Annotated in this window: 57 protein-coding genes (2 of these 57 running past the window's edge); 31 read left to right on the plus strand and 26 right to left on the minus strand. The window is 60.2% G+C overall.

Features of this window, described 5'->3' with window-relative positions; translation table 11 throughout:
* Positions 1 to 523: the end of an arginine-ornithine antiporter gene (arcD, locus tag AACU78_RS25500; protein ID WP_106578407.1), read on the plus strand. 905 nt of this gene lie to the left of the window's left edge; the window shows 523 of its 1428 coding nt (coding positions 906-1428); its start codon lies off the left edge, out of view; the stop codon is at positions 521 to 523.
* Complete coding sequence (locus AACU78_RS25505) at positions 520 to 1383, plus strand: DNA-3-methyladenine glycosylase family protein (RefSeq protein WP_106578408.1); 864 nt, start codon at positions 520 to 522, stop codon at positions 1381 to 1383. The genes arcD and AACU78_RS25505 overlap by 4 nt, the downstream gene beginning before the upstream one ends.
* A gap of 682 nt (positions 1384 to 2065) precedes the next feature.
* On the opposite strand, the gene AACU78_RS25510 is transcribed toward AACU78_RS25505, so the two are convergent.
* The 7 genes from AACU78_RS25510 to AACU78_RS25540 all read right to left on the minus strand — a co-directional run bounded on the left by AACU78_RS25510 (position 2066) and on the right by AACU78_RS25540 (position 8650).
* Complete coding sequence (locus AACU78_RS25510) at positions 2066 to 3415, minus strand: CoA transferase (protein WP_106578409.1); 1350 nt, start codon at positions 3413 to 3415, stop codon at positions 2066 to 2068.
* Positions 3416 to 3455: 40 nt separating this feature from the next.
* The gene (locus tag AACU78_RS25515; protein ID WP_106578410.1) at positions 3456 to 4799 is read right to left on the minus strand and encodes a sensor histidine kinase; all 1344 of its coding nucleotides are present in this window, start codon (positions 4797 to 4799) and stop codon (positions 3456 to 3458) included.
* A gap of 67 nt (positions 4800 to 4866) precedes the next feature.
* Positions 4867 to 5331: an LTXXQ domain protein gene (locus AACU78_RS25520; protein WP_106578411.1), complete on the minus strand. Its 465-nt coding sequence runs from the start codon at positions 5329 to 5331 to the stop codon at positions 4867 to 4869.
* Between the two features lie 1209 nt (positions 5332 to 6540).
* Entirely contained in the window at positions 6541 to 7218 is a 678-nt protein-coding gene (locus tag AACU78_RS25525; RefSeq protein WP_106578413.1) for a response regulator transcription factor, read from the minus strand.
* Positions 7219 to 7225: 7 nt separating this feature from the next.
* Positions 7226 to 7633 (minus strand): translation initiation factor 2, encoded by a 408-nt coding sequence (locus AACU78_RS25530; protein WP_106578414.1) that lies wholly within the window; start codon positions 7631 to 7633, stop codon positions 7226 to 7228.
* A gap of 119 nt (positions 7634 to 7752) precedes the next feature.
* Positions 7753 to 8052: a YciI family protein gene (locus AACU78_RS25535; protein ID WP_015885584.1), complete on the minus strand. Its 300-nt coding sequence runs from the start codon at positions 8050 to 8052 to the stop codon at positions 7753 to 7755.
* Between the two features lies 1 nt (position 8053).
* Positions 8054 to 8650: a septation protein A gene (locus AACU78_RS25540; protein WP_106578415.1), complete on the minus strand. Its 597-nt coding sequence runs from the start codon at positions 8648 to 8650 to the stop codon at positions 8054 to 8056.
* An 87-nt stretch (positions 8651 to 8737) separates the two neighbouring features.
* On the opposite strand from AACU78_RS25540, the gene AACU78_RS25545 reads away from it, so the two are divergent.
* From AACU78_RS25545 to rluB, 6 genes are all read left to right on the plus strand, one after another.
* The gene (locus tag AACU78_RS25545; protein WP_106578416.1) at positions 8738 to 9601 is read left to right on the plus strand and encodes a PHP domain-containing protein; all 864 of its coding nucleotides are present in this window, start codon (positions 8738 to 8740) and stop codon (positions 9599 to 9601) included.
* Positions 9602 to 9614: 13 nt separating this feature from the next.
* Positions 9615 to 10244: an L-threonylcarbamoyladenylate synthase gene (locus AACU78_RS25550; RefSeq protein ID WP_106578417.1), complete on the plus strand. Its 630-nt coding sequence runs from the start codon at positions 9615 to 9617 to the stop codon at positions 10242 to 10244.
* Between the two features lie 120 nt (positions 10245 to 10364).
* The gene (locus tag AACU78_RS25555) at positions 10365 to 11063 is read left to right on the plus strand and encodes a segregation and condensation protein A (protein ID WP_177410104.1); all 699 of its coding nucleotides are present in this window, start codon (positions 10365 to 10367) and stop codon (positions 11061 to 11063) included.
* A 12-nt stretch (positions 11064 to 11075) separates the two neighbouring features.
* Positions 11076 to 12050: an SMC-Scp complex subunit ScpB gene (scpB, locus tag AACU78_RS25560; RefSeq protein WP_106578419.1), complete on the plus strand. Its 975-nt coding sequence runs from the start codon at positions 11076 to 11078 to the stop codon at positions 12048 to 12050.
* Positions 12051 to 12185: 135 nt separating this feature from the next.
* Positions 12186 to 12377: a DUF1289 domain-containing protein gene (locus tag AACU78_RS25565; protein ID WP_005790815.1), complete on the plus strand. Its 192-nt coding sequence runs from the start codon at positions 12186 to 12188 to the stop codon at positions 12375 to 12377.
* 144 nt (positions 12378 to 12521) lie between these two features.
* Positions 12522 to 13766: a 23S rRNA pseudouridine(2605) synthase RluB gene (gene rluB, locus AACU78_RS25570; RefSeq protein ID WP_106578420.1), complete on the plus strand. Its 1245-nt coding sequence runs from the start codon at positions 12522 to 12524 to the stop codon at positions 13764 to 13766.
* A gap of 192 nt (positions 13767 to 13958) precedes the next feature.
* Here rluB and AACU78_RS25575 read toward each other — a convergent pair whose 3' ends face one another.
* Positions 13959 to 14918, minus strand: coding sequence for a leucyl aminopeptidase (locus tag AACU78_RS25575; protein WP_106578421.1), 960 nt, complete (start codon positions 14916 to 14918; stop codon positions 13959 to 13961).
* A 73-nt stretch (positions 14919 to 14991) separates the two neighbouring features.
* On the minus strand, positions 14992 to 15129 hold the full coding sequence (locus tag AACU78_RS25580; protein WP_003175756.1) for a hypothetical protein: 138 nt from the start codon (positions 15127 to 15129) through the stop codon (positions 14992 to 14994).
* Positions 15130 to 15776: 647 nt separating this feature from the next.
* On the opposite strand from AACU78_RS25580, the gene AACU78_RS25585 reads away from it, so the two are divergent.
* The 3 genes from AACU78_RS25585 (at position 15777) to arfB (ending at position 18413) form a co-directional block, all read left to right on the plus strand.
* Positions 15777 to 17198, plus strand: coding sequence for an amino acid permease (locus AACU78_RS25585; RefSeq protein WP_106578423.1), 1422 nt, complete (start codon positions 15777 to 15779; stop codon positions 17196 to 17198).
* Positions 17199 to 17303: 105 nt separating this feature from the next.
* On the plus strand, positions 17304 to 17987 hold the full coding sequence (locus AACU78_RS25590; RefSeq protein WP_106578424.1) for a pentapeptide repeat-containing protein: 684 nt from the start codon (positions 17304 to 17306) through the stop codon (positions 17985 to 17987).
* Positions 17988 to 17999: 12 nt separating this feature from the next.
* Entirely contained in the window at positions 18000 to 18413 is a 414-nt protein-coding gene (gene arfB / locus AACU78_RS25595) for an alternative ribosome rescue aminoacyl-tRNA hydrolase ArfB (protein WP_034109044.1), read from the plus strand.
* On the opposite strand, the gene AACU78_RS25600 is transcribed toward arfB, so the two are convergent.
* The 3 genes from AACU78_RS25600 to AACU78_RS25610 form a co-directional block, all read right to left on the minus strand.
* Positions 18410 to 19606 carry an MFS transporter gene (locus AACU78_RS25600; RefSeq protein ID WP_106578425.1) on the minus strand — a complete coding sequence of 399 codons (1197 nt, stop codon included), beginning with the start codon at positions 19604 to 19606 and terminating at the stop codon, positions 18410 to 18412. The two genes, arfB and AACU78_RS25600, sit on opposite strands and share 4 nt — an antisense overlap.
* 103 nt (positions 19607 to 19709) lie before the next feature.
* Positions 19710 to 19883, minus strand: coding sequence for a hypothetical protein (locus AACU78_RS25605; RefSeq protein WP_177410100.1), 174 nt, complete (start codon positions 19881 to 19883; stop codon positions 19710 to 19712).
* Positions 19884 to 20275: 392 nt separating this feature from the next.
* Positions 20276 to 20587 (minus strand): DUF962 domain-containing protein, encoded by a 312-nt coding sequence (locus AACU78_RS25610; RefSeq protein ID WP_106578427.1) that lies wholly within the window; start codon positions 20585 to 20587, stop codon positions 20276 to 20278.
* 159 nt (positions 20588 to 20746) lie between these two features.
* Between AACU78_RS25610 and AACU78_RS25615 the strand changes: the two genes are divergently transcribed.
* Positions 20747 to 21805 (plus strand): AraC family transcriptional regulator, encoded by a 1059-nt coding sequence (locus AACU78_RS25615; protein WP_106578428.1) that lies wholly within the window; start codon positions 20747 to 20749, stop codon positions 21803 to 21805.
* On the opposite strand, the gene AACU78_RS25620 is transcribed toward AACU78_RS25615, so the two are convergent.
* The 7 genes from AACU78_RS25620 to AACU78_RS25650 all read right to left on the minus strand — a co-directional run bounded on the left by AACU78_RS25620 (position 21762) and on the right by AACU78_RS25650 (position 29285).
* A complete protein-coding gene (locus tag AACU78_RS25620; protein WP_106578429.1) occupies positions 21762 to 23216 on the minus strand; it encodes a TrkH family potassium uptake protein in 1455 nt (484 codons plus the stop codon). The two genes, AACU78_RS25615 and AACU78_RS25620, sit on opposite strands and share 44 nt — an antisense overlap.
* Positions 23217 to 23391: 175 nt before the next feature.
* Complete coding sequence (locus tag AACU78_RS25625; RefSeq protein ID WP_106578430.1) at positions 23392 to 24735, minus strand: imelysin family protein; 1344 nt, start codon at positions 24733 to 24735, stop codon at positions 23392 to 23394.
* Positions 24736 to 24862: 127 nt separating this feature from the next.
* A complete protein-coding gene (locus tag AACU78_RS25630) occupies positions 24863 to 26914 on the minus strand; it encodes a putative bifunctional diguanylate cyclase/phosphodiesterase (RefSeq protein WP_106578431.1) in 2052 nt (683 codons plus the stop codon).
* 200 nt (positions 26915 to 27114) lie between these two features.
* Positions 27115 to 27354, minus strand: a complete 240-nt coding sequence (locus AACU78_RS25635) for a hypothetical protein (protein WP_124418340.1) — start codon at positions 27352 to 27354, stop codon at positions 27115 to 27117.
* A gap of 149 nt (positions 27355 to 27503) precedes the next feature.
* Complete coding sequence (locus AACU78_RS25640; protein ID WP_003212997.1) at positions 27504 to 28100, minus strand: superoxide dismutase; 597 nt, start codon at positions 28098 to 28100, stop codon at positions 27504 to 27506.
* Between the two features lie 178 nt (positions 28101 to 28278).
* Positions 28279 to 28878 (minus strand): LysE/ArgO family amino acid transporter, encoded by a 600-nt coding sequence (locus AACU78_RS25645; RefSeq protein ID WP_106578433.1) that lies wholly within the window; start codon positions 28876 to 28878, stop codon positions 28279 to 28281.
* Between the two features lie 5 nt (positions 28879 to 28883).
* On the minus strand, positions 28884 to 29285 hold the full coding sequence (locus AACU78_RS25650) for an ACT domain-containing protein (protein WP_106578434.1): 402 nt from the start codon (positions 29283 to 29285) through the stop codon (positions 28884 to 28886).
* 100 nt (positions 29286 to 29385) lie between these two features.
* Here AACU78_RS25650 and AACU78_RS25655 point away from each other — a divergent pair, with 100 nt between their 5' ends.
* From AACU78_RS25655 to AACU78_RS25700, 10 genes are all read left to right on the plus strand, one after another.
* Complete coding sequence (locus tag AACU78_RS25655) at positions 29386 to 30282, plus strand: LysR family transcriptional regulator ArgP (RefSeq protein WP_106578435.1); 897 nt, start codon at positions 29386 to 29388, stop codon at positions 30280 to 30282.
* Between the two features lie 98 nt (positions 30283 to 30380).
* Positions 30381 to 31379: an NAD-dependent epimerase/dehydratase family protein gene (locus tag AACU78_RS25660; RefSeq protein WP_106578436.1), complete on the plus strand. Its 999-nt coding sequence runs from the start codon at positions 30381 to 30383 to the stop codon at positions 31377 to 31379.
* Between the two features lie 127 nt (positions 31380 to 31506).
* Positions 31507 to 32334: an ATPase gene (locus tag AACU78_RS25665; protein WP_106578437.1), complete on the plus strand. Its 828-nt coding sequence runs from the start codon at positions 31507 to 31509 to the stop codon at positions 32332 to 32334.
* 256 nt (positions 32335 to 32590) lie between these two features.
* The gene (locus tag AACU78_RS25670; protein ID WP_106578438.1) at positions 32591 to 33850 is read left to right on the plus strand and encodes a D-mannose isomerase; all 1260 of its coding nucleotides are present in this window, start codon (positions 32591 to 32593) and stop codon (positions 33848 to 33850) included.
* Between the two features lie 104 nt (positions 33851 to 33954).
* On the plus strand, positions 33955 to 35241 hold the full coding sequence (locus AACU78_RS25675; RefSeq protein ID WP_106578439.1) for an ABC transporter substrate-binding protein: 1287 nt from the start codon (positions 33955 to 33957) through the stop codon (positions 35239 to 35241).
* Between the two features lie 92 nt (positions 35242 to 35333).
* A complete protein-coding gene (locus AACU78_RS25680; RefSeq protein WP_017253695.1) occupies positions 35334 to 36242 on the plus strand; it encodes a carbohydrate ABC transporter permease in 909 nt (302 codons plus the stop codon).
* Positions 36235 to 37080 (plus strand): carbohydrate ABC transporter permease, encoded by an 846-nt coding sequence (locus AACU78_RS25685; protein ID WP_106578440.1) that lies wholly within the window; start codon positions 36235 to 36237, stop codon positions 37078 to 37080. Before AACU78_RS25680 ends, AACU78_RS25685 begins: the two co-directional genes overlap by 8 nt.
* Positions 37081 to 37082: 2 nt before the next feature.
* On the plus strand, positions 37083 to 38243 hold the full coding sequence (locus AACU78_RS25690) for an ABC transporter ATP-binding protein (RefSeq protein ID WP_106578441.1): 1161 nt from the start codon (positions 37083 to 37085) through the stop codon (positions 38241 to 38243).
* Between the two features lie 97 nt (positions 38244 to 38340).
* The gene (locus AACU78_RS25695; protein WP_106578442.1) at positions 38341 to 39687 is read left to right on the plus strand and encodes a carbohydrate porin; all 1347 of its coding nucleotides are present in this window, start codon (positions 38341 to 38343) and stop codon (positions 39685 to 39687) included.
* A 221-nt stretch (positions 39688 to 39908) separates the two neighbouring features.
* The gene (locus AACU78_RS25700; RefSeq protein ID WP_106578443.1) at positions 39909 to 40754 is read left to right on the plus strand and encodes a D-hexose-6-phosphate mutarotase; all 846 of its coding nucleotides are present in this window, start codon (positions 39909 to 39911) and stop codon (positions 40752 to 40754) included.
* A 121-nt stretch (positions 40755 to 40875) separates the two neighbouring features.
* On the opposite strand, the gene AACU78_RS25705 is transcribed toward AACU78_RS25700, so the two are convergent.
* Positions 40876 to 41736 (minus strand): MurR/RpiR family transcriptional regulator, encoded by an 861-nt coding sequence (locus AACU78_RS25705; RefSeq protein ID WP_170039859.1) that lies wholly within the window; start codon positions 41734 to 41736, stop codon positions 40876 to 40878.
* A gap of 219 nt (positions 41737 to 41955) precedes the next feature.
* Here AACU78_RS25705 and zwf point away from each other — a divergent pair, with 219 nt between their 5' ends.
* From zwf to AACU78_RS25720, 3 genes are read left to right on the plus strand one after another with little or no spacing between them, the layout of a single operon-like run.
* Positions 41956 to 43422, plus strand: coding sequence for a glucose-6-phosphate dehydrogenase (gene zwf, locus AACU78_RS25710; RefSeq protein ID WP_106578444.1), 1467 nt, complete (start codon positions 41956 to 41958; stop codon positions 43420 to 43422).
* On the plus strand, positions 43409 to 44122 hold the full coding sequence (gene pgl / locus AACU78_RS25715) for a 6-phosphogluconolactonase (RefSeq protein ID WP_106578445.1): 714 nt from the start codon (positions 43409 to 43411) through the stop codon (positions 44120 to 44122). The genes zwf and pgl overlap by 14 nt, the downstream gene beginning before the upstream one ends.
* A gap of 17 nt (positions 44123 to 44139) precedes the next feature.
* The gene (locus AACU78_RS25720; RefSeq protein ID WP_106578446.1) at positions 44140 to 44805 is read left to right on the plus strand and encodes a bifunctional 4-hydroxy-2-oxoglutarate aldolase/2-dehydro-3-deoxy-phosphogluconate aldolase; all 666 of its coding nucleotides are present in this window, start codon (positions 44140 to 44142) and stop codon (positions 44803 to 44805) included.
* A gap of 218 nt (positions 44806 to 45023) precedes the next feature.
* On the opposite strand, the gene AACU78_RS25725 is transcribed toward AACU78_RS25720, so the two are convergent.
* The gene (locus tag AACU78_RS25725) at positions 45024 to 46199 is read right to left on the minus strand and encodes an aminotransferase class V-fold PLP-dependent enzyme (protein WP_106578447.1); all 1176 of its coding nucleotides are present in this window, start codon (positions 46197 to 46199) and stop codon (positions 45024 to 45026) included.
* 10 nt (positions 46200 to 46209) lie between these two features.
* Entirely contained in the window at positions 46210 to 46446 is a 237-nt protein-coding gene (locus tag AACU78_RS25730) for a DUF3820 family protein (RefSeq protein ID WP_017139191.1), read from the minus strand.
* 204 nt (positions 46447 to 46650) lie between these two features.
* On the opposite strand from AACU78_RS25730, the gene AACU78_RS25735 reads away from it, so the two are divergent.
* On the plus strand, positions 46651 to 47118 hold the full coding sequence (locus tag AACU78_RS25735; RefSeq protein WP_106578448.1) for a ferritin-like domain-containing protein: 468 nt from the start codon (positions 46651 to 46653) through the stop codon (positions 47116 to 47118).
* A gap of 69 nt (positions 47119 to 47187) precedes the next feature.
* Here AACU78_RS25735 and AACU78_RS25740 read toward each other — a convergent pair whose 3' ends face one another.
* Positions 47188 to 47658: a MaoC family dehydratase gene (locus tag AACU78_RS25740; RefSeq protein WP_003175719.1), complete on the minus strand. Its 471-nt coding sequence runs from the start codon at positions 47656 to 47658 to the stop codon at positions 47188 to 47190.
* 71 nt (positions 47659 to 47729) lie between these two features.
* On the minus strand, positions 47730 to 48674 hold the full coding sequence (locus AACU78_RS25745; RefSeq protein WP_106578449.1) for an alpha/beta hydrolase: 945 nt from the start codon (positions 48672 to 48674) through the stop codon (positions 47730 to 47732).
* Positions 48675 to 48895: 221 nt separating this feature from the next.
* Between AACU78_RS25745 and fadD2 the strand changes: the two genes are divergently transcribed.
* Positions 48896 to 50584 carry a long-chain-fatty-acid--CoA ligase FadD2 gene (gene fadD2, locus AACU78_RS25750; protein ID WP_106578450.1) on the plus strand — a complete coding sequence of 563 codons (1689 nt, stop codon included), beginning with the start codon at positions 48896 to 48898 and terminating at the stop codon, positions 50582 to 50584.
* A 389-nt stretch (positions 50585 to 50973) separates the two neighbouring features.
* Complete coding sequence (gene fadD1 / locus AACU78_RS25755) at positions 50974 to 52665, plus strand: long-chain-fatty-acid--CoA ligase FadD1 (RefSeq protein WP_106578451.1); 1692 nt, start codon at positions 50974 to 50976, stop codon at positions 52663 to 52665.
* 166 nt (positions 52666 to 52831) lie between these two features.
* Here fadD1 and AACU78_RS25760 read toward each other — a convergent pair whose 3' ends face one another.
* On the minus strand, positions 52832 to 53209 hold the full coding sequence (locus AACU78_RS25760) for a hypothetical protein (RefSeq protein ID WP_106578452.1): 378 nt from the start codon (positions 53207 to 53209) through the stop codon (positions 52832 to 52834).
* A 198-nt stretch (positions 53210 to 53407) separates the two neighbouring features.
* On the opposite strand from AACU78_RS25760, the gene AACU78_RS25765 reads away from it, so the two are divergent.
* The 3 genes from AACU78_RS25765 (at position 53408) to def (ending at position 55279) form a co-directional block, all read left to right on the plus strand.
* A complete protein-coding gene (locus AACU78_RS25765; RefSeq protein WP_076015848.1) occupies positions 53408 to 53593 on the plus strand; it encodes a CsbD family protein in 186 nt (61 codons plus the stop codon).
* Positions 53594 to 53774: 181 nt separating this feature from the next.
* Positions 53775 to 54743, plus strand: a complete 969-nt coding sequence (locus AACU78_RS25770; protein WP_106578453.1) for a YihY/virulence factor BrkB family protein — start codon at positions 53775 to 53777, stop codon at positions 54741 to 54743.
* Positions 54740 to 55279 carry a peptide deformylase gene (def, locus tag AACU78_RS25775; RefSeq protein ID WP_106578454.1) on the plus strand — a complete coding sequence of 180 codons (540 nt, stop codon included), beginning with the start codon at positions 54740 to 54742 and terminating at the stop codon, positions 55277 to 55279. Before AACU78_RS25770 ends, def begins: the two co-directional genes overlap by 4 nt.
* A 136-nt stretch (positions 55280 to 55415) precedes the next feature.
* Here the strand turns inward: def and AACU78_RS25780 are convergent, their stop codons facing one another.
* A protein-coding gene (locus tag AACU78_RS25780; protein ID WP_106578455.1) for a class I SAM-dependent methyltransferase crosses the window boundary here: on the minus strand, positions 55416 to 55657 show its 3' portion. The gene runs 577 nt beyond the window's last position; the window shows 242 of its 819 coding nt (coding positions 578-819); its start codon lies off the right edge, out of view; its stop codon occupies positions 55416 to 55418.

Here is a 55657-nt window from a genome sequence, read left to right on the forward strand (position 1 = left end):
GCTGTGCGCGGAAATTCTGTATGCCACTGCCCATGACAAGACCATGCCGGCCTTCCTGAAAAAGGAAAACGCCAACCAGGTGCCGGTCAACGCGCTGTGGCTGACCAATGTGATGATCCAGGTCTTTCTGGTGATCACGCTGTTTTCCCACAGCACCTACACCACACTGATCTACCTGGCGTCTTCGATGATTCTGGTGCCGTACCTGTGGTCGGCGGCCTATGCGGTGCTGTTGAGTGCGCGTGGCGAAACCTACGAAGGCGCCCGCCGCCAGCGCATGCAAGATTTGCTGGTGGGCCTGATTGCCCTGGCGTATGCCGTGTGGCTGCTTTATGCCGGCGGCTTGAAATACCTGCTGCTGTCGGCGCTGCTGTATGCGCCCGGTGTGATTCTGTTCGCCCTGGCCAAGCGCGAGCAGGGCCAGCCCTTGTTCACCCCTGTGGAAAAAGGCATTTTCAGCTGCGTTGTCGCCGGCGCGGGGTTGGCGGCATATGGCTTGTATGGCGGGGTATTGTCGTTGTGAGACTGGCGTATCAGCCGCCCTATGACTGGGCGGCGATGCTGGGCTTTTTGTCCCTGCGTGCGATCACTGGGCTGGAAAGTGTCGAGGCGGGTGTGTATCGGCGCAGCATCCATGTTGACGGTTGCCACGGCTGGATCAGCGTTGCGCCGGGCGCGGGCGATTGGTTGGAAGTAGGCGTCGAGGTTTCTGACGCGGCGGCGCTTGCTGAGGTCGAGCGGCGTTTGAGAGCCATGTTCGACCTGGACGCCCAGCCCGGGTTGATCAATGCGCAATTGGCCGCCGACCCGTTGATGGCGCAACTGGTGGCGGCGCGTCCGGGCCTTCGCGTGCCGGGCGCGTGGGACGGTCTGGAACTGGCGATTCGCGCAGTATTGGGCCAGCAGATCACGGTGGTGGCAGCCATTCGCCTGGCGGGCAAGCTGGTCGCGCAGTATGGCCAGCCACTGGCAACCCCACATGCGGGTATCACCCATCTGTTCCCGACGCCGCAGGTGTTGGCGCAGGCGGATCTGGCGACGTTGGGCATGCCCAAAGCGCGGGGCCGCACGATGTCCGGTGTGGCTCAGGCGTTGCTGGATGACCCGCCGTTGTTTGAGCCCAAAGCCAGTCTCAACGACGGCGTGGCCCGGCTGGTGGCCTTGCCGGGGATTGGCGACTGGACCGCGCAGTACATCGCCATGCGTCAAATGCGTGAGCCGGATGCATTTGCGTCGGGGGATGTTGGGTTGATCAATGCATTGGCGGCATTGGAAGGCGGGCCGGTTTCGGCGCGCCAGTTATTGGTGCGGGCTGAGGCGTGGCGGCCGTTGAGGGCGTATGCGGCGCAGCATTTGTGGGCGTCGCTGCAACGGGCGGATTGATGGCGTCTGTTAGGGCCTCTTCGCGGGCAAGCCCGCTCCCACAGATTGACTGCATTTCAAAGGATGTACTCGGTAAAGTCTCTTCGCGGGCAAGCCCGCTCCCACAGGTTGACTGCATTTCAAAGGATGTACTCGGTAAAGTCTCTTTGCGGGCGAGCCCGCTCTCACAGGTTGACCGCATTCCAAAGGATGTACTCGGTAAAGCGTCTTCGCGGGCGAGCCCGCTCCCACAGGTTGGCCGCGTTCCAAAGGATGTACTCGGTAAAGCGTCTTCGCGGGCAAGCCCGCTCTCACAGGTTGACCGCGTTCCAAAGGATGTACTCGGAAAAGTGTCTTCGCGGGCAAGCCCGCTGCCACAGGTTGACCGCACTCCAAAGGATGTACTCGGTAAAGCGTCTTCGCGGGCAAGCCCGCTCCCACAGGTTGACCGCGTTCCAAAGGATGTACTCGGTAAAGTGTCTTCGCGGGCAAGCCCGCTCCCACAGGTTGACCGCATTTCAAAGGATGTACTCGGTAAAGCCTCTTCGCGGGCAAGCCCGCTCCCACAGGTTGACCGCATTTCAAAGGATGTACTCGGTAAAGCGTCTTCGCGGGCGAGCCCGCTCCCACAGGTTGGCCGCGTTCCAAAGGATGTACCCGGTAAAGTGTGGGAGCGGGCTTGCCCGCGAAGGCGGTCTTCAGGTCACCACTGAGCCCGGTGCGAGCCCAATTCCCCCGCCGGCAAATCCCACTGCAGCGGCGTGCCGCTGAGGGTGACCGGTGCCAGCAACCGATGGGCCTGACCCCACGCCGTCTGCTCCACCACCAACCCCTGGTCACTCGGCTCTTCGGCCCGTAACGCCGGTTGCTGCGGCACCTGTCCGGCTTCCACCAGCAACTTCGCCGTGCGCGCCAGTGACAACCGCGCCGAGCCGCCACGCCCGGATTTAAAGCGTTCGCTTAGCGCCTGGATCGCGCTGGCTGCCATCAAATACCCGGTGGCGTGATCCAGCGCCTGCACCGGCAGCGGCACCGGTTTATCCGACTGCTTCCAGGCCATGCCCGCGTCGGCAATCCCGCTGCTCATCTGCACCAGGCTGTCGAAGCCGCGGCGATTGCGCCAGGGGCCGCTCCAGCCATAGGCATTGAGGCTCACGTCGATCAGCCCGGGGGCGAGGGTCTGCAGTTCTGCGGCGGTGTAGCCCAGTTGCTCAAGGGCGTCGGCGCGGTAACCGTGAAACAGGATGTCGGCGTCCTTGAGCAGCGCTTCAAACACCTGTCGGCCTTCGGGGCTCTTCAAGTCCAGACGTGCGCAGCGTTTGCCCAAGGTCATTTCCGGCACCACGCCGGGTTCGTTCCAGTCAGGCGAGTCGATGCGCAGCACGTCGGCGCCGAGCCCGGCGAGGAAGCGACTGGCCACGGGGCCGGCCAATACGCGCGTCAGGTCCAGTACCTTGATGCCCGCCAGCGGGCGCGCCACCGAGCCGAGCCAGGGTTTGTCGGTGGGGGTGTCGAAGGTCTGGCGCTGCACCAATTTCTCGGCATTCACCGCCAACCCTTGGGGATGGGTTTGCCAGGCCTGCCACGCGCGCATCTGCGCTGCGCAGCCGTTGACATCGACAATCGCCTGCTCCAGCTCGGCGGCGTTCCACTTAGCAACGTTTGCGGCCATTTCGGTGCGGTCATTGACTTTGCCCAAGACCCGTTCGGCGGCGGCGCGGTGATGCGGGGCGTTGGTGTGCAGGCGAATCCAGCCATCGGCGCAGGCATAATCGCCGGCCACCGGGTCCCACAGCGGCGGTGTTTCCCAACCCACGGGGCGAATCGAGGACGAAAACCAGAAGGAGGCGAGGCGCCGGTCCACGCTGACGCTGGGCAAACGCCCAGTCTGTTGGTGGATAAGGTGAGCCACGGCCTGGCCGGCTGCGCCAATGCTGGCGCTGGCCAGTTCGGTGACGGCGAAGGTCGAGGGCAGGGCGCCAGCCTCGGTGAAAGTCAGCGAGGATTGCGGTAGATCGAGTGCGGCTTGGATGGGAGTCAGCAGGTCAGTCATCAAAGGCCCTCCGTTAGAGAAGGGCCACTATAGAAGATCCTCACACCGGTGTGACAACTCCCGGTTCCAACGGCAGGTCGATGCTGGCGATGAAACCTCCGTCGGGGTGATTGGCCAGGATCAGGCTGCCGCCATGGCGTTCCGCTGCGCGCCGGGCAATCGCCAGACCCAGGCCGTGGCCTTGTGCAGCCTGGCCGGGCGCGCGGTAAAACGGTTCGCCCAATTGGCTGAGGTGTTCGGCTTCGACGCCGGGGCCGTGGTCGCGCACGCTGATCAGAATGCGCTCGCCGTGGCGCCGAGCGTGCAACTCGATCGGTTGACCCTGTGGGTTGAAGCGCTGGGCGTTGCGCAGCAGGTTATCCACGGCGCGCTCGATCATGGTCGGCCAGCCCTTGAGCGCCAGCTCGGGGTCGGCGGTGAGTTGCACCACCTGGTCGGGAGCGCCGAGCTGGGCGTCCTTTTGCAGGCTCTTGAGCAGTGGGTTGAGGTCGACCTCTTCGGCACTCGCGTTGTCGGCATCGACGCGGGCCAAGACCAGGATTTCGCTGATCAGCGCTTCCAGGCGATCGCACTCGCGGGTCAGGCGTGGCCAGAGTCTTTCGCGTTCTTCAGGGCTTGCGCGTTCGGCCAACGCCAGGGCGATGCGCAAACGGGCCAGGGGCGAGCGCAGTTCGTGGGACACGTCGCGCAGCAACTGGCGCTGGCTGCCGATCAGGCTTTGCAGGCGGGCGCCCATGCGGTTGAAGTCGGTGGCCAATACGCCGAATTCATCGCGTCGGTTGGCCAGGCGCGCCAGGCTGTTTTGTTGGTAGGTGGCCTGGCCCAGGTCATGCACCGCGCCGCGCAGACGGCTGAGCGGGCGGGTAATGGACAGCGTCACCAGCAGGCTGAACAGGGTCAGCACCACCAGCGCAATCGCCAGCGCACTCAGTGGCCAGAGCAGGCTGCTGCGGTGCCAGGCGTCGAGTTCCGGGTGCGGGATGCGGTAGATCAGCAGGTAGGTGTCGCCGGTTTTTTCACTGGTGTACTCGGCGGTCAGGCGGCGCCACGGCAGGTGGCCGTCCTGGCTGTCATTTTGCCGGGCCTCGAAGGCGGCGGCGCGGCGGGGGAACGTACCGCGCACCACCGGCTCGCCGCTTTCATTGAGCACCTGCACGTCGATGTGGTACTGGCGTTTGCGTTGTTGCAGCAAATCCTGAGCGGCGTCCTCGCCCTGGGTTTCGTAGAGTTGCGTCCACTCCTGCGCCAGGTTGTTGAGGCCGGGATGACGGCTGAGAATCCAGGCGTCCTGGTTGAGCATGTGCCCAAGCAGAATCGACAGCCCGGCAACCAAGGCGATGGCCAGCCAGAAACTGGCCAGGATGCGCCAGAACAATGAACGCACAGGAAACCCTCAAGCAGGAAAAGCCCAGCGGCGCGAGCCACTGGGCTGGGGTGGTAAAGCTAGAGCATTATTGCGCTTTTTGCGGCTGCTGGGCTTTCCAGGCCTGGAATTCCTTCCACTCGGCGCGGCGTTCGGCTTGTTTCTTGACGATCTCGTCGAATTTCTTCTGTTGATCGGGCTTGAGCACGGCGCGGATGTCAGCCTGGGTTTTTTGCTTGGCGGCGGCCATTTCGTTTTTCATGGCTTGCTGGTCAGCGGCTGGGAGTTTGTCCAGGTACTTGCGCACGATCTCTTTGCGGCCGTGCCATTGTTCACCCATCAGCTTGCCGATTTGCTCGCGCTGTTCGCGGCTCAGGTCGAGTTGGCTCAGCGGGCCGCCTTTGCCACGCGGACCGTGTTCACCGCCGTGGCCCGGGCCACCCATCATGTGGCCTTCAGGTCCGCCCATCGGGCCTGGGCCTTCTGGCGCGGCGGCCATGGCAACGGTCGGCAGGGCAGCGGCGAACATCAAAGCGATAAGGGTCTTGCGCATGGTGATTCTCCTGTCTCTATTCCGGTGAGTCCGGATGTGAGTAGGTTACTCAGATCAAGGTCAACGGCGGTCAGGTGTGGGTAAAGCTTGGGTAAAGAGGGGGTTGGTGGGGGCTGACAAAACTTGGGGCGGGGTTGGGGTGGGGTGGGGGTTGGGTACATATCCGTTGCTGCGGTCACGGCGGCTGGCGGTTCCGCTCTTACATCGGGTCACTTTTGGCAAACGCCCGGAATGCCGGCCCAGCCAAAAGTAACCAAAAGGTCTTTGCCCCACCACTCGGTGCCTCGCCTAGGCTCGGCATTCCCTCACTCCGGCTTGAATCCGTGGGCCGCCGCGACGGGCCATCCATGGCCCAACGCGGCTAACCCGGCGTCCTGCCGGGTTACCCACGGATTCAAGCCTGCGTTCGGCCAGCGTGGTTGACGGGGCCTGTCAGATCAAGATCAAAAGCAGAGCACGGCGGCCTAGTAGCCGACCTGAGTGGTTGAAGCAAAAGCAGGGCAACAGCACAGCAACACATCTCTATCTGATGCACAGCGTTCTAAATGTGGGAGCGGGCTTGCTCGCGAAGGCGGTGGGTCAGTTAGCTCATGTGTAGCTGACACACCGCCTTCGTGAGCAAGCCCGCTCCCACAAGTTGACCGAGTTCAGCCGCCAGCACTGCACCGCACTGCTTTGCTTTTCTGTGGGAGCTGGCTTGCCTGCGATGCAGACACCTCGGTCTATCAGGCACAACCAGTTGATGCCATCGCAGGCAAGCCAGCTCCCACATTTGATTGAGTTCAGCTTCCAAGATCAGGTCGGCTGTCAGGCCGCCTCGCGTCCGCTTTTGATCTAACCACTCAGGTCGGCTACCAGGCCGCCGTGCCCTGCTTTTGATCTTGATCTGCTTTTGACTTTGATCTTAGGCGCCCCGTTAAACCACGCTGGCCGAACGCAGGCTTGAATCCGTGGGTAACCCGGCAGGACGCCGGGTTAGCCGTGTTGGGCCATGGATGGCCCGTCACGGCGGCCCACGGATTCAAGCCTTCGTTCGGGCACACCGAAGCGTGAGCGAGGTGCCGAGTGGTGGGGCAAGAGCCCTTTGGTTACTTTGGGGCTTTTCCAAAGTGACCCGCCGTAAGGGCGGAACCCAAAGCGGCCATCACCCAAACAACGGATATACACCCACCCCAAAAGCTCGCCCCCAAGGCCCAACCCCCGCAATCCTCAGAGGCTGTAATAATACCCGCGACTACGCAACGCCACGATCCGTGGTCGGCCATCCGAGTGTGGGCCGATCTTTTTACGCAGGTTGCTCACGTGCATATCCAAGCTGCGATCGTAAAGGGTCAACTTACGCCCCAGGGCAATCTGCGCCAGTTCCTGCTTATCCAGCGGTTCACCCGGCTGGCGCAGCAAGGCCTCAAGCAGGCGACTCTCCGAAACGGTGAGGGCAAATTCCTGCTCATCGATGGTCACCACCCCACGCACCGGGCTGAAGCACAGGTCGCCCAGTTCCAGCTGAGTAGACACCGCCGCCGGATGACTGCGGCGCAATACGGCGCGCAAGCGGGCAGTCAGTTCGCGCGGGTCGCAGGGCTTGGCCAGGTAATCGTCGGCGCCCAGCTCCAGGCCGAGGATGCGATCCAGCGGCTCGCCCCGTGCCGAAAGCATCAGCACCGGCAATTCCGGATGGTCGTTGCGCAATTGCTTGAGCAGCTCCAGGCCGCTGCCGTCGGGCAGCATCACATCAAGCACCACTGCTGCAGGGGCGCTGTCGGCCAGGGCTTTGCGCGCGCTCAAGCCGTCGTGGCAGGCGCGCACCTGGAAACCTTCCTGGCTCAGCCAGCTGGTCAGCAGCTCACAGAGCTCCTGGTCATCATCTATCAGTAACAGCTCGCTCATGACTCACTCAATTTAGCCATTGTCGACGGCGACGGTGCCCACCGCTGGCGAAGATACCGCACAGCAGGGCGATCAGGGCGACGGCCCCTCCGGTGACAAACCACTGTTGTTGCTCGGTCAGCCAGCGGGTCAAGGCGCCGCCTTGTGATGCTTTGAGTTGCTGGGCCAGGCGTTGGTTCTCTTGGCGCAAGCGACTCAGTTGGGCACTTTCGCGGGCAGTGTCTGCGCTTTGCAATTGCTTGCTCAGTTCTTCACGCAGCTGTTCGCTTTCTTTCAAACGTTGCTGCAACTCGGTGATCTGGCTGCCGGCACTCAGGGACAGGGGCGTGGAACTGCCGGTGTTCGAGGTTTCTTCAGCGTGGGCGGTAGCCCCGATCGTTAACACGGCCAACAGACACAACTGACGTAAGCGCATCGGAACTCCTGATTCCACACGAATATTCAGAACGTTGTCGGCAGGTCACCGAGAATAATGAGCAATTAGGAGCGCGCCGAACCGAATAGGTTCGGCCCGGCTTTATTAAAGAAAGCGGTTCAAGGCAGGACTTGCTTGAACGGCTTGATCACCACATCAGCGTAGACGCCTGCTGCTACATACGGGTCGGCTTTGGCCCAGGCTTGGGCGTCTGCCAACGACGCAAACTCGGCGACGATCAGGCTGCCGGTGAAGCCGGCGTCGCCCGGGTCGTTGCTGTCCACGGCCGGGTGTGGGCCGGCCAGCACGATGCGGCCTTCGGCTTGCAGCTGTTTGAGGCGTTCAACGTGGGCCGGGCGCACGGACAGGCGTTTTTCCAGCGAGTTGGCAACGTCGGTAGCAATGATGGCGTAGAGCATGTCAGTCCTCGGTTTTCGGCGTGGTAGGGGCGGTGTCATGCAGATGGCGCGACAGGTAGATACCCTGGCCGATCAGGAACAATACGGTCATGCCCAGGCTGCCGAAGACCTTGAAGTCGACCCAGTAGGCCTGGAAGGTAAAGGCCACGAACAGGTTAGCGGCGCCGCAGAACAGGAAAAACACGATCCAGGCCACGTTCAAGCGTGTCCACACCGGGTCCGGCAGGGTCAGTGCATGGCCCATGATGCGCTTGATCAGCAGGCGATCACCGATGAAGTGGCTGCCGATGAAGACCAGGGCGAACAGCCAGTTCACCACGGGGGCTTTCCATTTAAGGAAGGTTTCGCTGTGGAAGGCCAGGGTCAGGCCACCGAATACCAGGCAGGCAATCAGGGTCAGCCATTGGCTTTTTTCCAGCTTGCGCTGGGAGATGAAGATGGCGCCGTAGACCACGATCGAGCTGATGATCAGCACGGCGGTAGCGCTGTAGATGCCCCCGAATGTCAGCTCGTGACCGGCGATATCAATGACCCTGGGGTCGAGTTTGGTAACGATGAAAAACAGCAACAGCGGGATGAAGTCGATGAATTGTTTCACAGTAAGAGCCAGAAGCTGGATGTGGCGGCATAATAACAAACATCCTTGGTTGCGATAGCGCCAGCTGACTTGAGGTTACACACCCCCGTGAATGTTGATTTGCACTGCCACAGCACGGCCTCCGACGGCGCCCTGGCGCCCGCGGTACTGGTTGCGCGTGCGTTTGAAAAAGGCGTGCGAGTCCTGTCTTTGACCGACCACGACACCCTCGAAGGCCTCGATGAAGCCCGTACGGCCGCGCATGCGTTGGGCATGCAGCTGGTCAACGGCGTGGAATTGTCCTGTACCTGGGGCGGCGCCACCATTCATGTGCTCGGTTACGGTTTTGATCAGAACGCCGCGCCGTTGGTCGAGGCCATTGCCCAATTGCACGATGGCCGCTGGCTGCGGTCCGAAGAAATAAGCCGCAAGCTCAGCCTTAAAGGCATGCCCAATGCCCTGGAGGGCGCCCGCGCCATCCAGCAGGAACTGGGCGACAGCGGCAACGCACCAGCCCGTCCGCACTTTGCCGACTGGATGGTGCGTGAAGGTTTTGTAAAAGATCGCGCCGAGGCCTTTCGCAAATGGCTGGGCGCCGGCAAGTTGGGTGACGTCAAGCAACACTGGCCGACCCTGGAAGACACCGTCGCCACTCTGCGGGCCGCTGGGGCCTGGGTCAGCCTGGCGCATCCGTGGCATTACGATTTCACCCGCAGCAAGCGCCGCAAGTTGATTGCCGACTATATTGGAGCGGGCGGCCACGCTATCGAAGTGGTCAACGGGCACCAACCCGCCGATCAGGTGGGCAGCCTGGCGATACTTGCTCGCGAATTTGGTCTGCTGGTCAGCGCCGGCAGTGACTTTCATGGCCCAGGCGGCTGGTCCGAGATTGGCGAGTATCGCCAGGTACCGGAAGATCTGCCGCTGTTGTGGGGGCGATTCAAGCATGACCCCATTATTGCCACCGTCTGAACAGGTAGAACACGTGAGTCAATTCTTCCAGATTCATCCGGAAAACCCTCAAGCACGCCTGATTAAACAGGCCGTGGAGATCATCCGCGCCGGCGGCGTGGTGATCTACCCGACCGACTCGTCCTACGCCATTGGTTGCCAGATCGGCGACAAGAACGCGGTTGAACGGGTCAGACGCCTGCGTGACCTGGACAAGAATCACAACTTCGCACTGATTTGCAGCGATCTGTCCCAGCTTGGGCTGTTTGCCAAGGTCGACACGGGCACCTTCCGCCTGCTCAAGGCCCATACGCCGGGGCCTTACACCTTTATCCTCAACGCCACCCGCGAAGTACCGCGCCTGTTGCTGCACCCGAAAAAGCGCACCATCGGCCTGCGTGTGCCGGAGCATCCGATTGCCCTGGCGTTGCTGGCTGAACTGGGCGAGCCGCTGATGAGTGTGTCGTTGATCCTGCCCGGTGAAGAAGAGCCGCTGTACGACCCGTACGAAATGCGCCGCCTGCTGGAAAAACACGTCGACTTGATCATCGACGGCGGCTACGGCGGCAACAAGGCCTCCACCGTGATCAACCTGGCCGACGGCGAGCCGGAAGTGGTGCGTGTGGGTTGCGGCGATCCGACGCCGTTCATGGTCGAGGCCTGAATGTCGGTCGTCGAAACCGTCGACAGCCAGGCCGGCGCCCAGCAGGAACTGCCGTTTGCCATGGTCTATGGCCAGGCGGTCCTGGAAATGCCGCTGGACCTGTACATCCCGCCGGACGCCCTGGAAGTGTTCCTTGAAGCCTTCGAAGGCCCGCTGGACTTGCTGCTGTACCTGATCCGCAAGCAGAACATCAATATCCTCGACATCCCGGTGGCGGAAATCACCCGCCAGTACATGGGGTATGTCGAGCTGATGCAGACCGTGCGCCTGGAGCTGGCCGCCGAGTACCTGGTGATGGCCGCGATGCTCGCCGAGATCAAGTCGCGCATGCTGTTGCCGCGCTCGGAGACCATCGAAGCCGAAGAGGACGACCCGCGCGCCGAACTGATCCGTCGTCTGCAAGAGTACGAACGTTTCAAGGCCGCCGCCGAAGGCATCGACGGTCTGAGCCGCGTTGGCCGTGACGTGGTCGTGCCCAAGCTCGACGCCCCGGAAGCTCGGGCGCGCAAGCTGTTGCCGGATGTGAGCCTGGAAGAATTGCTGATGTCCATGGCCGAAGTGCTGCGCCGGGGCGACATGTTTGAAAGCCACCAGGTCAGTCGCGAGGCGCTGTCGACCCGCGAGCGCATGAGCGATGTGCTCGAACGCCTCAAGGGCGGCGGGTTTGTACCCTTTGTCGAGTTGTTCACCAAAGAAGAAGGGCGCCTGGGGGTGGTGGTGACCTTTATGGCGATCCTTGAGCTGGTCAAGGAATCCTTGGTCGAGCTGGTCCAGAATGAGCCTTTTGCGGCTATCCACGTGCGGGCGCGAGCCGAATAACGAGCTGAATCGATGAATTTGACTGAACCCCGCGAACTGGCGCCGCTGCTGGAAGCCTTTCTCCTGGCCTCGGGTAAACCGCAATCCCTTGAGCGCCTGTTCGAACTCTTTGAAGAGGCCGAGCGCCCTGAGCCACCGGTGTTCAAGAAGGCATTGGAGATCCTGCGCAAGTCCTGCGATGGTCGCGCCTTTGAGCTGCGCGAAGTGGCGTCGGGTTATCGCCTGCAGATCCGTGAGAAGTTTTCCCCCTGGGTCGGCCGTCTGTGGGAAGAGCGCCCACAGCGTTATTCGCGGGCGATGCTTGAGACCATGGCGCTGATCGCCTATCGCCAGCCGATCACCCGGGGCGAAATCGAGGACGTGCGCGGTGTGGCGGTCAACAGCCATATCGTCAAGACATTGCTGGAGCGTGAGTGGATCCGCATCGTCGGCTACCGCGATGTGCCCGGCAAACCGGCGATGTTTGCCACCACCAAGGTGTTCCTCGACCACTTCAACCTGAAAAACCTGGATGACCTGCCGCCGCTCGCCGAACTGCGCGAGATGGAGGCCGAACCGGTATTGGATTTCGACGACGCACCGGTTCCTGCCAGCCTGCAGGAACTCGCCGACGCCACGGCCGAGCCGGAAGAGCCGAAGGACGAGACCAGCTTCCATACCTTGTTGCTCGAATTGGACGACATGGAGCAGGGGATCAAGACCGACTTCGACGACTTGCTGCGTGACGGTGCGAGTGAACCGCAAACCCAGGTGAACGGTGAAACCGCGCCCGAGGTCGAAGTTGAACCGGAACCGGAACCGGAACCGGAGCCAGAACCGGAGCCAGAACCGGAGCCCGAGGAAGACATCCTTGGCGTGGCTCAAGCCCGCGAGAAACTCCTGGCTGCCGTCGCCGCCCTCGAACAACCGCCGTTGAGCGACGAGGAAGACGAAGCCCGGGCGCTGGCCGAGGCCATCGAAAACGAACGCCGCCAACTCGAAGACTGACGCACTTCGATGTGGGAGGGGGCTTGCCCCCGATAGCAGTCCCCCAGTGACAAAAATGCAGGCTCACACACTGCATCGGGGGCAAGCCCCCTTGCCACATTGGATCTCCATTGTCTGGATTGTCTGGGAGAAAACATGAGTTCCACCAAAGACCCGTGCATCAGCATCTGCAAATTCAGCGACGATATCTGCGTCGGCTGTGGCCGCAGCAAGCGCGAAATCCGCGCCTGGAAGAAGCTCGACAAGGTCGACAAGCGCACAGTATTGGCCGAAGCCGAGCTGCGCCTGTTGGCGTTGGGCGCCACCGGTCGGCGGAAAAGCAAATGACTGCGCCTTAATCGACTAGTCTGTGATGCGCAACGCGCGCCATGCGCGTATGATTCGCGACCCTTTGGCGACGTATTCGCCCAAAGCCCCGCTTTCAACACTCCTCAGGCCACGCCTGAATCGACCCACCGGGAGGTGCTTAAGATGAACGACCAAGACCAGAACGACAGCCAGGAAATCGGCCCAGCAGGCGAAAAACTGCAAAAGGTGCTGGCGCGTATCGGCGTGGGCTCGCGCCGCGACGTCGAAGCCTGGATCACCCAGAAGCGCATCAAGGTCAACGGCGTTGAAGCCACCCTTGGCCAGCGCGTCGACCTGCACGATGCAATCACCATTGATGGCAAGGTCATCAAGCGTGAAGAGGCCGCCGAATCGGTGCGCCGCGTCATCATGTACAACAAGCCCGACGGCGAGATCTGCACCCGTGACGACCCGGAAGGCCGTCCGACCGTGTTCGACAAGATGCCCAAGCCGAAAGAAGGCCGCTGGATCAACATCGGCCGTCTGGACATCAACACCACCGGTTTGCTGATGTTCACCACCGACGGCGAGCTGGCCAACCGCCTGATGCACCCGTCCTATGAGATGGACCGTGAATACGCCGTGCGTGTACGCGGTGAAGTCGATGACGAGATGATCGAGCGCTTGAAAGCGGGCGTCGTCCTTGAAGACGGCCCGGCCAAGTTCACCGACATCAAGCAGGCGCCAGGCGGCGAAGGTTTCAACCATTGGTACCACTGCGTGGTGATGGAAGGCCGTAACCGTGAAGTGCGTCGCCTGTGGGAATCCCAGGGCCTGGTAGTCAGCCGCCTGAAACGCGTGCGTTTCGGCCCGGTGTTCTTGAACTCCGACCTGCCGATGGGCCGCTGGCGCGAAATGAGCCAGTACGAGGTCGATATCCTCAGCGCTGAAGTTGGCCTGACGCCGGTTGCCATGCCGCAGATGAACGCCAAGAGCAAAGACAAGCTTGAGCGTATGCAGCGTAAATCGTCGCGTCCTGTGGCCCGTACCGAACGTGTTGCCCGCACCCTGCGCCCTGCACTGAACGCGCCGGCCACCGGCGGTCGCATTTCGCGTGAGCCGCACATCGAAGGCGAGCGTCGCCCAACCGCGCCGTCCCGCCAGGAAGGCGAGCGTGGCCCTCGCACCCCGCGTCCTGCGCGTGGCGGCGAAGCACCAAGCGGCGGCCGCGGCAACCGTGGTGAAGGCCGTGGTGCTCCGGCATCCGACCGCCCAGCCGACAGCGCCAGCACCAAGCGTCCAGCCAAGCCGGCAGCGAACAAGCGTCCTGGGCCGAAGCTGGTCGCGGACGAGCCGTCGGGCAAGCGCCGTGGCGCCCCGGCCGGTTCCGGCCAGCGTCCTGGTTTTGGTCGCAAGAAGCCGCAGTGATGTAAGTGCTGCACAAAAAAACGCCAACCCTCGGGTTGGCGTTTTTTTTTGCCATGAAATACGGTCAAAAATGTAGGAGCGGGCTTGCTCGCGAATGCGGTGGAGCAGTCAGTACATCGGGTGACTGACACTGCGCATTCGCGAGCAAGCCCGCTCCCACATTTGTACCTCCAGTGTTTCTGAGTTTTGTGCTCAGAACGCAAACGTTCCATCAAACACCGGCTTGTCATCCAGCGCCAACACGCCGCTGGCAAAGATCAAATCCAGGTGGTGACTGCCTTTCTGCCCGCCGCCCAAGCCCAGGTGCAAGCCGCAATGGCGCTCCTCGAACCCGGCATTGCGCGCGTACAAATCCTTGACCCCTTCATTGGTGCCAATCCCCAGCTCTTCCACGCGACGGTTGGACGGGTTGGCATTCAAGTACTTGTTGAAATCGTCCGCCAAGCCCGGCACATCGCTGGCCACGCTGCAAATCGTCGAGTTCTCGATCCACAGCTCCAGCGGTGATTGCAGTACGCCGTATTTGCGCGCAAACGGGATGGTGCTCAGAAACGTGCCGACAAACCGCACCTGGCCGTTGATGGCCTCGCTGTGCGTGGCGATCTCGCCCGGCGCCAGGTCATGGTTGCCGACGCCATTGATATTGGTCCACTTCTTGATGCTGCTCATCGGCGCTTCCAGGCGCGAGCCGTGTTTGTCGGTAAAGCTCAGCACGTTGGCCTGGGACATGCGCCGGATCAGCGTGGCGTTGAGGTCGGCAATGCGTTGCGGCTCGACGCTGAAGGTGTCGTAGAAATAGTCGCCGTAATCCTTGAACAGCAGGGATTTCTTCCAGTGCTCGGCCATCACTTCCTGCAGGGCGCGGATAAAGTCCGGGCCTTCGGCGCGTGGATTGGGCAGGGTCGAGGAATCGTAGAGAAACAGGTACAGGTCACAGGTTTCGATGGCCTGGGCCAGGGTGTCGCTGGCGGCCAGGTCCAGGCGCTGCAACTGGAAATTGAATCGGGCGGCGCTGCCGTGGGTGATCGCCTGGGCAATGGCGTCATAGCGCTCGGTGTGGCCCAGCAGCACGGTTGGGCGGCTCAGGCCGTTGAGGGCCGGGTGATGCGCAAGGTAGTAGAGAAAGTGTTCGACGGCGCGGGCCTTGTCCATGACGTGTGTCCTTCTGTGCCTGGGGTAAGGGGGCAGGTGCCGTGCACAACACCTGCCGGTTGCCTGCCGGGTGTTAGAAAGGCCACATCGCGGTGCCAAAGGGCACAACGGCATCAGCTTGCATCATTTCAACGGCGGCCTCATGGGTCGGCGCTTCAAACCAATCGTCGAGTTGCAGTTCGGTTTCCAGGTCGTTTTCCAGTGCTTGCATGGTGTATCTCCTAGAGGACGTTGTTTGAGAACGGCTTGCCAACGGGCTTCGCTGGCAAGTGAAAGAACCTAGGAGAGTGTGTTTCAGAATGCAAAATATTTATTGACACGGTCTCATTTGGATTTTTTCTTCTGTTTTTTAGCGGCGGTTTTTTATTCCGAAAAAACAACGGACTGGCGAAGCTAATTTGTAGGATTTTTCATACTGACATTTTTCCGTTTTCTGACGGATCAAGCGCAGCTGTAACGCTTATTTTCCGGGCTGTAACGATTAATTTACGATATAGGCGCGCGTTCATTGCAAACCCCGGCGCTGTAAGGAATGCCTGACAGATTGTCACAGGCACGCCCCGGGGGCGGCCCGAAGCTGTCGAGCGGTGTACAATGCGCCGCGTTTTACTGTGACTCCTTTGCGTACCTACGCAAAAGGCCAAGACCTCAGGGTTTATCCACCCTGATCACTCCGCCTGGCCACGAGCCGGACGGGTTCGATTTCGTCACAGATAAAAACAAACAGGTGACGCATGACCGTTAGAAAGACGCTGTACTCCTGGTGCCTGCGCTGGGGTTTGAGCGGCGCTGCTTGAGTCGAGATTCAAGGCAGCAACGTGCATTCAACATCATCAAACCTTGCGTGAGACCCTTTTCATGAGTGGACCCCATTCCTCTTCAGGCGAGCTGAAACGCGGCCTGAAAAATCGGCATATCCAGTTGATCGCCCTCGGTGGCGCCATCGGCACCGGCCTGTTCCTGGGCTCGGCCGGGGTGCTTAAATCAGCCGGGCCGTCGATGATCCTGGGCTACGCCATCTGCGGCTTTATCGCCTTCATGATCATGCGCCAGCTCGGCGAGATGATCGTCGAAGAGCCGGTCGCCGGCTCCTTCAGCCACTTTGCCCATAAGTACTGGGGCGGTTTTGCCGGCTTCCTGTCGGGCTGGAACTGCTGGATTCTGTACATTCTGGTGGGCATGTCGGAGCTGACGGCGGTCGGCAAATATGTGCACTACTGGTGGCCGGAGATCCCGACCTGGGTCTCGGCAGCAGCGTTCTTCGTGCTGATCAATATGATCAACCTGGCCAACGTCAAAGTCTTTGGTGAGGCCGAGTTCTGGTTTGCCATCATCAAGGTGGTGGCCATCGTCGGCATGATCGCCCTGGGCAGCTACCTGCTGGTCAGCGGCAGTGGCGGGCCGCAAGCCTCGGTGAGCAACCTGTGGGACCACGGCGGTTTCTTCCCGCATGGCGTCAGCGGTTTGGTGATGGCCATGGCGATCATCATGTTCTCGTTCGGCGGCCTGGAGATGCTCGGTTTTACCGCAGCCGAAGCTGACCAGCCGCGAACCGTGATCCCAAAAGCGATCAATCAGGTGATCTACCGCATCCTGATTTTCTACATCGGCGCGCTGGTGGTGCTGTTATCGCTGACACCGTGGGACAGCCTGTTGGCAACCCTCAATGCGTCCGGCGATGCCTACAGCGGCAGCCCGTTCGTGCAGGTGTTTTCGATGCTGGGCAGCAACACTGCCGCGCACATCCTTAACTTCGTGGTGCTGACCGCAGCGCTGTCGGTGTACAACAGCGGCACCTACTGCAACAGCCGCATGCTGCTGGGCATGGCCGAGCAGGGCGATGCGCCCAAAGCCCTGGCGAAGATCGACAAGCGTGGCGTACCGGTGCGTTCGATCCTCGCGTCGGCGGCGGTCACCCTGGTGGCGGTGCTGATGAATTACCTGATCCCGCAACACGCGCTTGAGCTGCTGATGTCGCTGGTCGTGGCCACGCTGGTGATCAACTGGGCGATGATCAGCTTCTCGCACGTAAAATTCCGCCAGCACATGGACCGCACCGGCCAGGTGCCGCTGTTCAAAGCGCTGTGGTACCCGTACGGCAACTACGTTTGCCTGGCGTTCGTGGCGTTTATCCTGGTGATCATGCTGATGATTCCGGGCATTCAGGTCTCGGTGTACGCGATTCCGGTATGGGTGGCGTTCATGGGGCTGTGCTACTGGATCAAGAACAAGCGCAGCGCTGAAGCGGCGTTGACCACGGCGAGTGCGGCGTTGAAGTAAGCCGTGTTGCCTCAACAGAAAACCCGGCGCCGTGCCGGGTTTTTTGTCGGCGCCGACAGGGTAGACTCGCGCCTTCTTTTTCATCGACCCTTGCCCGGAGGCTTCATGCAGCACATCGATATCGACGGCGGCAGCTTGCAGCGCGATGAGGTGCAAGACCTGATCGACCAGCACCGCGGGCCGTTGCGCTTGATGGGCGTCGATTTGAGCGGGGCAGACCTGTCGCGGATGGTGCTGGAGCATTGGGTGTTCGAGCGCTGCACACTGGCGCAAACCTCTTTTCTCGGTGCGCGCCTGGAAGGCACGCAGTGGAAAAGTTGCCGGGCCGGGCACGCCGTGTTCGAGGCGGCCAACCTGCTTGAGGCGCAATTGATCAGCTGCGACCTGAACAACACCCGTTGGCAGCGCAGCAAGTTGTCCCAAGCCAATTTCACGCAGTGCAAACTGACGGGCGCCAACTTCACCCATTGCGCGTCCCTGGGCCTGAGCTTCAGCGAAACCTTGCTCAACAGCGCGTTTTTGTCCGGCCTGTCGTTTGCCCGAACCGTGCTCAATAATCTGGATTTTTCCGACAGCGACTTGTCGGATGCAGACTTTCGCAAGGCCGAACTGATCGACTGCAGCCTCGCCCACGCCCGCATCAACGGTGCCAATTTTGCCGGCGCTGACTTGCGGGGCGCGGATTTGAGCGGCTTTCGCCTCAATGATGCCAAACTGTTCAAAGGCGCCGTGATTTCCAAAGCCCAGGCGTCGATGTTGTTATCCGAATTGGGCTTGTCCGTTGCCTAAGGTTTTTGAGTGATGCTGGTAATTTCCAACAACGTGCACCTGCCCGATGCCGAGATCGAGCTGACCGCCATTCGCGCCCAGGGCGCTGGTGGGCAGAACGTCAATAAGGTATCGAGCGCGGTGCACCTGCGGTTTGATATTCCGGCGTCGTCGTTGCCGGACTTTTACAAGGAACGGCTGCTGGCGCTGCGCGACAGCCGTATCACCAGTGAAGGCGTGCTGGTGCTCAAGGCCCAGCAATACCGGACCCAGGAACAGAATCGCGCGGATGCGCTGGAGCGCCTGGTGGAGTTGATCCTCAGCGCCACCAAGGTCGAGAAGAAGCGCCGCCCGACCAAGCCCACCCTGGGCTCTAAAAAGCGCCGCCTGGAATCCAAGACCAAGCGCGGCAGCATCAAGGCCGGGCGCGGTAAGGTCGACTTTTAAGCGTCGCGCGCTTCGCGGGCCTTGGGCGCTTGCCGGTACAGGTACAAGCTCAGCAGCAAGCCACCGGCGGCGGCGAGCGCAGCGAACAGGAAGATTGAGGCAAAGCCGAACCCCGCCGCCACCGCACCTGCCAACGGGCCGGTGATGCCCAACGACAAGTCGATAAACAGCGAATAAGCCCCCACTGCCGAGCCCCGGCTGGAGGCTGGTACCAGGTTGACCGCCTCCACCCCCAACGCCGGAAACACCAGGGAAAAGCCGAACCCGCTCAACGCCGCACCGGCCAGGGCGAGGTGGGCGTCAGGCGCCAGCCACAGCAACAGCAACCCGAGGATTTCCACGGACAGGCAAGCAATCGCCACGCGAAAGCCGCCGATCCGGTTGATCAAATTGCCGAACAGCAGGCGCGCGCCGATGAAGCTGGCGCCGAACAGGCTCAGTGCCCACACGGCGTTGTCCCAGTGCTGGGTGGTGTAATACAGGGTGATAAAGGTGGCGATGGTGCCAAAGCCGATCGAGCCCAGGGCCAACGCGCAGCCGTGGGGCAGCACGCGGCCCAGCACGTTCATGAACGGCAGGCGCACACCGGCCACAATCGGCGCTGCGACTTTATTCCAGGCCAGAAACACGCCGAGCACCGCCAGCAGAATGATGCTGACGCCCATGCTCCACAATCCGAAATGGCTCACCAGCACCACCCCAAGCGGTGCGCCGACGGCCAGTGCGCCGTAACTGGCGATGCCGTTCCATGAAATGACTTTGGCGGTATTGGCCGCGCCGACCCGGCCAATGCCCCAGCCGATGGCGCCCGAACCCACCAGGCTTTCGGCGCTGCCGAGCACCAGTCGGCCGATGAGCAGGCTGATCAGGCTGACGGCCGGCAGGCTCGAAAACCACGCGGCAAGCAACATGAATACGCCACTCAGGCCGCAGCCCACCAGGCCGATCAACACCGCGCGCTTGCTGCCCAGGTTGTCGATGATTTTGCCGGCATACGGGCGGCTCAGCAGCGTGGCCAGGTACTGCACGCTGATCACCAGGCCGGCAATCACCGCGCCGTAGCCCAGTTCACTGTGGACATAGCCCGGCAACACGGCCAGGGGAATGCCGATATTGAGGTAACCGATAAAGGTAAACAGCACGATGGAAACGACTTGCAGCGTGACCGCCATGGGGCGCTGGGTATCTGGCATGGGAGAGGTCCACTGTCGCAGCAGGTAAAGATAGGCTGCTAATGATACCGGCGCTGACGCCTCGCGGGGCGGCAAAACGCAAAAACTTCAGATTACCGACAGATCAGCGTTTGGCAGGCGTCAGCATTTGCGTGGTCACCAGGGCGGCCAGGGCGTTTTCCTGGGTGCCGAAGCGCTCGAGCAGTAGCGCCTGTTTTTCAGGGCTGAGGCGGTGCCACACGTCGATCATTTGCAGCGCTGCGTCGAGTACAGCGGCGTCGGGGAGGGTATCAGTCATGGCGGGCATCTCGGGTGATTCAGGCAGTGTGGAAAGCGCTCAAAGGTGCGCTTTCCACACGGTCTGGTACGGCGTCAGTCCTGGCTTTTGCTGTCGACTGGTTGTGCTTCTTTGGTCTCAGGCTGTTTGTCGCTGGCCTGCTGCGGTGTTGGCTGCTCTGTTGGGTGCAGGCTTGGGAAGGGGAGATTAGGTATCTCGTGCATCGTCGTCGCTCCTCGCAAGGTCTGTTTAATCAATCGCAGTGTGATTGCGCGCTCTCAAAAAGCCTTGGCAGGATACAGCACTGAAAATGACAAAAAGAATTTTATGTCGACGTATGTACGAATTTTCATTTTTTAGGCAAGTGACAAGAGGTCACACCTCTAGGGACGCCCGTAAAAAAGGCGCCCTGTTCAAAAAGGGACTTTGCCCAAGATCATGTCGCGGTACATCACAAAGTCGCCCAAGAGGCTGTAGAGCGGATGTTGGAAGGTCGCCGGGCGGTTCTTTTCGAAGAAGAAGTGGCCGATCCAGGCGAAGCTGTAACCGGCGATGGGCAACGCCAGCAGCAGCCCCATCGAACCTTTGCCGATGGCGTACGCCAGGATGCCAATCACCAGCGTGGTGCCGATGAAGTGCAAGCGCCGGCATGTGCTGTTGCCGTGTTCACTCAGGTAGTACGGATAGAACTCGGCGAAGCTATTGAATTGTTTGACGTTTTCCACGTTGGCCGGCCCTTGGGTGGTTGTACCGCCTTACAGATGTTCGGCGGGGAGCTTATTTGAGTCTAGAGTGATCAGTGGTAACAGCCAGTGACAATAGATGCCACTTTAGTATCCTTGGCTTCCTGGCTGCTGTTAAGCCTGCTTTTTTAAGAAGACGCCATGAGCGAACGAACAACTTCTGCAAGCTGGGCGATGGGGATAGTCAAGGCGTTGGAAATGGACGGCCTGGACTGCCGAGTGCTGTTCAAGCAATTGGGCCTGGACTACGCCGCCCTCAGTGACCCTGACGCGCGTTTCCCCCAGGACTCGATGACGCGGCTGTGGCAGCGGGCAGTTGAGCTGTCGGGCAACCCGGCGATCGGCCTGAACATGGGCAAGGTTGTTCGCCCGGCGTCGTTTCATGTGGCCGGTTATGCGCTGATGTCCAGCAACACGTTGGCCGAGGGCTTTATGCGCCTGGTGCGTTATCAGCGCATCATCGCCGAAAGTGCCGACTTGAGCTTCCGACTCTTACCTGAAGGCTATGCGCTGATTCTGACGGTGCACGGCGACCACTTGCCACCGACTCGCCAGAGCGCCGAAGCGTCGCTGGCCAGTGCTTTGGCATTGTGCGGCTGGCTGACCGGCCGCACCTTGCAACCGCGCAAAGTGCTGCTGCAAGGCGATCAGCCGGCGGACCTGACGCCTTACAAACAAGCCTTCCATGCGCCCCTGGAATTCAACGCACCCTATGACGCGCTGATTTTTGAGCAGGCCGACATGGATGCGCCGTTGCCCACGGCGAACGAAGCCATGGCGTTGCTGCATGATCGGTTTGCCGGTGAATACCTCGCGCGTTTTTCCGAGAGCCGCGTGACCCACAAGGCGCGGCAAGTGCTGTGCCGTCTGCTGCCCCAGGGCGAACCCAAACGCGAAGTGGTCGCCCAGACCTTGCACCTGTCCCAGCGCACCTTGCAGCGGCGCTTGCAGGAGGAGGGCACCAGTTTCCAGACATTGCTCGACGACACCCGCCGCGAACTCGCCGAGCAGTACCTGGCGCAGCCCAGCATGACCCTGCTGGAAATTGCCTACCTGTTGGGGTTTGCCGACCCGAGCAATTTTTTCCGCGCGTTCCGCCGTTGGTTCGATGCCACGCCCGGCGAATACCGGGCGCGGTTGCTCGAGGCGTCGACGGTCAGTGCCGCCAAAACGCCGGAATGCACAGAACAAAGACTGTAATGATCTCCAGTCGGCCCAGCAGCATGCCGAACGACAGGATCCACTTGGCCGCATCCGGCAGGCTGGCGAAGTTACCGGCCGGGCCGATGGTTTCGCCCAGGCCCGGGCCCACGCCGGAAACGGTGCTGGCCGCGCCAGTCAATGCGGTCATCCAGTCCAGCCCCAGCAGCGACAATGCCAGGGCAATGGCGCAGATGGTGATGGCGAAGAAGAACGAAAAGGTCAGAATCGAACGCACGATCTCTTCGTCGAGGCGGTGGCCGTTGTACTTCTGCTTGATCACCGCGCGCGGGTGAATCAGCTGGTTCAAGTTGGCCTTGAGCAGGATGTAGGCGACCTGGAAGCGGAAGATCTTGATCCCGCCCGCCGTGGAGCCCGAGCAGCCGCCAACAAAGCCCAGGTAGAAGAACAGCATGAGTGAGAAGTTGCCCCAGATGCTGTAGTCCCCGAGTGCAAAACCGGTCGTCGTCACCACCGACGTGACGTTCACCGCCACGTGGCGCAGCGCATCGAACCACGGCAGGTCGGTGGTCCACCAGTACCATGTGCCCAGTACCAGCCAGGTCACCAGCAGCAACCCGAGCAAGCCTTGCACCTGTTGATCCTTGATCAGCGCCCGACGGTTGCCGCGCAAGGTGGCGACATACAGGGTGAAGGGCAAGCTGCCGAGGATCATCACCACCACGGCGACCCAGTGCACCGCCGGTTGTTTCCAGTGGGCCAGGGACTCATCGGAGGTGGAAAACCCGCCGGTGGAAATAGCCGACATCGCGTGGTTGATCGCATCGAACAAGCCCATCCCGGCCCACCAGAACGCCAGGCTGCCGAGGATGGTGATGCCCACATACGCGGCCACAATCAGGCGCGCCACCATGTGCGAGCGCGGCATGACTTTTTCCGAGCGATCTGAGGACTCCGTCTGGAACAGGCGCATGCCACCAATGCGCAGCAGTGGCAGGATCGCCACCGCCATGCCGATAAAGCCGATGCCGCCCAGCCAGTGCAGCAGCGAGCGCCACATCAGGATGCCCGGTGACATGCTGTCCAGCCCACTCAAGACGGTGGAGCCGGTGGCGGTAATGCCCGACATGCTTTCGAAAAAGGAGTCGGTGTAGCTGATGTGCTGGGTCAGTAAAAACGGCAGCGCGGCGAACACGCAGACCACCAGCCAACTGCTGACGGTCAGCAGGTACATGTCTCGGGGGCGCAGGTGTACGTGTTCGGGGCGGCCAGGAATGACCAGCGCCAGACCTGCGAGAAAGGTGATCAGGCTGGCCCACAGGAACGAGGGCAGGTCGCTGGTGCGTTCGAAAATCACCAGGGTGGCCATCGGAATGACCATGGCGATCGCGAGGGTGATCAGGAAGATGCCGATGATGAAACCGATGATGCGTAGGGTCGGCAACGCCATGAAGAAAGCTCGGGTGTTGGGAGAGTGGCGCCATTCTACCCGCGGTGCAGGGCTTGTAAACCGGGGCTTGGGAGCGACGTCGATCAAATGTGGGGTTTGTGGTGGTCATCGGGCTCCATATAGGCGGGCATAAAAAAAGGCGACCCGAAGGTCGCCTCATTCAACGCGGCACGGATCAGAACTCGTGGTCAGCGTTATCCGGGTTCAAGTCGCTGATACCCAGCTTGCCCGCCGCCGCTTCAATCGAACCGGTCTGCTTGACCAGCGCGGCGATGGCGTCACGCACGATCTGGTTGCCCGCGTCGTTACCCGCGGCGATCAGTTGGTCGTAGTGCTCGCCCTTGTTGGCGTGGTCAACCATGACCTGGATCTTCGCTTCGGTCGACGCCAGGTCAGCCTTCAGCGTGGTGTCGGCGGCCGGATCAGCTTTGGCCACCAGGGACGACAAGCTCGGCCCCGTCATCTTGGTGCCGTCAGTGCGGGTGTACTCGCCCAGGTAAACGTTACGAATACCCTTGGCATCGTAGAAGTGCGAGTTGTGGGTGTTGTCGCTGAAGCAGTCCTGCTCGTCTTCCGGCGAGTTGGCTTCCAGGGACACCTTCATGCGCTCACCGGCCAGCTCGCCGAGGGACAGGCTGCCCATGCCGAACAACATTTTGCGCAGGCCGTCGGTGGCTGGTTCGGCCTCCAGGGTGGCGCGGTAGTTGTCTTCGACGTTGGGTTTCCAGTTGCCGACCATTTCTTCCAGGTCGCTGACCAGCAGCTGAGTGACCGCGCGCAGGTAGGTGCGACGACGCTCGTTGTTGCCGCCGGTGGCACCGTCACCGGTCATGTAGTCCGACGCAGGGCGGTTGCCCGCGCCTGGGCCGGTGCCGTTGAGGTCCTGGCCCCACAGCAGGAACTCGATGGCGTGGTAGCCGGTGGCGACGTTGGCCTCGGAACCGCCCAGCTCATTGAGGCTGGCGAGTTTTTCCGGGGTGATTTCTTTCACGTCGACCTTGTCTTCGCCCACTTGGATCTCGGTGTTGGCGATGATGTTGGCGTTGGCGCCTGGGTTACCCAGGGCGTGTTCGTAGGATTTGTCGACATAGTCGATCAGGCCTTCGTCCAGCGGCCAGGCGTTAACTTGGCCTTCCCAGTCGTCGATGATGGTGTTGCCGAAGCGGAACACTTCGCTCTGCAGGTACGGCACGCGCGAGGCGATCCAGGCGGTACGGGCCGCTTTGAGGGTGTCGTCGTTCGGGTTGGCGAGGAAGGTGTCGATTGCGGTTTGCAGGGTTTTCGCGGTGGATTCGGCATCGCTGTACACCGCGAACACCATGTCAGCGTAATGCGCGACCACGGCCTTGGCGGCCGCTTCGTCGACCTGGCCTGCTGGGGTGGCAGCCGCTGGAGCGGTGGTGCTGGCAGCCGGGGTCGGCGCTTGGGGCGCGGCGGCCTTGTCTTTACCTTCGCCGCAACCGGCGAGAGAAATGGCAATGGCCAGCAGACTGGCGGTGGCCAGGGGCATACGAATCATGGCGAACATCCTGCTTCGGTTGTTGATAGGGCGCGCGGGGAAGCGCAAAAACTGCGACATAATGCGAAAGATTTGCATTTTGTGTAAAGGTTTATGCGAGGGAAATATTTAGTATTGTTTTGAGCGATCAGAGAATCGCCGCGTTGTTGCGCTCGGACTGTTTCAGATACGCCGCCAACTCCCGCGCTGGCAGCGGTTTGCTGTAGTGATAGCCCTGGCCCTCGTGGCAGCCCTCGGAAATGATGTAGGCCTCTTGCTCGGCGGTTTCGACGCCTTCGGCGATCACCTGCATGCCCAGGCTTTTGCCCAGTTGGATAATGGCGCGCACGATGGTTGCGTCGTCGTCGTCATCGAGCAGGTCCTGGACGAAGCTCTTGTCGATCTTGATCTTGTCCAGCGGCAGGCTTTTCAGGTAGCTGAGGGACGAATAGCCGGTGCCGAAGTCATCAATCGCAATCAGCGCCCCGGAACGGCGCAGGCTCAACAAGTGCTGGGCGGCGGTGCTGATGTCTTCCATCAGGCCGGTCTCGGTCACTTCCAGTTCAAGGCTGCGCGGCGGCAGGCGGTAAATCTGCATCAGGTTGTTGACCACCCGCGGCAGCTCGGTGTGGTGCAACTGCACGGTGGACAGGTTGACCGCCATGCGCAGGGTTGTGAAGCCCAGGTCATGCCATTCGCGCAGCTGCCGGCAAGCCTGGTCGAGTACCCATTCGCCAATCGGAATAATGGTGCCGTTCTGTTCGGCCAACGGGATGAACAAATCGGGCGGCACCAGGCCGTGTTCCGGATGCTGCCAGCGGATCAAGGCTTCCACGCCCACCACGCGGTGGTCGCGGTAGCTGATCTGCGGTTGGTAGACCAGGTGAAACTGGTCGCGGCTGAGGGCGTCGCGCAGGTCTTTTTCCAGCTCGCGGCGTCGGCGCATTTCACTGTCGACGCTGGCGATATAGAACTGATAGCGGTTGCGCGAGCGGCTCTTGGCCAGGGTCATGGTCTGTTCGGCTTTTTGCAGCAGCTTCTCGGTGCTGTCGCCGTCTTCCGGGAACAACGTGATGCCGATGGTCGCACGCAGGCGAATCTGCTCATGCTCGAGGGCAAATTCGGCTTCCAGGTCATCCAGGATGCTTTGTGCCAGTTCGGCGGCTTCGTAAGGTTGGTCGATATCGGCCTGCACCAGCGCGAACTGATCGCCGCCCAGCCGGGCCAGGGCGCCGAGGCGGCCGCTGTGGGCGCGCAAGCGATCAGCCAGGGCCAGCAGCAGTTTGTCGCCGGCCTGATAAGTGAACTGTTCGTTGACGCTTTTGAAGTCATCCAGGCCTACGCACAACACCGCAACGCGGCGCTGTCGGCGGCCGGCGTCGATCAGGATCTTGTCCAGTTGCTCCTGCAATTTCTGGCGATTGGGCAGGCCGGTGAGGAAGTCGTACTGGGCCATGCGCAGCAGGCTCGATTCTGCCTCGTGCCGCAGGTGGGTATTGCGTTCGATGGATTCGAGCAACTGGTTGGCGGTGTTGATCCACAGCCCCAGCTCGTTGCGTTCATGGCCTTTGATTTGGGGGATCTTGTGTTCGCTGGGCCGGTCCGGGTTGATCGACGTCAGGTGCTCGATAATCCGTGACAACGGCTTGGTCAGCAGCCAGTGATATACCAGGTACAGCACTAGCCCCATGGCCAGGGCGCGCAGTACGCCGGAAATAAAGATGATCACCGAGCTGACCAGAAAACCTTTGCCATAGGTGGCCGTGTCCAGGGTGATGCTCAGGTCACCGTAATACTCGCTGTAGGGGCCTTTGCCGACCAATGATGTGGTGAAGGTGCGCTCCTGGCCAAGAATCAGGTCGGTCAGCCAGCGGGTGGGCGATTGCTGTAATGCGCGGCTTTTTTCGGCGAGCATGGTTTCGTTGGGATGACCGATGGAGGCCATGCGCACGGCATCGTCCTGAAACAGGCCTTCGATCACCTGCATGCCCATCTCGCGGTCCAGGCTGTAGACCGCCTGCGTCGAGGGGTCGCGAAACATGTCGAGGATGCGCTGAGCATCGCCGGCCACGGCCTGGCGCGTCTTGTAGGCATCGAAAACAATCTGCGCCACGCTCAGCGCAACGCCCACGATCAATGCCGACAGCAGCACCACCCGTAGCAACTTCACCGACAAGCTGTTTTTGAGTTCCAGCTTCAAAGGGGCATTCCTTGTTCCATGCGGGTGGCCTCAATATGCCATGAGTATTGGCAATCTCGTGATGGCAGTCAAAGGAACATTAGGGCATCGGCAGGTTTGACAAGGAACTTGAGAGGGGCGCTGGGGCGAGGCGGACATGGATCCGCCTGCCTTGAGCAATTCCCGCGGGCGCAGCGGATGCGCTGGGAACTGACGCTTTTTTACGCGACGTTGATGTTGACGGTGCTGTTGGTGGATTCGCTGTTCGAAAAATTCACACGTTCCTTGTTATGCATGGCTTCATGCGCAATCTTGTTTTGATCACCTTCACCTTGCTTGTTGCCAGATTGCGACTGAGCCATTTGACCGGCCGCTTTAGCGAGCTCGGTCACAGCCTTGAGACCCTCTTGGGCCAAACCGGCAACCATAGGGAGCATGGATGTTATTGCGCCGATGGTCATAGTAATTTCTCCGACAGGTACGAGAGGCGAATTCCTCACACTGTCTACGTGGCAAGATCCGCGCACCGAGTTCCAGCCACCAGAGCACAATTCGTTGCCCATAAAAAAGCCCGGCACTATGGCCGGGCTCTCTTTACCGCAAGCGTTGCTTAGGCAGTGAAGGTCTTGCCTTCGAACTGCTCAGCCACGAACTTCCAGTTGACCAGGTTCCAGAACGCTTCCACATACTTTGGACGCACGTTGCGGTAGTCGATGTAGTAAGCGTGTTCCCAGACGTCGCAGGTCAGCAGCGGGGTGTCGCCGCTGGTCAGCGGGTTGCCGGCGCCGATGGTGCTGGCCAGAGCCAGGGAACCGTCAGCCTTTTTCACCAGCCAGCCCCAACCGGAACCGAAGGTGCCGACGGACGTCTTGGTGAACTCTTCTTTGAACTTGTCGAACGAACCGAAGGCGGCGTTGATAGCCTCAGCCAGTGCGCCGGTGGGTTGGCCGCCGGCGTTTGGCGCCAGGCAGTTCCAGTAGAAAGTGTGGTTCCAGACCTGAGCGGCGTTGTTGAAGATGCCGCCCGAAGAAGACTTGACGATTTCTTCCAGGGTCTTGCCTTCGAACTCGGTGCCTGGCACCAGGTTGTTCAGGTTCACGACATAGGTGTTGTGGTGCTTGTCGTGGTGGTATTCCAAGGTTTCCTTGGAAATGTGCGGCTGCAGGGCATCGTGTGCGTAGGGCAGCGGCGGCAATTCGAAAGCCATGATGATTCTCCTAATCAGGTCAGTTGCGGTGAGCGCAAGGCCGATCACGGGCGGCCAAACAAGCGCCGGGGAGTTTGTACTCTTTGCGGCGCAGGGTCCGGATCATAGCACCGGGGGTGCGGCAAAACCACGCAACAACTGTGTGGGATAGAGGTTCCAGAGCGTTTTGGAATATTCATCAAGCACTGATCAGTTGATACGCCACGCTGAACATCATCGCTGCCACCAGAAAGTCCAACAGCCGCCACGTAGCGGGGCGCGCGAGCCAGGGTGCCAGCCACGCAGCGCCCAATGCCAGTGTGGCAAACCACAGGAATGACGCGCTGGCGGCACCGGCTACGTAGGCGCCGGGTTCAGTTTGTTGAGCGCCCAATGAGCCAATCAACAGCACGGTGTCCAGGTACACATGCGGGTTGAGCAGGGTCACCGCCAGGGCGCTGAGCAGCACCGCGCGCAGCGAACGCACCTTGAGGTTTTCGCCCTGTTGCAGGCTTTGCCTGGAACAGGCCCGGCGCAACGCCAGGGTGCCGTACCACAGCAGGAAGGCCGCACCACCCCAGCGGGCGATTGCCAGCAGCAGCGGGTTCTGCGCCAGCACCGTGGCCAGGCCGAATACCCCGGCAGCTACAAGTATTGCGTCGCACACGATGCACAGCGCGGCTACTGGCACGTGGTGTTCACGCCGCAAGCTTTGCGCCAGCACAAACGCATTCTGGGTGCCGATCGCCATGATCAGGCCGAGGGCCACAAGCAGCCCGTTCACATAGCTTTGCCACATAAGGGTTACTCCGCGTTTGCTGCCAAGTGGCGCAATACATCCATGGCCCGCTCAGCATCGCTGCGGCCGACAAACAGGTGGTCGTGGTAGTAACCGGCGATCACGTTGCAACTGATGCCGGCTTTGCCCAGCGCGCTGGCGAAGGCTGCGGTTAAACCCACGGCTTCCAGGGCGGAGTGCACATTCAAGGTGATCCACGCAGCGACATAGTCAAACGCCAGCCCGGCGTGCTCTGCCTGTTGGCGCTCAAGGATCAGTGTCAGGCCTTCCTGTTCGCGAAAGCTGCCGATCACGTCGCACCCTTGCGGCACGCGCTGATCGGGCAGGGTGCAGAACACATAATCGCCGTCATTGAGGTGCGGGCTCATGCTGCGCAGCAGGGTTGCCAGGGCGGTTTCACCAGCCATGTGAGAATTCCTTGATAGAGAGAGAAGCAATGCTGGTCATTCTCGCGGGCTACGCTGTATAAGAAAAACCAATATTGCTGATCGCTCATTAGAGAAACTGATGTTCGACTATAAATTGCTGTCTGCATTGGCCGCGGTGGTGGAACAGGCCGGCTTTGAACGTGGCGCCCAGGTGTTGGGGTTGTCGCAGTCGGCGATCTCTCAACGCATCAAGTTGCTTGAGGCACGTATCGGTCAGCCGGTGTTGGTGCGGGCCTCGCCGCCGACGCCCACCGACATCGGCCGGCGCCTGCTCAACCACGTGCAACAGGTGCGCTTGCTGGAGCGTGACCTGCAAAGCCAGGTGCCGGCGCTGGACGAGGAGGGCATGCCCGAGCGTTTGCGCATCGCGCTGAATGCCGACAGCCTTGCCACCTGGTGGGCCGAGGCGGTCAGCGACTTTTGCGCCGAGCAGCATTTGCTGCTGGACCTGGTGGTAGAAGACCAGACCGTTGGCCTCAAGCGCATGCGCGCCGGTGAAGTGGCGGCCTGTATTTGCGCCAGCGAGCGCCCCGTGGCTGGGGCGCGCAGCCTGTTGCTCGGTGCCATGCGTTATCGCGCGTTGGCCAGCCCTGCGTTTATTGCGCGGCATTTCCCTGAAGGCGTGCGTGCCGACCACTTGGCGCGAACACCGGCGCTGGTGTTCGGCCCGGATGATTTCCTGCAGCACCGTTACCTGGCTTCCCTGGGAGTCGATGGCGGTTTCGAGCACCATTTATGCCCCTCGTCCGAAGGCTTTATCCGTTTGACCGAAGCCGGCCTGGGCTGGGGGCTGGTGCCCGAATTACAGGTGCGCGACCAGCTGCAAACCGGCGTATTGGTCGAGTTGTTGCCAGATAAGCCCATCGACGTGCCGTTGTACTGGCATCATTGGCGCAGTGGCGGGCAACTGTTGGGCTTGTTGACCGACCATTTGGCCCAGGCATGTGGCCAATGGTTGGTGCCCTATCAGCAGTAACAAGCGTCAAGCTGCAAGCTGCAAGAGAAAAGCTTGCGGATCGTTTTTAACTTGTGGCTTGAAGCTTGACGCTGGCAGCTGCATCCGTAGGAGGCTACATGAAGATTCTGGTCACCGGCGCAAGCGGCTTCATCGGCGGGCGCTTCGCGCGGTTCGCTCTGGAGCAAGGCCTGGACGTACGGGTCAACGGGCGGCGCGCCGAAGGTGTGGAACACCTGGTACGGCGCGGTGCCGAGTTTATCCAGGGTGATTTGAATGATGCCGACCTGGTGCGCGATCTGTGCCGAGACGTCGAAGCCGTGGTGCATTGCGCCGGCGCCGTCGGGCTGTGGGGCAAGTATCAGGACTTCCATCAAGGCAATGTGCTGGTCACTGAAAACGTCGTCGAAGCCTGTCTCAAGCAGCGCGTCGGCCGGCTGGTGCACCTGTCGTCGCCGTCGATCTACTTTGACGGGCGTGATCACCTGGGGCTGACCGAAGAGCAAGTGCCGAAGCGCTTCAAGCACCCGTATGCCGCTACCAAATACCTGGCGGAACAGAAGGTGTTCGGTGCCCAGGAGTTCGGCCTGGAAGTGCTGGCCTTGCGCCCGCGCTTTGTCACGGGCGCCGGTGACATGAGCATTTTTCCGCGCCTGTTGAACATGCAGCGCAAGAACCGCCTGGCCATCGTCGGCGATGGCCTGAACAAGGTCGATTTCACCAGCGTGCACAACCTCAACGAAGCGTTGCTCAGCAGTTTGCTGGCGACCGGCTCGGCGCTGGGCAAGGCCTACAACATCAGCAATGGCGCGCCCGTGCCGGTGTGGGACGTGGTCAACTACGTGATGCGCCAGATGGACATGCCCCAGGTCATGCGTTATCGGTCTTACGGCTTGTCCTACAGCGTGGCCGCGTTGAACGAGGCATTCTGCGCGATGTGGCCGGGGCGTCCGGAGCCAGCGTTGTCGCGCTTGGGCATGCAGGTGATGAACAAAGATTTCACCCTCGACATCAGCCGCGCGAGGCATTATCTCGACTACGAGCCCAAGGTCAGCCTGTGGACCGCCCTCGACGAATTCTGCAGTTGGTGGAAAGCTCAAGATCCGGGGCTCAGGTAAGTTCACAACCGGCAATACATCGGGAACCGAATGTGCGGTTCCGGGTCGATCAGTGCGGCGCGAACGCGGTTTATACTGCCGTCGCTCGGCTTTTCAGGTAGCCATCTCACCGATTCAGGGTTGATTCATGCGTAACGATGCTAAAGACGATTTCGACAACGTTCCCAGTCTGCGGGCTGACATCGGGGACGATGATGATTTCGAGCCGACACCCGCTACCTCCGTGCGCTCGCGCAATACGCCGGTGGTCAAGGTCAAGAGCGCCACGACCGGCCCGTTGTGGGCACTGGTGGGCGCGCTGCTGATCGCCTTTGCGGGCCTTGCCTGGTGGAGCTTTCAGCAGATCTCCCTGATGGGCCAGCAATTGGTTGCCACGCAAGAAAGCTTTGCGCGCATCAGTGAAGAAGCGGCGGGACGTTTGCAGGACATTTCCGGCAAGGTGGTCGCCAGCGAAGCCAACGTGAACAACGGCAGCGAAGCGCTCAAGTTGCAAATCAAGCAGTTGGAAGCGCAATTGCAGGAGCAAGGCAAGCAACAGGTCGGCGTTGCCGGCCAGGCGAGCGAGCTGGACCAGCGCCTGGCGCAAATGACCGCCAGCACGACCGACCTGGCTAACGCGAATGCCAAATTGCAGGGCCAGGTGCAGGCGTTGACCGACGCGGTGGCAACGCTCAAGGCGGCGCAAGGCGAAATCAAAGACCTGTCTGCCGACGTGGCCGCCCTGAAGAAACAGGGCAACCCAAGCGCGGCGATTGCGCGCCTGGAGCAGGACCTGGTGGTACTCAAAAGCGCTCAGGACAACCAGCCCGCCAACAGCGATGCGCCGACCAATAAAGAGTTCGACGTGTTCCGTATCCAGACCACGCGCAACATCACCACGTTGCAGAGCCAGGTGCAGAACCTGCAGCAGCAGCTCAACGAACCGGCGAAAGTCAGGCCTCTAGGGGGGCAGTGATAGTCGGTGTGAGCCGGTTTCAAACGGTGGGAGCTGGCTTGCCTGCGATAGCGGTCTGTCAGCTCATGCCTTTATAACGGGCTCAGTGTTCTCGCAGGCAAGCCATCCCCCACAATTAAAGGGGGTCAGCGTCAGGCACAGGGCGCTCGTCTGAATTGTCACCGCTTGGTGACACTTCCAATCCCCTTCGTTACTTGCCCTCATGTCACCCTTGTTTAGACTCCGGTCATCCCATAAAAAATAATAAGGGCTACCCATGACCATGCAACCACTGCCTGCCAGTAGTTGGCTGAACGCACCTGCCCATCACAGCTGGCTCGCCACCGAAGGGCAGCGCCTGCTGGCATTCGCCAAAGCCTCGCGCCTGCCTGACGGTTTTGGCAACCTCGACGATCAAGGCCAATTGCCGGCCGATGCCCACGCCGAAACCATGAACACCGCCCGCATGACCCACAGCTTTGCCATGGCCCACGCCATGGGCCTGCCCGGTTATGCCGACCTGGTGGCGCACGGCGTCGCGGCCCTGAGTGGCCCATTGCGTGATAGCGAGCACGGCGGTTGGTTCGCCGCGCCCCAGGCCGTCGATGGCAACCGTGGCAAGGCCGCTTACCTGCATGCTTTCGTTGCCCTCGCGGCGAGTTCGGCGGTGGCAGTGGGCGCGCCCGGTGCGCAGAATCTGTTGAACGACGCCGTGCACATCATCGACCAGTTCTTCTGGAGCGAGGAGGAGGGCGCCATGCTCGAATCCTTTGCTCAGGACTGGACCGGTGTGGAGACTTATCGCGGCGCCAACAGCAACATGCACGCTACCGAAGCGTTTCTGGCGCTGGCCGATGTCACCGCAGACACGCGCTGGCTGGACCGCGCACTGCGCATTGTCGAGCGCGTTATTCACACCTGCGCCGCCGGTAACCAGTTCATGGTCATCGAGCATTTCGATGCCCAGTGGAAACCGCTGCTGGGCTATAACGAAGACAATCCCGCCGACGGCTTCCGCCCTTATGGCATCACCCCCGGCCACGGTTTTGAGTGGGCGCGGCTGGTGCTGCACCTGGAGGCCGCCCGCCTGCAAGCCGGGCTGACGACCCCGGACTGGCTGGTCACCGATGCCAAGGGCTTGTTCGCCAGTGCCTGCGAATACGCCTGGGCCGTGGACGGTGCTCCGGGCATTGTCTACACGCTCGATTGGAACCACCGCCCGGTGGTGCGCGAGCGCCTGCACTGGACCCATGCCGAGGCCAGCGCCGCAGCCCAAGCGTTGCTCAAACGCACCGCAGAGCTGCATTACGAAACCTGGTATCGGCGGTTCTGGGAGTTTTGCGAAAACCACTTTATCGACCGTGTCCAGGGCAGCTGGCACCACGAGCTGAACCCGCACAACCAGCCCAGCAGCAAAATCTGGGGCGGCAAGCCGGATCTTTATCACGCCTGGCAAGCGGTGGTGCTGCCTGCGCTACCCTTGTCACCCAGCATGACCAGCGCTTTGGCACAGGGTTGCTATGTCACCAAGTGGTGACATTTGTACGTCCCTTTGTTACCTGCGCCTTGAAAATCCCTGTTTAAACTCCGTGCAGCGCAAGCTCTAGACTTGCATGCATAACAACAAGAAAAGGTACTCAGATGAACGCGATTAATCGCCTCGCCGTAGCTATTTCCATTGCCTCGTTGTTTCCCCTCAGTGCATTTGCCGCCGACTCGAAAGGGACGGTTGAAGTTGTGCATTGGTGGACCTCGGGCGGTGAAAAAGCGGCTGTAGATGTCCTGAAGGCCCAAGTTGAGAAAGACGGCTTCACCTGGAAAGACGGTGCTGTCGCAGGCGGCGGCGGTGCCACGGCCATGACCGTGCTGAAAAGCCGCGCAGTTGCCGGCAACCCGCCTGGCGTCGCCCAGATCAAAGGCCCTGACATCCAGGAATGGGCGTCCACTGGCTTGCTCGACACCGACGTGCTCAAAGACGTCGCCAAAGAAGAAAAGTGGGACTCCCTGCTCGACAAGAAAGTCTCCGATACCGTGAAGTACGAAGGTAACTACGTTGCCGTGCCGGTCAACATCCACCGCGTCAACTGGCTGTGGATCAACCCGGAAGTCTTCAAGAAAGCCGGTATCACCAAGAACCCGACCACCCTCGAAGAGTTCTACGCAGCCGGCGACAAGCTCAAAGCCGCGGGCTTCATTCCGCTTGCTCACGGTGGCCAGCCGTGGCAGGACAGCACCGTGTTTGAAGCGGTCGTACTGTCGGTGATGGGTGCCGATGGCTACAAAAAAGCCCTGGTCGACCTGGATAACGGCGCGCTCACCGGCCCTGAAATGGTCAAGGCCCTGACTGAGCTGAAGAAAGTCGCGACCTACATGGACGTCGACGGCAAAGGCCAGGACTGGAACCTGGAAGCAGGCAAGGTCATCAACGGCAAGGCCGGCATGCAGATCATGGGTGACTGGGCCAAGTCCGAGTGGACCGCTGCCAAGAAAGTCGCCGGCAAGGACTACGAGTGCGTAGCCTTCCCGGGCACCGACAAAGCCTTCACCTACAACATCGACTCCCTGGCGGTGTTCAAGCAGAAAGACAAAGGCACTGCTGCCGGTCAGCAGGACATTGCCAAAGTCGTGCTGGGTGAAAACTTCCAGAAAGTTTTCAGCATCAACAAAGGCTCGATCCCGGTGCGGACCGACATGCTCAACGAAATGGACAAGCTCGGTTTCGATTCCTGCGCCCAGACCGCTGCCAAGGACTTCCTGGCTGACGCCAAGACCGGCGGCCTGCAGCCAAGCATGGCGCACAACATGGCCACCACCCTGGCCGTGCAAGGTGCGTTCTTTGATGTCGTGACCAACTACATCAACGACCCGAAAGCCGACCCGGCCGACACCGCCAAGAAACTCGGCGCTGCGATCAAGTCTGCCAAGTAACGGTTAGCAAGGCTGATCCTTGTGAGGGGAAACCCCCTGACCCCTCACAAGGCTTGTTCCTGTAGTCCTTTTTCCCTGTACTGGATTTTCCCATGAGTTCTGTTGCTGTGTTCAGCAAGGCCTCGCCGTTCGATGCACTGCAGCGCTGGCTCCCTAAACTGGTGCTGGCGCCCAGCATGTTCATCGTGCTGGTGGGCTTTTATGGCTACATCCTGTGGACGTTCGTGCTGTCGTTCACCAATTCCACGTTCCTGCCAAGCTACAAATGGGCGGGTCTTGCGCAATACGCGCGGTTGTTCGACAACGACCGCTGGTGGGTAGCGAGCAAGAACCTGGCGGTTTTTGGCGGGATGTTTATCGGCATCACCCTGGTGATTGGCGTGACCCTGGCGATCTTCCTCGACCAGAAAATCCGCCGCGAAGGCTTTATCCGCACCATTTACCTGTACCCGATGGCGCTCTCGATGATCGTCACCGGTACCGCCTGGAAATGGCTGCTCAACCCGGGCATGGGCCTGGACAAACTTCTGCGTGACTGGGGCTGGGAAGGCTTCCGTCTCGACTGGCTGATCGACCCCGACCGCGTCGTGTACTGCCTGGTGATTGCCGCCGTGTGGCAAGCCTCGGGTTTCATCATGGCGATGTTCCTCGCCGGCCTGCGTGGGGTTGATCAGTCGATCATCCGTGCCGCCCAGATCGACGGCGCCAGCCTGCCGCGCATCTACTGGAGCGTGGTGCTGCCCAGCCTGCGTCCGGTGTTCTTCAGTGCGGTGATGATCCTCGCGCACATCGCGATCAAGAGCTTCGACCTGGTCGCAGCCATGACCGCCGGCGGCCCGGGCTACTCGTCCGACTTGCCTGCGATGTTCATGTACTCGTTCACCTTCAGTCGTGGCCAGATGGGCATGGGCTCGGCCAGTGCGATCCTGATGCTCGGCGCGATCCTCGCGATCATCGTGCCTTACCTGTACTCCGAGCTGAGGACCAAGCGTAATGACTAGTCTTGCTTCCAAACCGACCATCAGCCTGAGTCGCGTCGCGATCTACGCGGTGCTGATCCTCGCTGTGCTGCTGTACCTGGTGCCGCTGGTGGTGATGTTGCTGACCAGCTTTAAAACCCCGGAAGACATCAGCACCGGCAACCTGCTGAGCTGGCCGACCGTGGTCACCGGCATCGGCTGGGTCAAGGCCTGGGCCACTGTGGATGGCTACTTCTGGAACTCGATCAAGATCACCGTTCCGGCCGTACTCATCTCCACCGCCATCGGCGCGTTGAACGGCTACGTGCTGTCGTTCTGGCGCTTCAAAGGCTCGCAGTTGTTCTTCGGCCTGCTGTTGTTCGGCTGCTTCCTGCCGTTCCAGACCGTGCTGCTGCCGGCCTCGTTCACCCTCGGCAAAATGGGCCTGGCCAGCACCACCACCGGCCTGGTGTTTGTGCACGTGGTCTACGGGTTGGCGTTTACTACACTGTTCTTCCGTAACTACTACGTGAGCATTCCGGATGCGCTGATCAAGGCGGCACGACTGGACGGTGCGGGTTTTTTCACCATCTTCCGTCAGATCATTCTGCCAATGTCGACCCCGATCATCATGGTCTGCCTGATCTGGCAGTTCACCCAGATCTGGAACGACTTCCTGTTCGGTGTGGTGTTCTCCAGCGGCGACTCGCAGCCCATCACGGTGGCGCTGAACAACCTGGTCAACACCAGCACCGGGGCCAAGGAATATAACGTGGATATGGCGGCGGCGATGATCGCCGGGCTGCCGACCCTGCTGGTCTATGTGATCGCAGGCAAGTATTTCGTGCGCGGCCTCACGGCCGGCGCGGTCAAGGGGTAATCATGGCTACGCTTGAACTTCGCAATGTAAACAAGACCTATGGCGCCGGCCTGCCCGACACCTTGAAGAACATCGAACTGTCGATCAAGGAAGGCGAGTTCCTGATCCTGGTCGGCCCTTCGGGTTGCGGCAAATCCACGCTGATGAACTGCATCGCCGGTCTGGAAACCATCACCGGCGGCGCGATCATGATCGGTGATAAAGACGTCAGCGGCATGAGCCCCAAGGATCGCGACATCGCCATGGTGTTCCAGTCCTACGCGCTGTACCCGACCATGAGCGTGCGCGAGAACATCGAGTTCGGCCTGAAGATTCGCAAAATGAGCCAGGCCGATATCGACACCGAAGTGGCGCGCGTGGCCAAGCTGCTGCAGATCGAACACTTGCTCAACCGTAAACCGGGACAACTCTCCGGTGGTCAGCAACAGCGTGTGGCCATGGGCCGTGCGTTGGCACGTCGACCAAAGATTTACCTGTTCGATGAACCGCTGTCGAACCTCGACGCCAAGCTGCGCGTCGAGATGCGCACCGAAATGAAACTGATGCACCAGCGTCTGAAAACCACCACCGTCTACGTCACCCACGATCAGATCGAAGCGATGACCCTGGGCGATAAAGTCGCGGTGATGAAGGACGGCATCATCCAGCAGTTCGGCACGCCAAAAGAGATCTACAACAACCCCGCCAACCAATTTGTGGCGAGCTTCATCGGTTCGCCACCCATGAACTTCGTGCCGCTGCGCCTGCAACGCAAGGACGGTCGTCTGGTGGCGCTGCTCGACAGCGGCCAGGCGCGCTGCGAGCTGGCGCTTAACGTGACGGACGCCGGCCTCGAAGACCGTGACGTGATCCTGGGCCTGCGCCCGGAGCAGATCATGCTGGCGGCAGGCGAGGGCGACAGTGCATCGAGCATTCGTGCCGAAGTCCAGGTCACCGAGCCGACCGGCCCGGACACTCTGGTGTTCGTGCAACTGAACGACACCAAGGTCTGCTGCCGCCTGGCGCCCGACGTGGCGCCGCAGGTGGGCGAGACCCTGACCCTGCAATTCGATCCTGCCAAGGTGCTGCTGTTTGACGCCAACACCGGCGAGCGCCTGGGCACTGCCGCTTCATTGCCAGCACAGGACCGTGCGGACAATGTGGCCCAATTCAAGGGACGCTGAGTGTTGCGCCTGAATGGATAACTTGTTGTTTTGGTTAAAAAAAGTAACCCGCGTTAGATAAAAACAGTTTAATAACAATAAAGACGAGGATGTAGGGATGAAAAAGCAACACAACAACACCCGGCTGATCTGCCAATTGTCAGCGGCGGCAGCCCTGGTATTGTCCGCCAATGCGATGGCGGACGATGCTTTCAGTGCCGATTCCAAGTGGATGACCGGCGATTGGGGCGGCGAGCGTACCAAGCTGATCGAGCAAGGTATCGACATCAAGGCTGACTACGTTGGGGAAGTTGGCGCCAACCTGAGCGGTGGCTACAACAACGACAAAACTGCCCGTTACGCTGACCAGTTCGGTCTGGGCGTAGCACTGGATCTGCAAAAGCTGTGGGGCTGGGATAACACCCAGGCCAAGATCCAGTTGACCAATCGTAATGGTGCGAACATCTCCAATGACCGCATTGGTGACCCGCGTGCCGGCACCTTGAGTTCGTCTCAAGAAGTTGATGGCCGTGGCCACATGGTGCGTCTGACCCAATTCTGGATTCAGCACCAGATGTTCGACAACAAGCTGGACGTGAAACTCGGTTACTTCGGTGAAGGCGAAGACTTCAACACCTTCCCGTGCGACTTCCAGAACCTCTCGTTCTGCGGCTCGCAAGTGGGTAACTATGTAAACACCTGGTACAACTGGCCTGTCAGCCAAGCGGCGATCCGCGTGAAGTACAACATCACGCCTGAGCTGTATGCGCAAATCGGTGCGTACAACCAGAACCCATCGCAGTTGGAGCACGGCAACGGCTTCAAACTCAGCGGCAGCGGCACCAAGGGCACCGTATTGCCGGTGGAATTGGTCTGGTCGCCGAAGGTCAATGGCCTGCCGGGCGAATACCGTGTGGGTTACTACAAGAGCACCGCCGATGCCACCGACGTACGTGAAGACGTCAACGGCGGTGATGCTGGCAGCTCCGGCGCAGCTTTCCGCGTTCGTAGCAGCAAAAGCGGCTACTGGGGCGTTCTGCAGCAACAACTCACCACGCACAATGGCGACGCTTCCCGTGGTCTGAACATCGCGGCCAACGTGACCTTCCACGACAAAGACACCAACCTGGTCGACAACTACCAGTCGTTGATGCTTGTGTACAAAGGGCCATTTGACGCGCGTACCAAGGATGACGTCGGTATCGGTGTGTCGCGTATCCACGCTAACAGTGACGTGAAGAAAACCGCTGAGTTGCTCAATGCGGCCGGCGGCTTCACTGATTACGATCAAGCGGGCTACGCACCGCTGCGTAACACTGAGTACAACGTCGAACTCAACTACGGCATCCACGTCACCAACTGGCTGACCGTGCGTCCTAACCTGCAGTACATCGCCAACCCAGGTGGTGTGAAACAAGTCGACAACGCGGTAGTTGCGGGCCTGAAAATTCAGACTACGTTCTAACGCTGTTGCGATAAGCTCCTTCTCTCTGTGCGCATTTTGCGGATAGCCATGGCTATCCGCTTTTTTTTGGGCAGCCGTGCACACCTCATGTGGGCGCTGGCTTGCCAGCGATACAGGCGCCTCGGTTTGTCTGAATGACCGAGGCGGTACTATCGCAGGCAAGCCAGCGCCCACAGGGTCACCCAAGGTTTGAGCAACAATGAATTTCAGGACCGTGGCACATGCATGAGCATCCGCTGCAACGCTTTTTCAAATCCCTGCGCGAGCGTCCGGTATTCGCCTGGGAACGCTTTCAGATGCGCGACGTGTTGGTCATCGACCATCCGTTGTGCCAGGCAGTGTTCAGTCGTCAGGGCGCGCAATTGCTGCACTTTCAACCGCGTGGCCAGAAACCCTGGCTGTGGTGCGCGGCCAAGTGGCCGCAAGTCGGCGCCATCCGGGGCGGCGTGCCGGTGTGCTGGCCGTGGTATGGGCGCCATCCGAGCGAAAACGCCTGGCCTTCCCATGGGTGGGCGCGGCTGATCGACTGGAAACTGCTCGACAGCAGCACCGACGACGACGGCGTGCGCCTGCACTGGCAATTGCAGCTGTGCGATTGGCAGGTCGACCTGCATGCCCACCTGGGCGAAACCCTGGAGCTGCGCCTGTGCACCGAGCATCAGGACGAGTTGCCGTGCCAATTGAGCCATGCTTTGCACGCCTATTGGCGTATTGGTCACGTGGATGAGATAGCGCTGTCTGGGCTTGATGGCGCACAAGGTTATGACCAGCTCAATCGCCAGGTTTGCCAGCAGGAAGGTGAGCTGCGCGTGGATGGCGGGTGCCAACGGGTGTTCCAGCACGAGGGCGAATTGCACCTCAAGGACCACGCCTGGCAGCGCGAATTGTGCATCGACACCGGCGACAGCGCCGACACGGTGGTGTGGCATCCGGGCAGCCGGCCGTTGTTGGGCGTGAGCTTTAACGAGGCGTCAGGGTTCGTGTGCGTGGAGTCGGCGATGGCCGGTGCGAGCTTGGCGCCGGGGGAGAGGGCGCATTTGAGTTTGCAGGCCAGGGCTGGGGCTTAGCGGTGCGGCTGATGGCCTCATCGGGGGCAAGCCCCCTCCCACATTTGAAGGTATTCACAAATCAAACTGTGGGAGGGGGCTTGCCCCCGATGAGGCCAGTGAAGCCAGCACACAGGCTGGCTTAGTTAAACTCATCCCCCACCGGATACCGGCTGTCATTCAGGCTCTCTTTGATCTTGCGCAAATGCGGCTGGAAATCCACCCCGCGGCGCAAGGTCATGCCGGTCGCCAGCACATCCAGCACGGTGAGCTGGATGATCCGCGAGGTCATCGGCATGTAGATGTCCGTGTCTTCGGGCAGCGGAATGTTCAGGCTCACCGTACTGGCCTTGGCCAGTGGGGAGTTCTCGGCGGTCACGCCCAGTACTGACGCACCGTTTTCCCGTGCGATGCGCGCCACTTCCACCAACTCGCGGGTACGCCCGGTGTAGGAAATAATCACGAACAGCTCGCCTGTATGCGCCACCGAGGCGATCATGCGTTGCATCAGCACGTCGGCATGCGCGGTCACGGCCAGGTTGAAGCGGAAAAACTTGTGCAGCGCATCCATGGCCACCGGGGCCGAAGCACCCAGGCCAAAGAAGTGGATCTGCCGCGCCTGGATCAACAGGTCCACGGCCTTGCTGATCAGGGCCGGGTCCAGGGCCTGGCAGGCGCTGTCCAGAGATGCGATGGCGCTGCCAAAGATCTTCTGCGTGTAGGCCTCAGGGTTATCATCGGCTTCCACGGCGCGGCTGACATACGCTGCGCCACTGGCCAAACTTTGCGCCAGCTGCAATTTAAGTTCAGGGTAACCGCTGACGCCGAACGAACGGCAGAAACGGTTGACCGTCGGTTCGCTGACCGAGGCGGCCTGGGCGAGGGCGGCGATAGAGAAGCGGGTCGCCTGCTGCGGGTTGAGCAGGATGACCTCGGCGACTTTTTTCTCGGCCTTGTTCAATTCTTCGAGGCGGTTCCGGATCTGTTCCAGAAGATTTCGCACGCGGTCCATTCAGTCTTTCCTTCGGGCGACGATGCAAATTAAGGGCGGTAACCAATCGACGAGTGGTTCTTTGCGGTGGCCTATCCTACTGAGGGTAGCTGAACACCACCACTCGGAATGCGTATTTCGGGAAAATGTTGTGGTTATTACTACATTTTTCCTTGAGTGATGCCTTGAAAAAAGGTATTTGTAGCTTAACTTGATAAAAGAACAAACATCATGCCTTCGATAACCGTAGAACCCTGCACCTTTGCCCTGTTTGGCGCGTTGGGTGATCTGGCGCTGCGCAAGTTATTTCCTGCTCTCTATCAACTCGATGGCGCAGGCCTCCTGCACGACGACACGCGCATTCTGGCCCTGGCCCGTGAGGCCGGCTCCGAACAGCAGCACATGGCCCACATCGAGAAAGAACTGCGTAAGTACGTCGGCAAGGAACTCGATGAAGCCGTGGCCACACGCTTCCTCGCGCGCCTGGCCTATGTGCATGTCGATTTCATGAAAGCCGACGATTACGTCGGCCTGGCCGAGAAGGTCGGCAGTGACCAACGCCTGATCGCCTATTTCGCCACTCCTGCGGCTGTTTACGGGGCGATCTGCGAAAACCTGGCCAAGGTCGGCCTGGCGGAAAACACCCGCGTCGTGCTGGAAAAACCCATCGGTTCGGACCTGGAGTCCTCGCGCAAGGTCAACGACGCCGTGGCGCAGTTTTTCCCGGAAAACCGCACCTACCGTATCGACCACTACTTGGGCAAAGAGACGGTCCAAAACCTGATCGCGTTGCGTTTTGCCAACAGCCTGTTCGAAACCCAGTGGAACCAGCACTACATTTCCCACGTGGAAATCACCGTGGCCGAGCAGGTCGGTATCGAAGGCCGCTGGGGTTACTTCGACAAGGCCGGCCAGCTGCGCGACATGATCCAGAACCACCTGCTGCAACTGCTTTGCCTGATCGCCATGGACCCGCCGGCCGACCTGTCCGCCGACAGCATCCGTGACGAGAAGGTCAAGGTGCTCAAGGCGCTGGCGCCGATCAGTCCGGAAGGCCTGACCACCCAAGTGGTGCGCGGCCAGTACATCGCCGGCTACAGTGCCGGCAAGCCAGTGCCGGGTTATCTGGAAGAAGAGAATTCCAACACCCAGAGCGACACCGAAACCTTTGTCGCCCTGCGTGCCGATATCCGTAACTGGCGCTGGGCCGGGGTGCCGTTCTACCTGCGTACCGGCAAGCGCATGCCGCAAAAGCTGTCGCAGATCGTCATCCACTTCAAGGAACCGTCCCACTACATCTTCGCCCCCGAGCAGCGCCTGCAGATCAGCAACAAACTGATCATTCGCCTGCAGCCGGACGAAGGTATTTCCTTGCGTGTGATGACCAAGGAGCAAGGCCTGGACAAGGGCATGCAACTGCGCAGTGGCCCGCTGCAACTGAATTTTTCCGACACCTATCGCAGCACCCGTATTCCGGATGCCTACGAGCGGTTGTTGCTGGAAGTGATGCGCGGCAATCAGAACCTGTTTGTTCGCAAAGATGAAATCGAAGCCGCGTGGAAGTGGTGTGACCAGTTGATCGCCGGGTGGAAAAAATCCGGTGATGCGCCCAAGCCGTACGCGGCGGGTTCCTGGGGGCCGATGAGCTCAATTGCACTGATCACGCGGGATGGGAGGTCATGGTATGGCGATATCTGAATTGAAACTGCCTCAGGGCGTAACTGCTCATGAGTACCGCACGCCCGTATTGCTGGCCGATGGCCTGGCCAATGACGTGGCCGAGCAACTGCGCGCGGCCATCAGTGCCCGTGGCGAGGCGACCCTGGTGGTGTCCGGCGGCCGCAGTCCCGTGGCGTTTTTCCAGAACCTGGCCAAACAGGGCCTGGACTGGTCCAAGGTCACCATCACGTTGGCCGACGAACGTTGGGTGCCGGTGGAACACGCCGACAGCAACGCCGGCCTGCTGAAGAAATACTTGCTGCAAGGTCCGGCGGCCAAGGCCAAGTTCCTCAGCCTGTATCACGTTGCGGCCACGCTTGAAGACGCCGCCGAACTGGCCGATCGCCAGTTGGCAGAGTTGCACGCCATCGATGTGCTGGTACTCGGCATGGGCGATGACGGCCACACCGCGTCGCTGTTCCCCAACAGCCCGAACCTGGCTGAAGCACTGAAGGCCGACGGTACCCGCCGTTGCTGGCCGATGCTCGCGCCGACCGTGCCGCACCAGCGCCTGACCATGAGTCGCGCGTTGCTGGCCACGGCCCACTACACCGTGCTGTCGATTTCCGGCAGCGCGAAATTGACCACCTTGAGCGCCGCGCTGGCCAGTGACGACGTTGCTGCCATGCCGATTCGCGCGTTTTTGCAACCTACTTTAGAGATTTACTGGTGCCCATGAGCCAAGGATCAGCCGCTATGAAAAGCCCTCAACCGACCGTGTCCATGGCGGATAAAGTTGCCTTGATCGACAGCCTCTGCGCCAAGGCGCGGATCCTGCCGGTGATCACCATCGCCCGCGAACAGGACATCCTGCCGCTGGCCGATGCCCTGGCAGCCGGCGGTTTGACCGCATTGGAAGTGACCTTGCGTTCCGAGTTCGGCCTCAAGGCAATTCAAGTGCTGCGCGAGCAACGCCCTGAATTGTGCACCGGTGCCGGCACCGTGCTCGACCGCCACATGCTTGAAGCCGCCGAAGTGGCGGGCTCGCAGTTTATCGTCACGCCAGGCATTACCCGTGACCTGCTGGAAGCCTCGGTGCACAGCCCGATCCCGTTGCTGCCAGGCATCAGCAACGCCTCCGGCATCATGGAAGGCTATGGCCTGGGTTACCGTCGCTTCAAACTGTTCCCGGCTGAAGTGAGCGGCGGCGTTGCTGCGATCAAGGCGCTGGGTGGGCCGTTCGGCGAAGTGAAGTTCTGCCCTACCGGCGGCGTTGGTCCGGCCAACATCAAAAACTACATGGCGTTGAAAAACGTGATGTGCGTGGGCGGTAGCTGGATGCTTGATCCGGAATGGATCAAGAACGGCGACTGGGCCCGCATCCAGGAAGTCACCGCACAGGCGCTGGCGCTGCTGGATTAAGCTGATTTACCGAATCGTTGTTGCTGTGCTTAACGGCATTTTTGCGGCGCACTTGGTCGGTGTGCCGCTTTTTTTTGCCTGTAGAAAACCTCAAATTCAACGCTGAGCAATGTGAGAACGGGCTTGCTCGCGAATGCGGTGGTTCAGTTGACCTATTCGTCGACTGACCCAGCGTATTCGCGAGCAAGCCCGCTCCCACACAAGCCCGCTCCCACATTTCAGTCCGCGCTTAGCTCGGTTATTGCTTTGACCAAGACATCGATGTCCGCCGCCGAGGTCACCAACCCCGGCGTCACCCGAATGCAGCTGCCAAAGGCCGCGCCGACACGGGTGGTGGTAAACAGGTCGTAGTCCTTGAGCAACCGATCCGCCATTACCTGCTGATCACGCCCGGTGAACTTGAACGCCGTGATCCCGCAATACAGCCGTGGGTCATCCGGCGTCAGCACCTCGATACCCGGCAACTGACGCACCTGGTTCACCCACAGATTCCGCAGATAATTGACCCGTGCGCCCTTGGCTGCCGAGCCACCCAATGCCCGGTGCTCTTCCAGCACCAGCGGCAAGGTCATCAGTGCCGGGAAATTCGGTGTGCTATAGGGCGTACGCGCGCGAACATCGGTGGCCGGGTAATGAAACTCGCCCATGTCCGGGTCGATAGCGGCCAGGCGCTGCGGGGCGATGTACAGAAAGCCCAGGGTCAGCGGCGCGCCGATCCATTTGTGCAGATTGAAGCCGGCAAACTGGATGCCCAGTTGGGCGAGGTTGAATTCGATCTGGCCCAGGGCATGGGCGCCATCAAGGATCACATCCACGCCGTGCTCACGTGCGGCGTTGGCAATCGCCTCGACGGGCATTACCAGGCCGGTGCGGTGGGTCACATGGGTCAGGGCCATCAACTTGAGGCGCGGGTGCTGCACAAACGCGGTGCGATAAGTCTGTACCAGGCTGTCGAAACTGGCCGGGTGGGCGTGGGATAACTCGATCATCTCCACACCGCGATAGCCCGCCAGCCAGCGCATCGCGCCTTTGACCGTGTCGTACTCCAGGTCGCTGATCAGCACTTGGTCGCCCGGTTGCAGGTTGTTGTAGTTGCGGATCAGTGACTGCAACGCCTCTGTGGCATTGCGGGTGAAGGCAATCGACTCCGGGTCGGCGTCGATCAGCCCGGCCAGTTGGCGGCGCACCTCGACGTTTTCACCCTGCTCAAAGCGCTGGCGCACATACAGCGAGTTGCTGCGGTTGATAAACGCGACGTGCTCCAGGTACTGCGCCCGTACCGCGCGGCTCATACGCCCGAAGTAGCCGTTTTCCAGATTGATCGGGCCAGGTTCCAGCTCATAGCGCTGGGCAATGGCCTGCCAATGACGTTCGTTATCTGCATTCCTTGGCATGGCGAGACTCTCAGTGGCGGGGGGCGGGTTTGCCGTGCTTTACGCGCAGCGGTTCCAATAGTTCGGACAGGCCGTTGTGGTCAATTTCCTGCATCAATGCCAGCAAGCCGCCCAACTCGCCGTGAGGAAAACCTTCGCGGGCAAACCAGTTCAGGTAGGGGCCGGGCAAGTCGGCGATGATCCGTCCCTTGTATTTGCCGAAGGGCATTTCGCGGGTGATCAGCAATTCGAGTTTTTCGGGGTTCATGGCATAAGGCGTTTAAGTCGAGACCTTGGAAAATACAGGCATTCTGCATGAAGGCCAAATGACAGATCATGCAAATAACTCGCATACAGATGGTTCAATAATTTTTATCCCGTTGAAAAATAAGGGAAAAGTTGTTTTTAAAAACTTGGCACGGGCGCTGCAATCATTAATACACGTTTCTTAACCCGCACAAGGAATTGAAAAATGACTGACATCAACAAAGAATCGATCTCTGTACTCAACGACCTGATCGAGACCAGCAAAGACGGCCAGAAAGGCTTCGCAACTTGTGCTGAAGACATCAAGCACCCAGAGCTCAAAGCGCTTTTCCAGAAGCGTGCCGCCGACTGCGCCAGCGCTGCCGCCGAGCTGCAAACCGCAGTGAAAGCTCTGGGTGGCGATCCGGAAAAATCCGGTTCGGTTGCCGGCGCACTGCACCGTGGTTGGGTCGACGTGAAATCGCTGGTCACCGGCAAAGATGAAGAAGCCGTGTTGAACGAAGCCGAGCGCGGTGAAGACCACGCACTGAAGGCTTACAAAGAAGCGATCGAGAAGATCAACAAGCACAACCTGCTGGGTATTCGTGACCTGGTTGAGCGTCAGTTCCATGGCGCCCAACGTAACCACGACCAGGTGAAAGCCCTGCGTAACCAGGCTCGCGCTCAGTCTTGAGTCGCTCCTGATTAGAAAAAGCCCCGCTGATGCGGGGCTTTTTTTATGGGCAATTTTTACACCCAGGCATCAGCCGATGCTGATCGGCGGCAGTTCGGTCAACGTCACCACCTGCTGCTTGCGGGGTGCCAGGATTTCCGCCTCACCGTCCACTACCAGCTCATCGCGCTGGTTGAACACGCGAGTGGCGATGCGCACGCGAAACTTGGGCAGCTTCTCGAGGATTTCCAGACGCACGGTCAAGGTGTCGCCGATTTTCACTGGCTTCTGGAAGCTCATCTGCTGGCCGATGTAGATAGTGCCCGGCCCGGGCAGTTCGCAGGCAACGGCCGCGCTGATCAGGGCGCCGCTGAACATGCCGTGGGCGATACGCTCCTTGAACATGGTCGCCTTGGCGTACTCGGCATCCAGGTGCACCGGGTTGTGGTCGCCGGACATCGCGGCAAACAACTGGATATCGCGCTCTTCGACAGTCTTGCTGTAGCTGGCGGTCTGGCCGACTTCGAGGGCTTCGTACGGGGTGTTGGTAACCTGAGTCATCTCGGGGTGCATCCTGTGGCTAATCGGTAATTAAACAGTATGATTTTAAGCGTTTGATTTTAAACGAAAATTTATTCGCAGCGGGTCGGCCTGTGCAAGGTCAGAGCCTGTTGCAACCACGCCAGTACATCCGCTGTGACTTCATCACGGTTGGTTTCATTGAACACTTCATGACGCGCCTGCGGGTAGATATTCAATTGCAGGTGCTGGCAGCCGGCCTCACGCAACGCATGGGCCAGGCTTTTGAGACGCTTGCCTTCACTCACCGGATCACATTCGCCGCCCATCACCAGGATCGGCAGGCCCGGGTCGATCTGCGCGAGATTGGACGCTTTGCTGATTTGCTGCAAGCCGCCCAGCAGGTCGATCCACAACTGGTTGGTGCAGCGAAAACCGCACAGCGGGTCGGTGATGTACTGGTCGACCTCGACCGGGTCGCGACTGAGCCAATCAAACGCCGTTCGGTTGGGCTTGAAGGCTTTATTGAACGAGCCGAACGACAGGAACTCGATCAACGCACTGCGCCCGCGCAAGCCCTGGCGTGCCCGTTCGATACGAGCAATCACCGCCGCCGCGCGGTACAGCGCAATCGGTTGGAAATTCGACCCGCTGAGAATCGCGCCAGTCAGGCTGGCGCTGTGGTGCAGCAGGTAGGCCTGGGCGATGTAGCTGCCCATGCTGTGGCCCAGCAGGATAATGGGCAGCCCCGGCTGCTGCTGGCCGATGTGCTGGTTGAGGCTGGCCAGGTCGCCCACCACTTTGTTCCAGCCGTCCTTTTCGGCGTACAACCCCAGCGTGCCTTCATCGGCGGTGCGGCCATGACCGCGCTGGTCCAGCGCATACAGACCGTAACCGGCACCGCACAGGGCTTGGGCCAGGCGTGCATATCGACCACTGTGCTCGGCCATGCCGTGGGACAGCATGACGACTGCCCGGGTCTCGCCTTCCGGCAGCCATTGATTGACGTACAGGCGGCTGCGGTCATTCGCGGTCAGCCAGAAGGTGCTGTGGTTCATGGCGCTTCCTTTGCTCAGGGTCGTTGCAGTGTATAGCTCATCCTCGGGCTTGCGTCTGATCAGTGCAGGCCCTTGTAGGAAGATTCACGCAATTAATGACGCTCTTTCCTGTATTTGCCTGTTTGGCCATAGCTGCTAACGTCCCCAAAGCTCCGCTTTTTATAGCAGCACGTTTTTATCGCTGCAGCGGTCGGACACACTCAGGTAAGAGGACAAGAATAATGCAACCTGATTTCTGGAATGACAAACGCGCCGCGGGCGTTTCCAATGACATCGACCTCACCACGTACAAGTCGGTGATCGAAGTCTTCGAACGTTCCTGCAAGGCCTTTGCCGACCGTCCGGCGTTCAGCAACATGGGCATCACCCTGACCTACGCCGAGCTTGAGCGCCAGAGTGCTGCGTTCGCCGGTTACCTGCAGCAACACACCGACCTCAAGTCGGGCGAGCGTATCGCGGTGCAGTTGCCCAACGTGCTGCATTACCCGATTGCCGTATTCGGCGCACTGCGTGCCGGGCTGATCGTGGTCAACACCAACCCGTTGTACACCCCGCGCGAGATGCGTCACCAGTTCAAGGATGCCGGCGTGCGTGCGCTGGTGTACCTCAACCTGTTCGGTGCGAGGGTGCAGGAGGTGTGCGCCGACACCGAGATCGACTACCTGATCGAAGCCAAAATGGGCGACTTCATGCCCGCCGCCAAGGGCTGGTTGATCAATACCGTGGTCGACAAAGTCAAGAAAATGGTCCCGGCCTACCACCTGCCACGGGCGGTGTCGTTCAAACGCGCATTGCGCATGGGCGCGGGGCAGGGGTTGATCCGGCATCCGGTCACGCTGGACGACATCGCCGTGCTGCAATACACCGGCGGCACCACTGGCCTGGCCAAGGGCGCGATGCTCACCCACGGCAACCTGGTGGCGAATATGCAGCAGGCCCGGGCGTGCATGTCCCAGGTCACCGACGATGGCCAGCCGCTGGTAAAGGAAGGGCAGGAGGTGATGATCGCGCCGCTGCCGCTGTACCACATCTATGCCTTCACGGCGAACTGCATGTGCATGATGGTGACCGGCAACCACAACGTGCTGATCACCAACCCGCGCGACATCGGCGGGTTCATCAAGGAGCTGAAAAAGTGGCGGTTCTCCTGCCTGCTGGGGCTCAACACCCTGTTTGTGGCACTGATGGACCACCCCGACTTCAAGACCCTGGATTTCTCCCACCTCAAGATCACCAACTCCGGCGGCACCGCCCTGATCAAGGCCACGGCCGAGCGCTGGAAGGCGGTGACCGGGTGTTCCATCGGCGAAGGCTACGGCCTGACTGAAACCTCACCCGTGGCCAGTACCAACCCGTACGGCAGCCAATCGCGCCTGGGCACGGTGGGTATTCCGGTGCCGGGTACGGCGATGAAGGTGATCGACGATGACGGGCACGAGCTGCCATTGGGTGAGCGCGGCGAACTGTGCATCAAGGGCCCGCAGGTGATGAAGGGGTACTGGCAGCAGCCGGCCGCTACCGCCGAGGCGCTGGACGCCGACGGTTGGCTCAAGACGGGTGACATTGCGGTGATCGACAACGATGGCTTCGTAAGCATTGTTGATCGCAAGAAAGACCTGATCATCGTTTCGGGCTTCAACGTTTACCCCAACGAGATCGAAGACGTGGTGATGGCCCACCCGGCGGTGGCCAACTGCGCGGTCATCGGCGTGCCGGATGACCGCACCGGGGAGGCGGTGAAGCTGTTTGTGGTGGCGCGTACCCAAGGCGTAAGCCTTGAAGAGCTGAAGGCGTACTGCAAGACCAATTTCACCGGGTACAAAGTGCCCAAGCATATTGTGTTGCGCGACTCGCTGCCGATGACGCCGGTGGGCAAAATTTTGCGCAGGGAGCTTCGCGACATCGCCTGACCATGATTGAAAGCCACTCAAAATGTGGGAGGGGGCTTGCCCCCGATGGAGGTGTATCAGTCAGCAGATGTGTTGGCTGAAACACCGCTGTCGGGGGCAAGCCCCCTTACACATAGATTCTTTATTGCCCTGAAAACCCTATTCCAGAGCCTTTTGCTGGGATATTTGATCGCTGCTTAAAGTGTGACCAAATATTGTAGGACAGTCATGTTTATGACCGTAGGGGCCCCTTTTGGCTCTAGGCGGCCCTTGGCAAAGCTGCTACTCTCGGCGCGCTTTGTGACTTCTCGGCCTGCTTGAAAGCGCCAGACTCACCTTAAAAAAACATACACCAATAATAATCGCATCAAATGCGATGATGAATTCGCGTCGCTGAGGAGTGGGCTTCCATGAACGAAGACTTTTGGAAGGATAAGTACCCCGCCGGGATTGCTGCAGACATCAATCCAGACGAGTATCCAAATATTCAGGCGGTACTGAAGCAGTCCTGCCAGCGCTTCGCCGACAAGCCGGCTTTCAGCAACCTGGGCAAAACAATCACCTACGGTGAACTGTACGAATTGTCCGGTGCTTTCGCCGCTTACCTGCAACAACATACCGACTTGAAGCCTGGCGATCGCATCGCCGTGCAACTGCCCAACGTCCTGCAATACCCGGTTGCCGTGTTCGGCGCCATCCGTGCCGGCCTGATCGTGGTCAACACCAACCCGCTGTATACCGCGCGGGAAATGGAACACCAATTTAATGACTCCGGGGCCAAGGCCCTGGTCTGCCTGGCGAACATGGCGCACCTGGCTGAAAAAGTCGTGCCCAAGACCGCCGTCAAACACGTGATCGTCACTGAAGTCGCCGACCTGTTGTCGCCGTTCAAGCGCCTGCTGATCAACAGCGTCATCAAGTACGTGAAGAAAATGGTCCCGGCCTATCACTTGCCCAAGGCGATCAAGTTCAACGACGTGCTGGCCAAGGGGCACGGCCAGGCGGTCAATGATGCCAGCCCGGCCAGCAGCGATGTTGCCGTGCTGCAATACACCGGCGGCACCACCGGCGTGGCCAAGGGCGCGATGCTCAGCCACCGCAACCTGGTCGCCAACATGCTGCAATGCAAGGCGCTGATGGGCTCCAACCTCAACGAAGGTTGCGAAATCCTGATCACGCCGCTGCCGCTGTACCACATCTATGCCTTCACCTTTCATTGCATGGCGATGATGCTGATCGGCAACCACAACATCCTGATCAGCAACCCGCGCGACTTGCCGGCGATGGTCAAGGAACTGTCGAAGTGGAAGTTCAGCGGCTTTGTCGGCCTCAACACGTTGTTCGTGGCGCTGTGCAACAACGAAGGCTTTCGCAAGCTGGACTTCTCTGCGCTGAAGGTCACCCTGTCCGGCGGCATGGCCCTGCAACTGGCCGCGGCCGAGCGTTGGAAAGACGTGACCGGTTGCAACATCTGCGAAGGCTACGGCATGACCGAAACCAGCCCGGTGGCCACGGTCAATCCGATCCAGAACATCCAGATCGGCACCATCGGCATTCCGGTGCCTTCGACTGTGTGCAAAGTCATCACCGATGACGGCGTCGAGCTGGCCCTCGGTGAAATCGGCGAACTGTGCGTCAAGGGCCCGCAAGTGATGAAGGGCTACTGGCAGCGCGAAGATGCCACCGCCGAAATCCTCGACAGCGAAGGCTGGTTGAAGACCGGTGACATCGCGATCATCCAGCCTGACGGCTACATGCGCATCGTCGACCGCAAGAAAGACATGATTCTGGTCTCCGGCTTCAACGTCTACCCCAACGAATTGGAAGACGTGCTGGCAACCCTGCCCGGCGTGCTGCAGTGCGCGGCCATCGGCGTGCCGGATGAAAAATCCGGGGAGCACATCAAGATCTTCATCGTGGTCAAGCCCGGTGCCACCCTGACCAAAGATCAGGTGATGGAGCACATGCGCGCCAACGTCACCGGCTACAAGGTGCCCAAGGCCGTTGAGTTCCGTGATGCGTTGCCGACCACCAACGTGGGCAAAATCCTGCGGCGTGAATTGCGTGATGAAGAACTGAAGAAGCTGGGCCTGAAAAAGTAACCCAATAAAAAACCCCGCAATTGCGGGGTTTTTTTATGCCTGGATTGGAATGCAATCCAGATGCGGGAGCGGGCTTGCTCGCGAACGTGGCGGGTCAGTAACACATCCGGCGACTGACACACCGTGTTCGCGAGCAAGCCCGCTGCCACATGTTTGATCTGCGTCTTTACACCGCAAACTGCGCGAAGCTCACACCCGCACCTGCCGGGCGCACATCGGTGAGGAACGAATCCTTGTCCGCGCTCAGCTCCAGCGTGATCTCCGGGCTGCGCTTGCCTGCATTGCGCACTACCAGCCCTTCAAGTTTTTCACGCAAAAATGCTGTCGGCACCTTCAGGTGCAGCAACTGGTCGGACTCGGCGTTGTGCATCAACAAGTGAATCCACTCGTACTGGCCCACGGCAATACGGCCCACCGGCAGGTCGAACCACCAGATATTGCGTTTGCGGTCCAGGTCGGTGAAGTGGCAGTTGTTGAGGCCGAGTACGGCACCGCCCAGTTCCTGGTTTCTGCGGGCGATAGCCTGTGCTTTATTGAGTTTCATAACCTTCCTACGGGATCTGTTATTCAGCGTTATAGCCTGAATGTGCGGGGCATTCTCGTGGGTTGGCTGCAAAACATAAAGCCAAACCTGCAGGCGGCGATGAAATGCCCGTCGAAAAATAATTGAAACTCTGCCGAACAGCCTCGGGTCAATCTCTACGTAATGACCAAAAACCTCGATTGTTCCAGGAGAAATACCATGAGCAGCACATCGGATAAGGCAAAAGGTTTGGCTAACGAAGCCGTCGGCAACGTCAAGCAAGGTGTTGGCAAAGTGACTGGCAACGACAAGCTGCGCGCCGAAGGCGTGGTTCAGGAAAAGAAAGGCGAAGTGCAGAAAGCGGTGGGCGATACCAAAGACGCGGTAAAAAAAGCCACCAAGTAAGTCTGAATCGTTGGCTGTATGCGTGCAGCCCGACGGCCATCCACGGATGGCCGTTTTTATGTCAGATGCTGCAACTAAAATCTGGTAATTGTTTCAAAGTCGCCAAGTAGGCTACTTTTGATGTAGAAAACGGCCCCTGAGTCGCCCACGACCTCACCCTTTTGCGGCGAAAGGAGACGCTATGATTTTTCCGGTATTACAAGGTTTACCCCTGCATAAGGTGCTGGTGCGCACCGTCAAGGAATTCGTCGATGACGAAATGCCCACCTATGCCTCGGCACTGGCCTACCAGATGCTGTTCTCATTGTTTCCCTTCCTGCTGTTCCTCATCGCCCTGATTGGTTTCCTGCACCTGCCGGACTTCTTCACCTGGCTGCGCATGCAATCGGAACTGGTGCTGCCGCCCCAGGCGCTGGAGCAGGTCAACCCGGTGATCGACCAGTTGCAGCAGTCCAAAGGTGGCTTGCTCTCCGTTGGTATCGTGATCGCCCTGTGGACCGCCTCCGCCGGTGTACGGCTGATGATGAGCGCGATGAACGCTGCCTACGATGTGGTCGAAGGCCGTCCAATCTGGAAGCGCTTCCCGCTCTCGGTGTTCTACACCGTCGGCATCGCCGGCATGCTGCTTGCCGCCGCCGCCTTGATGGTGCTTGGCCCGCAGGTGATGGAGTGGCTCGCCGGACAGATCGGCATGCAGGAATTCGTGGTGACTTTGTGGACCATCCTGCGCTGGCCGCTGATTGTGATTTTGCTGATGTTCGCCGTGGCCCTCATGTATTACGTGATGCCCGATGTGGAGCAGAAATTCCGCTTCATCACGCCCGGCTCGGTGCTCGCCGTGGTGGTGTGGATCGTTGCTTCACTGGGCTTTGGCTATTACGTCAAAACCTTCGCCGACTACAACGCCATGTATGGCAGTATCGGTGCGATCATCGTCCTGCTCCTGTACTTCTATATTTCCGCCGCGGTGCTGTTGCTGGGCGCGGAGATGAATGCCGTGATCGAACACATGTCGGCTGAAGGCAAGGACCCGGGAGAAAAGGAGTTCGATGAACCCGCCGAAGAAGTTTCTGACACGGATGCAAAACAGCACGTCTCAGGCCTAGGCCGGGACCACTCCAAGCCCACACCCATTGAGCCTGATCGATGATCCGTGAAATCCTGAAAATGGGCGATGAGCGCCTGCTGCGTATTGCACCGCCGGTTCCGCCGGAAATGTTCGACAGCCCCGAGCTTTGGCAGTTGATTGACGACATGTTCCAGACCATGGAACACGTCGGCGGCGTTGGCCTGGCCGCACCGCAGATCGGCGTCGATCTGCAACTGGTGATCTTCGGTTTTGAAGCCAGCGAGCGATACCCGGATGCGCCGCCGGTGCCGCAGACCATCCTGATCAACCCGTTGATCACACCGCTCAGCCCGGTGGTGGAAGAGGGCTATGAAGGTTGCCTGTCCGTGCCCGGCCTGCGTGGCGCGGTAGACCGTTATCAGCAGATTCGCTACGAGGGTTTCGACCCCAAAGGCGAGCCGATCACGCGCATCGCCGAGGGTTTCCATGCGCGCGTGGTGCAGCATGAATGCGATCACCTGATCGGCCGGTTGTACCCCTCGCGGATTACCGACTTCAGCAAGTTCGGGTTTATCGAAGTGATGTTTCCAGACATGGATCCGAACGCTGACGAATAGCTTTCAGGCCCAACGAGATCCAAATGTGGGAGCGGGCTTGCTCGCGAAATCGGTGTATCAGTGACTTATCCTGTGACTGATACTCCACATTCGCGAGCAAGCCCACTCCCACATGTGCATTGCATTTCAAAGCGGGTTATTTGGCCGGTTTCACAAACCGCAACGTCATCCGATCCGACTCACCAATCGCCACATACCTGGCCTTGTCCTGCTCACCCAATTTCAATGCCGGCGGCAAGGTCCATACGCCACCGGGGTAATCCTTGGTGTCCTTCGGGTTGGCATTCACCTCACTCTGTCCCGCCAGCTTGAACCCGGCGTCCGTTGCCAGCTTCACCACCTGCGCGGTGGTCAGGTAACCACTGTCCTTGATCGCTT

The organism is Pseudomonas sp. R9.37 (assembly GCF_963878885.1).
GTDB lineage: Bacteria > Pseudomonadota > Gammaproteobacteria > Pseudomonadales > Pseudomonadaceae > Aquipseudomonas.

Bases quoted from the DNA above. Each gene is read 5' to 3' on its own strand.
- AACU78_RS25535 (WP_015885584.1), bottom strand. From the start codon at position 8,052: ATGCTCTACGCCATCATTGCTACCGACGTTGCCAACTCGCTGGAAAAA.
- AACU78_RS25620 (WP_106578429.1), bottom strand. From the start codon at position 23,216: ATGGCGTTGCCGACCCTACGCATCATCGGTTTCATCATCGGCATCTTC.
- AACU78_RS25670 (WP_106578438.1), top strand. From the start codon at position 32,591: ATGACCATGCAACCACTGCCTGCCAGTAGTTGGCTGAACGCACCTGCC.
- AACU78_RS25635 (WP_124418340.1), bottom strand. From the start codon at position 27,354: ATGACCATCGGCGCAATAACATCCATGCTCCCTATGGTTGCCGGTTTG.
- AACU78_RS25720 (WP_106578446.1), top strand. From the start codon at position 44,140: ATGAAAAGCCCTCAACCGACCGTGTCCATGGCGGATAAAGTTGCCTTG.
- AACU78_RS25640 (WP_003212997.1), bottom strand. From the start codon at position 28,100: ATGGCTTTCGAATTGCCGCCGCTGCCCTACGCACACGATGCCCTGCAG.
- arfB (WP_034109044.1), top strand. From the start codon at position 18,000: ATGCTGGTAATTTCCAACAACGTGCACCTGCCCGATGCCGAGATCGAG.
- AACU78_RS25690 (WP_106578441.1), top strand. From the start codon at position 37,083: ATGGCTACGCTTGAACTTCGCAATGTAAACAAGACCTATGGCGCCGGC.
- AACU78_RS25525 (WP_106578413.1), bottom strand. From the start codon at position 7,218: ATGAGCGAGCTGTTACTGATAGATGATGACCAGGAGCTCTGTGAGCTG.
- AACU78_RS25740 (WP_003175719.1), bottom strand. From the start codon at position 47,658: ATGACTCAGGTTACCAACACCCCGTACGAAGCCCTCGAAGTCGGCCAG.
- AACU78_RS25655 (WP_106578435.1), top strand. From the start codon at position 29,386: ATGTTCGACTATAAATTGCTGTCTGCATTGGCCGCGGTGGTGGAACAG.
- AACU78_RS25685 (WP_106578440.1), top strand. From the start codon at position 36,235: ATGACTAGTCTTGCTTCCAAACCGACCATCAGCCTGAGTCGCGTCGCG.
- scpB (WP_106578419.1), top strand. From the start codon at position 11,076: ATGAATTTGACTGAACCCCGCGAACTGGCGCCGCTGCTGGAAGCCTTT.
- AACU78_RS25675 (WP_106578439.1), top strand. From the start codon at position 33,955: ATGAACGCGATTAATCGCCTCGCCGTAGCTATTTCCATTGCCTCGTTG.
- AACU78_RS25590 (WP_106578424.1), top strand. From the start codon at position 17,304: ATGCAGCACATCGATATCGACGGCGGCAGCTTGCAGCGCGATGAGGTG.
- AACU78_RS25770 (WP_106578453.1), top strand. From the start codon at position 53,775: ATGATTTTTCCGGTATTACAAGGTTTACCCCTGCATAAGGTGCTGGTG.
- AACU78_RS25765 (WP_076015848.1), top strand. From the start codon at position 53,408: ATGAGCAGCACATCGGATAAGGCAAAAGGTTTGGCTAACGAAGCCGTC.
- AACU78_RS25745 (WP_106578449.1), bottom strand. From the start codon at position 48,674: ATGAACCACAGCACCTTCTGGCTGACCGCGAATGACCGCAGCCGCCTG.
- AACU78_RS25695 (WP_106578442.1), top strand. From the start codon at position 38,341: ATGAAAAAGCAACACAACAACACCCGGCTGATCTGCCAATTGTCAGCG.
- AACU78_RS25580 (WP_003175756.1), bottom strand. From the start codon at position 15,129: ATGCAAGCACTGGAAAACGACCTGGAAACCGAACTGCAACTCGACGAT.
- AACU78_RS25615 (WP_106578428.1), top strand. From the start codon at position 20,747: ATGAGCGAACGAACAACTTCTGCAAGCTGGGCGATGGGGATAGTCAAG.
- AACU78_RS25700 (WP_106578443.1), top strand. From the start codon at position 39,909: ATGCATGAGCATCCGCTGCAACGCTTTTTCAAATCCCTGCGCGAGCGT.
- AACU78_RS25665 (WP_106578437.1), top strand. From the start codon at position 31,507: ATGCGTAACGATGCTAAAGACGATTTCGACAACGTTCCCAGTCTGCGG.
- AACU78_RS25730 (WP_017139191.1), bottom strand. From the start codon at position 46,446: ATGAACCCCGAAAAACTCGAATTGCTGATCACCCGCGAAATGCCCTTC.
- AACU78_RS25600 (WP_106578425.1), bottom strand. From the start codon at position 19,606: ATGCCAGATACCCAGCGCCCCATGGCGGTCACGCTGCAAGTCGTTTCC.
- def (WP_106578454.1), top strand. From the start codon at position 54,740: ATGATCCGTGAAATCCTGAAAATGGGCGATGAGCGCCTGCTGCGTATT.
- zwf (WP_106578444.1), top strand. From the start codon at position 41,956: ATGCCTTCGATAACCGTAGAACCCTGCACCTTTGCCCTGTTTGGCGCG.
- pgl (WP_106578445.1), top strand. From the start codon at position 43,409: ATGGCGATATCTGAATTGAAACTGCCTCAGGGCGTAACTGCTCATGAG.
- AACU78_RS25510 (WP_106578409.1), bottom strand. From the start codon at position 3,415: ATGACTGACCTGCTGACTCCCATCCAAGCCGCACTCGATCTACCGCAA.
- AACU78_RS25585 (WP_106578423.1), top strand. From the start codon at position 15,777: ATGAGTGGACCCCATTCCTCTTCAGGCGAGCTGAAACGCGGCCTGAAA.
- AACU78_RS25660 (WP_106578436.1), top strand. From the start codon at position 30,381: ATGAAGATTCTGGTCACCGGCGCAAGCGGCTTCATCGGCGGGCGCTTC.
- AACU78_RS25645 (WP_106578433.1), bottom strand. From the start codon at position 28,878: ATGTGGCAAAGCTATGTGAACGGGCTGCTTGTGGCCCTCGGCCTGATC.
- AACU78_RS25530 (WP_106578414.1), bottom strand. From the start codon at position 7,633: ATGCGCTTACGTCAGTTGTGTCTGTTGGCCGTGTTAACGATCGGGGCT.
- AACU78_RS25680 (WP_017253695.1), top strand. From the start codon at position 35,334: ATGAGTTCTGTTGCTGTGTTCAGCAAGGCCTCGCCGTTCGATGCACTG.
- fadD2 (WP_106578450.1), top strand. From the start codon at position 48,896: ATGCAACCTGATTTCTGGAATGACAAACGCGCCGCGGGCGTTTCCAAT.
- AACU78_RS25605 (WP_177410100.1), bottom strand. From the start codon at position 19,883: ATGACTGATACCCTCCCCGACGCCGCTGTACTCGACGCAGCGCTGCAA.
- AACU78_RS25520 (WP_106578411.1), bottom strand. From the start codon at position 5,331: ATGCGCAAGACCCTTATCGCTTTGATGTTCGCCGCTGCCCTGCCGACC.
- AACU78_RS25565 (WP_005790815.1), top strand. From the start codon at position 12,186: ATGAGTTCCACCAAAGACCCGTGCATCAGCATCTGCAAATTCAGCGAC.
- AACU78_RS25725 (WP_106578447.1), bottom strand. From the start codon at position 46,199: ATGCCAAGGAATGCAGATAACGAACGTCATTGGCAGGCCATTGCCCAG.
- rluB (WP_106578420.1), top strand. From the start codon at position 12,522: ATGAACGACCAAGACCAGAACGACAGCCAGGAAATCGGCCCAGCAGGC.
- AACU78_RS25760 (WP_106578452.1), bottom strand. From the start codon at position 53,209: ATGAAACTCAATAAAGCACAGGCTATCGCCCGCAGAAACCAGGAACTG.
- AACU78_RS25650 (WP_106578434.1), bottom strand. From the start codon at position 29,285: ATGGCTGGTGAAACCGCCCTGGCAACCCTGCTGCGCAGCATGAGCCCG.
- fadD1 (WP_106578451.1), top strand. From the start codon at position 50,974: ATGAACGAAGACTTTTGGAAGGATAAGTACCCCGCCGGGATTGCTGCA.
- AACU78_RS25575 (WP_106578421.1), bottom strand. From the start codon at position 14,918: ATGGACAAGGCCCGCGCCGTCGAACACTTTCTCTACTACCTTGCGCAT.
- AACU78_RS25625 (WP_106578430.1), bottom strand. From the start codon at position 24,735: ATGATTCGTATGCCCCTGGCCACCGCCAGTCTGCTGGCCATTGCCATT.
- AACU78_RS25735 (WP_106578448.1), top strand. From the start codon at position 46,651: ATGACTGACATCAACAAAGAATCGATCTCTGTACTCAACGACCTGATC.